The organism is Flavobacteriales bacterium (assembly GCA_020635395.1).
Lineage (GTDB): Bacteria > Bacteroidota > Bacteroidia > NS11-12g > UBA9320 > UBA987.
On sequence record JACJZV010000002.1, the window covers coordinates 288,358 to 346,028 of the forward strand.

Consider the following 57,671-nt stretch of genomic DNA (forward strand, 5'->3'; position numbering starts at 1 on the left):
GATACCCCTATTACTTACGGTGTTTGATGGATCACAAACTCCAGTATTGGAAGCACATTGATTGGAAATGTTGGTCATTCTAATCAAATTAACACTAACATTTTGTATCAATGAATTACTCTGAGTTCGAAGAACTAAATTTTGCCTTTGTATAGGATTGCCATCGCATAAACGATAAACCGATACCACCACTTTATAGTTGGCCGCACTCAACCATTGTACATCCACTCTACTGCCAAGTGCACCATCAGTAGCAAAAACAAAAAAGGAAGATAAAAAAGCCAAACAGATAGTTAAAGTAAAATGTTTCATAAAGTCGTTTATTGCATAGAAACAAATTACAAGAAAGGTTGCTAAAAAATCTTGTTTATGACCAATTTATGGCTCAGAACTTACACAAACCGTGGGTCGGTTTCCATTACATGGCCACATTTTTTGCAAGTTCTAAGCTCTTCTGAGCCGTAATATTCTTTAAACCGAGGTAAAAAATCCTTTTCGATATCCTCCAATGTAAAATAGGTTTCGTGCAATTTGTTATTGCATTTGTCGCAAAACCACAAAAGGCCATCAGTAGTATTCGGGCGTTTCAACTCCACCACCAATCCAATAGAATTTTCGCTTCGCATGGGTGAATGCGGAGTATTGGCCGGCAATAAGAACATTTCTCCGGCTTTAATTGGAATGTCAACAGCCTTTCCGTCATCTTGAATTCGCACATTTATGTCGCCTTCCAATTGATAAAAAAGCTCCTCGGTTTCGTTGTAGTGATAATCTTTACGGGCATTTGGCCCTGCCACTATCATCACAATATAATCACCAGCCTCTTTATACAAATTTCTATTGCCCACAGGTGGTTTCAATTCGTCTCTATGCTCATCAATCCAAGCCTGTAAATTAAACGGTTTTCGTACCATAGCTTCTTTTAAAAATAAAAATCCGAAATTACCAAAAAAAACAAAAACACCACAGATTGATACATTAAATAAAACCGTTAAAAATTATAACTTTGCCCCCTGCAATAACAAAGGTGTTATGAATATCATATCAATTTTATTAGGGATTATTGGCATGAACGAATGGTGGATTATTCTTTTAGCCATCGTCATCATGTTTGGGGGTCGAAAAATTCCTGAACTTATGAAAGGTTTGGGAAAAGGAATTCGCGAATTTAACAATGCCAAAAACGATGTAAAACAGCACATCGAAGATGGTATGCGAGACAACGGAAAAGAAGAATAAAAAATTTTTTAGTTGGTGAGCCGACCCTCGTTAAGTCAATTACAATCAGACCTATATGCCTCCAAGACAACATGTGCTAATGTTGTTGACGGCTATTTGAATGCTATTGAAAACAATTGGCATTTGAATGCTTTTTTGGAAGTTTATGCTGATGAGGCACGAAATCAAGCTGAACTAATTGACAAAAAAATTCAATCAAAAACTGCCGGAAAACTTGCTGGCTTGGTCATTGGCATTAAGGATAATATTTCTTACAAGAATCATCACGTTTCTGCCTCATCCAAAATCTTAGAAGGATTTGTGGCAGTTTACAATGCAACGGTTGTAGATAGGCTATTGGCCGAAGATGCCATTATAATCGGTCGATTAAATTGTGATGAATTTGCGATGGGTGCCAGCAACGAAAATAGTGCCTATGGCAATGTGCTAAATGCCGCCGACAATAGCTGTGTTCCGGGAGGTTCTTCGGGCGGTTCGGCTGTAGCTGTGCAGGCCGGGCTTTGCATGGCATCACTCGGAAGCGATACCGGTGGCTCTGTTCGTCAGCCAGCATCTTTTACCGGAACTTTTGGTTTGAAGCCCACCTATGGAAGGGTTTCACGTTGGGGTTTGCTTGCCTATGCCTCATCACTCGATCAAATAGGTCCTATTACCAACAACATTGAAGATATGGCTGCCATTTTGGAAGTCATTTCAGGTTGCGATGAATTTGACGCAACAGTTTCGGAGCAACCCGTTCCGAATTATTTAGGCCAGCTTCATCTGGAGGGTAAAAAAAGAATTGCCTATTTAGAGGATAGCATTTCATCAGATGGATTGAGCAATGAAGTTAGAAAACATATACTCGACGCAATAGAGAAATTGAGGGCAGAAGGTCATACGGTAGAAGCCGTTTCGTTTCCTTACTTAGACTATATGGTGTCTTGTTATTATGTGCTTACTACGGCAGAAGCCTCCTCAAATTTGAGCAGATATTCAGGATTGATGTATGGCCATAGAAGCACCGAAGCCACAGATTTAGAATCCACTTTTAAACTAAGCAGAAGCGAGGGTTTTGGAAAAGAAGTACAGCGAAGAATTATGACCGGAACATTTGTTTTGAGTTCAGATTATTACGATGCATACTATACCAAAGCCCAAAAAGTGCGTCGCATAATTCAAAATGAAACACAAAAAATATTGGACACTTTTGATTTCATTTTGCTTCCCACCACACCTGACTCGGCTTTTAAAATTGGGGAAAAATCGAATGACCCAATTGCCATGTATTTGGCAGATATATATACGGTTCAGGCACCTTTAGCCGGGCTACCTGCCATTTCCGTTCCCACAGGAAAGGCAAAAAATGGAATGCCCTTTGGTCTGCAATTGATGTGCAACAACTTTGAAGAAGCTTCGTTGTTGGCCATGTCACAATATTTGTTCGACCTAATGACAAGACAAAAATGAGATACTTCATTAGTTTAGTTTTGATTTTAGCCTTAAATGGCTTGTTTGCCCAATCTGGAGTAGTGGCAAAACGTTTACATTCTATAAGCTCAACCATCGAAATGACCCACAACGGTTATGTTCAAAGCTCAATAGACCAACTAAAATCATCAAAACAAACATCAGAAGAAATTTTAGGAAAATCAAAACTATATCTTCCGGCCATTGAAGATAGTTTAGAAAAACATGGTTTGCCTGTACAACTTCAATATTTAATTCCGGCATTGAGCCAATACGACAACTGGAAAGTTTCTGACGACGGAGGCTCCGGATATTGGCAAATGCGGTATCTTACAGCCAAAAGGTATGGATTGAACATAAGCAGCTATATTGACGAGCGAAGAGATTATTTAAAAGCCACTTCGGCGGCTATTCCGTATCTAAAATATTTATACCAACAATTTGGCGATTGGCATGCCGTTATTGCTGCATTTGTTTCTGATGAAACGGAAATTACAAAGGCTATTCGAGTTTCTGGCGGTCAAACAAACTATTGGGAATACCATCGATATCTTCCGTTGAAATATCAATCAACGCTTCCTGATTTTATTGCCATGGTGTACTTGCACAGCTATTACGCCGATTTGAATTTCACTCCTCATCCAACAGCAAAAATAGAACTTGATGAAGTAACAGTTGACAAATGGCTTACCGTTTATCAACTGAGCAAAGCCTTAGAAATAAACTATGACAGCTTAAAAGATTTTAATGCAGTTTATAAAAAGCAAGTAATACCAGATACCGACAAGACCTATACCATAAAGATACCATCCAATAAGGTAGCTCGATTCTTTGAACTGGGCGATTCGATTTATGGGTTTTATAGTCACGATACCGCTCCGGTTCACGAACCAGTAAAGGTGGCAAAAGTGGAAGAACCAAAAGTTCAGGAACCAAAAGCTCAGGAACCACAGGTGGCGGAACCCGAAAAACCTAAAACAGAAGAAAAAAGGCTGTTGTATTATACCATAAGAAGTGGTGATTATTTGGGCAAAATAGCCGACATGTATGATTGCAACGTGAGTGATTTGCGAAAATGGAATAACATAAGTGGAGACAAAATAAATGCCGGGCAAAAATTAAAAATTTATAAACCTTCCTCCGAATATGCCACATACAACAAAATAAACACCATGACTTCCAGCCAACAAAATGCCCTAATCAACAAAGATTGATTTTGAACCCATCTTCTGAAAAATACAGCAAAACGGCTATTGTAAAGCCCAAGCAAATAGCGGTTATGCTCATTTTACTTAATTTGGTTTTATCCTTTTTTGTGCTGCTTTTTCCGCACGGTGAAAGAAGATTTATTTTCAAAAATGATTTTCCTTGGATACAGCAATTAGCTTTTGACGACACCTCGGCACACGACTTTAAATTGCAATTTGTATCGGCTCATGATTTATTTTATGTGGATAGTGCCGAACAAAAAAGTCAGGAAAACTTTGACGAAATGGTTTCGAATGTGCAAATTTCGGACACAAACGACACGAAGGCTGACGTTGAAATTGTAGAAATTTCGGAAGACAAAAGCATTCAATATCCCGACAAAACAAAACATGCACTCAGCGATTTTTTCGAAGCTCTACTTCAGCTTGAAAATGGCTCAAACCAAATATTCCGAATTCTTCACTATGGGGATTCGCAACTTGAAGGCGACCGCATCTCGGATTATGTTAGAAGCAAAATGCAAAATCGTTTTGGTGGTAATGGGCCGGGAATCGTTCTACCAATCGATGTCAGCAAATCGAGGGTTTCTATCAGACAAAGTGAAAGCGGTGATTGGAACAAATACGCCATATACACCACCAATCGATTAGAAGATGGAAACTATGGAATAGGTGGTTCTACCTATCGTTTTTCAGGTAAGTTTTTAAAAGTTGTAGGCACGGATACAGTCATTAAAAGAGCCTACGATTCCATGATAGTAAAAACCAAAAACATACCCTTAAAAGAACCTATTATTGACTCTGTTTCGGGAGATACCATTCGTTTTAAAACAGAGAAATACAAAGTTCCGTTTGATTCTTCCAAATTTCATTACGACACCACTTACCGAAAACGTTACGAAAAAACGGGAGAAGGAAACAGTTGGCTAAAATTTAACTGTGCCACACAAAGTTACCCACGGGTTCGAACATTCAATCAAGTCAAACTTTTATACAATTCGAAAGATACTTGCCGATTAATTGCCACTATTGACGGGGTTGAAAAAAGCATGGTGCTGCCTGCCTCTTCAACCACGCAGTTAATTACCATACACAATGGAAATGTTTCGGAAGGTGTCACACTAAATTTCAAAGGCTTGTCTCCCAACATATTCGGTGTTTTGTTGGATGGAGAAACGGGTATAGCAGTAGATAATTTCCCAATGCGAGGAAGCAGCGGAACGGGTTATTCAATGATTAATTCTGGTGTTTATGCCCGTCAATTAGAACTTACAAATACCAAACTGATTATCATGGAATACGGTATAAACGTGGTGCCAAATCCTCAAAAAAATTATGATTATTATCAAAAACTGTTTGATGCTCAACTCAAGGCGATAAGAAAAGCAAAACCAGATGTAGATATTTTGATAATAGGCCCAAGCGACATGAGCAGAAAAGTAGGTGCTGAGCATAAATCCTATCCAAACATTACACTTATTAGAGATGCCATGAAAAAAGCAGCCTTTGACAACGGTTGTGCCTTTTGGGATTTGTATGCTGCCATGGGTGGTCAAAACTCCATGGTTGAGTGGGTAAATGCCAAGCCACCCCTTGCCTCTAAAGACTACACTCACTTTTCATCAAAAGGTGCGGCTTATGTTGGCGAAATGCTTTATGATGCGTTGATGAGCGAGTATCACTATTGGAAATTAGGCAAGTCACAAAACCCTTAAAAACTTTTGACGATAATACCTTGAAATATGCAAATTTTCATTTGCAATTTTCGGATATAATTCTACCTTTGGTACGGCAAAATTCACTTTGTCATAGAAAAGTAAAGTATTAAAGCGTTTTTTTTTTGCATTATGGAAAATGGAGTTTCTAAAATGCAGGTGTGTAGAATGGTAATGAGTAAGGGTAAACACTTGTTAAAACTGTTGGTATTGGCCACATTATTCCTGACAAACTTGTCAGTAAATGCCCAATCAAATTCGAATAAAGGGAAAGACTTTTGGGTAGGCTTCATGGCACACCGAGATGGCACGAGTGCAGGTATGTATTTGTACATTACCTCCGACTCCAACACCTCCGGAACGGTTTCGATTCCCGGCAAATCTTGGTCAACCACGTTTACCGTGACGGCCAACGCCATGACCTTGGTGGCTATTCCATCCAGTCAGGCTTATGTTGGTTGTTCAGACTGCATCACGGGTCAAGGCATACATGTGACTTCTCAAAAACCAATTGTGGTTTATTCTCACATTTACTACCAGTATTGCTCCGATGCCACGTTGGTTTTGCCAACACCTGCCACGGGTAAAGAATATTTTTGCATGGCCTATGAGCAATTGCAAAATACGGCCCGTTCGCAGTTTATGATTATTGCCAACAAAGACAATACGAAGGTAAAAATAACACCAACTGCTGTACTTACTGGCAGTTCGGGCGACATTGCAAAGGGAACCCCTTATTACATTACCCTAAATGCCGGAGAAGTATATCAGGGCAGAGCCAAAACCTATGGTGCAACTCAAGACGTGACCGGCACACATATAGAGGTAATAGATACCGGTTCAACCTCCAATTGCAGAACAGTTGCTGTTTTTTCGGGCAGCAGCGATACCTATATCTTGTGCACGGGTGCAAGTACCGGAGGTTTAAATTCAAGAGACAACCTCTACCAACAAATGTATCCAACCCAATCTTGGGGAAATCAATTTATAACTATTCCTTTCAAAAATCGAACAGTTGACCACATCAGAGTAGTTGCCGCCGAAGATGCAACAACAGTTACCATGCTGAACGAAACCGGAACTCCAACCTCTTATTACTTAGCCAAAGCTGGGGATTTTCAAGATATTAGAGATGTCAGTACAACAAAATATTTCTTGGCAACAAAACCAATTATGGTTGCCCAATATCAGACAAGCCAAAAATGTGGTGGTAAAGGCGACCCGAGTATGACCATTCTTAGCCCATTAGAACAAACCCTGAAAAACATCACGGTTTATTCCAGCGAATACGAAGATATTATTGACCACTACATCAATGTTATTATGCCTACGGCATATACCAGCACATTTAAAATTGATGGTTCGTCTGCCACTTTTACCCCTGTACCAAAAAAGAACTCTTATTCTTATGCACAAATAAAAGTTACCAAAGGCAACCACCAATTGAAGGCCGATGTTGGATTTTTGGCTATTGCCTACGGATTTGGCGATTATGAATCTTACGGATATTCGGCGGGTGCCAACGTAAAAGACTTAACAGCTCAAATAAAACTAAAAAACTCTGCACAAAATGAGGTAAACTCGGTTTGTCTTGGCCAAGCTGCCAAATTTGAAGGGAAAGCAGAATATACTGTTACCAAATGGGAGTGGTTTTTTGGAGATGGAACAAAAGATACCATTCAAAACACGGAACACACCTACAAAGACACTGGTGACTACATTGTATGGTTAAGAACATACAAAGATTTATTTGACGGATGTTCGGTTTACGACTCTACCCCAATGGAAGTTAGAGTAAATGGAGTTCCAACGGCAAAACTTGCAACATCTCATAGATGCGAGCAGCACGTGGTAAACTTTACCGACTCCAGCACCGTGCCAGGTGGCGAAACCATTTTGAACAGACAATGGATTTTTCACACGGGTACACCTGTTTATCAAACAAACACTTCAAAATATTACGATACCGCAGGAGTTTATAATGTTAAACTAATCACTAAAACAACCTTTCAATGTGCCGACACGCTGAGTTATGACATGGTTATTAGCCCATTGCCCAAGCCCGGTTTTATGGCTGATGATGTATGTTTTAAAGAATCAACAATTTTTACAGACACCTCAAAAGTAAAAACAGGAAGCATTGCCCAATACAAATGGTATTTTGGAGACGGAGACTCAAGTAGCACGAAGTCGCCCAACCATTTTTATCAAGACAGCGGCACTTTTTTCGTTGATTTAATTGCCACCACCGACAGTGGTTGTTTTGCTTCCGTAAGAGACACCGTTGTAAAACATCCTTTTTTTAATATTGACTTTAAATACAATGACACATGCACAGGCATGACAGTCAATTTTACAAATACTTCTACTTCTGTAAAATATGCTCTGCAAAATTTTGAGTGGAAATTTTCTGATGGAAGTTATTTTACCACCAAAAATGTTCAGCACATATTCGGAAATACAGGTTCTTATGATGTTTGGCTCATTGGTCACCAAGATACATTTTGTGTAGATTCCGTAAAGCACACCGTTGCAGCCGACCCAAATGTGGTAGCCGACTTTGACATTACCGGAAAATGTTTGCACGATACCATCTTTTACACAAATAAATCAACCGTATCTTCTGGAAATATAGCCAATTATACTTGGACACTCGCCGATGGATTTACCTCAACTCAAAAAGACCCTAAGCAAAAATATACAACCAAAGGCACCAAAAATATACGACTAATTGCCACCAGCGACAAAGGGTGCAAAGACACAATGAACAAAACGTTTACTTTGTACAACCCACAGTTTACTACGTTTAATTTCCCTACGGTCTGCCAAAATCAGCAGGCAAAAATTACGGCCAATAGCAACTTAGATGGTGATCAGTTTAAAACTTGGAGCTGGACAGGAGGTGGCAGCACATCAACAACAGATACGCTTAAATTTACATCTGCAACCACCGGAAAATATGAAATTACGGTAAACGCCACCACCAACAACGGATGCAAAATGTCATTAAAAGACTCGGTAACCATTTGGGCAATTCCAGTGGCCGATTTTACGATTAATCCTGTTTGTTTTGGTAAAAATTTAGTTCCTGTAGATAAAAGCACTATCGGAAACGGAGAGGTAATATCAGGTTATCTATGGTATCTGAATGGCACGCTTGCTTCGAGCGTAAAAAGTCCGACACTAACAGGGGCAACCGTTGGAAACAATACGGTTCGGCTCAATGTGTCAAGTACCAAAGGGTGCACTAATTCAAAAGTACAAAATGTAGAAGTATATCCATTGCCAAAGGCTTCTTTTACCTATCAGGATACATGCCTGAATGATTTGACATCATTCAATTCCACCTCCACTGTTTCGAGCGGATCGTTAACCTCAATTAATTGGGAATATAATGATGCCGTTCAAGACGCAGGTTCTTCTGTAAGCCGAACGTTTTCAGCCCCGGCAGAATATTCAATGAAACTGGTAGTTGTTACCAACAACGGATGCAGAGATTCTATAATAAAAACGTTCAGTATTGCTCCATTGCCCGTAATCGATATATCTGCTTCGCCAACGAGCGGTTGCCAACCTTTTAGACCAAGTTTTACAAACAATTCATCCATAAGTAGCGGCAGCATTGCCTCATACTCATGGGATTTTGGCGATGGAAACTCCGCCACAGGGGTCAATCCGGGACATACTTACACAGTCCCCGGCTCGTATAGTGTAACAGTGGACGCAGTATCAAATGCCGGATGCAAAAGTTCGTTGGCCACACCAATAAATATTGATGTTTTGGCAAAACCCACAGCTGCCTTTAGCTTTACTCCAGATGAGCCGAGTTTGCTTAATCCTGACATTTCATTTATTAATGAATCATCGGCCGATGCTACAAGTTTTGATTGGGCTTTGTCGAACGGAGCTACTTTTACTTCAAAAGATGTTGACTATACCTTCCCTCAACCCGGAGATTACATAGCCATACTTATTGCCACTGCCGGAAATGGTTGTAAAGATACCATCAGCAAAGCCATTCATGTAAAACGCGATTTCTTTGTACATGCACCCACTGCCTTTTCGCCAAACGGTGATTTGGTTAACGATCGATTCTCTATTTACGGAATGTTTGATGGCGTGCAGGGCTATAGCATGGAAATATTTAACCGTTGGGGCGAAACGATTTATAAGTCTGAAAATCCGATAGAATCTTGGGATGGAACATACAAGGGCAATCCAGTAGCCCTTGGGTCATACCCCTATATGGTGCGTTTTAGAAATGCAGAAACCGGAAGGTGGCAAACCATCAGCGGTGTAATTCACATTATTCGATAAAACCCTTTTTACATTCTCATCATCCCGAATTTACCCAGTTGAATTCGGGATTTTTTATATTTCTTTCATTAGAAATAATACCTTTGCCCCTTCAAAAAAACAGAGAAACAAATGAGTGTTTTAGTTAATAAAAATTCAAAAGTCATTGTTCAAGGATTTACCGGAAGTGAAGGCTCTTTTCATGCCGGACAGATGATAGAATACGGAACCAACGTTGTGGGCGGCGTAACCCCCGGCAAAGGTGGACAAACTCATTTGGACAAACCTGTTTTTAATACGGTTAAAGAAGCGGTGGACAACACCGAAGCAGATGTTTCCATCATTTTTGTTCCACCGGCCTTTGCTGCCGATGCCATTATGGAAGCTGCTGATGCAGGTATAAAAGTTATTATTTGTATTACGGAAGGAATACCAACCAAAGACATGATAACCGTAAAACATTATTTAACCGACCGAAACGTGCGTATGATTGGTCCAAACTGTCCAGGAGTTATGACGGCAGGAGAGGCAAAAGTGGGCATAATGCCCGGCTTTATTTTTAAACCCGGAAGAATTGGAATTGTATCAAAATCTGGCACATTGACTTATGAGGCAGTTGACCAAATAACCAAAGCCGGACTTGGACAATCTACAGCCATAGGTATAGGTGGAGACCCTATTATTGGCACATCAACCAAAGAAGCCGTTGAAATGTTGATGAACGACCCTGAAACTGACGGCATTATTATGATTGGCGAAATCGGCGGCAGTATGGAAGCCGAAGCAGCCCGTTGGATAAAAGAATTTGGCACCAAACCTGTGGTTGGTTTTATTGCCGGAGAAACTGCACCAAAAGGTAGAAGAATGGGTCATGCTGGAGCTATTGTGGGTGGCAAAGACGACACGGCTGCGGCCAAAAAAGCCATTATGCGTTCATGCGGCATTCACGTGGTTGACTCGCCCGCCGAAATTGGAGCTAAAATGGCGGAGTTAGTAGGTTAATCAACCCCAAATTTGAAATACAACTAAACTCCCCAAATAGGCTAGTCCTGTCATATAGGCAAATTGTATGATAGGCCATTTAAGGCTTTTGGTTTCTTTATATACTACTGCCAATGTGCTTATACACTGCATGGCAAAAGCGTAAAAAATCATTAATGAAAACACCGTAGCCAAACCATAAGCTGGTTTTCCGGCTTCATTTTTCTCTGCCAATAATTTCTGCTTTAGTGTTGTTTCATCATCGCTGCCCACACTATAAATAGTACTCATGGTGCCAACAAATACCTCTCTTGCGGCAATAGATGTGATTAATGCTATTCCAATCTTCCAGTTGAAACCTAAAGGTTCGATGGCTGGTTCAATGCTTTTCCCGAAATGCCCTGCATACGAGGTTTCGAGCTGCTCGGTTTGAGTTGGTTTGAATATTTTGCCGGTATTGTTGGGGCCATAACTCGCTAAAAACCAAAGAAGAACAGAAACTATGATTATAACTTTGCCCGCCTCCAGCACGAAACTTTTACTTTTTTGCCACACCGTCATCCAGATATTCTTCCATCGCGGAGGATGATAAATGGGCATCTCCATTATAAAGTAATTCAACCCTTGAGCCTTTACCACATATTTAAAAGCCAATGCTGCAACAAGAGCTGCCACAGTGCCGATAACATACATGGCCAGCAAGACCAACGCTTGTAAACTTACAAAACCCCATACCTTTTGAGCCGGAACTGCAATGGAAATAAGCAGGGTATAAACCGGAAGTCGAGCAGAACAACTCATTAACGGAGTAATCAATATGGTAATAATCCTGTCCTTCCAATTTTCAATATTCCTAGTGGCCATAATGGCCGGAATAGCACAAGCTGCACCGCTGAGCATCGGCATTACGGATTTTCCATTCAATCCAAATCCTCGAAGTATTTTATCCATAATAAAACTTACACGAGCCATATAGCCCGTATCTTCCAGAATAGACATAAAAAATATAAGAATGGCAATTTGAGGAATAAACACTAAAACTCCTGCCAAACCGGAAACCAACCCATCGGCCAATAAACTTTTTATTTGCGGAGCAAGCGATGTCTTGCCGATAAGATTTTTTAGCCCTTCAAAACCATACTCTATCCAGTTCATTGGCCATTCGGCCAACGTAAAAATGCTTTGAAAAACAATGAGCAAAACCAACAGAAAAATGGCATAACCCCAAATAGGATGTGTCAAAATAGGGTCGAGTTTGTCGGTAAGCAGCTCTCTTTGGCTTTTTTGTTTAACCGTTTTATTTAATAAGGTTGATATCCTTTCAAATCTCTGGGAAATATCGTTTTCCCTTTTTTCTGAAAAATGAAAATGAGAGGTAAACTGAGGTTTGACAAGCTCTGCCTTTAGTACGTCTATACCATTGCCCAATCGGGCATTTGTTGTTAAAACTTTTACACCCAATTCATTTTGAAGCCGCTCTACATCTATGTCAATTCCTTTAAAAACGGCCACATCCCACATATTCAAAAGCAGGATTATCGGGATTTTTAACTCCGACAACTGACTAAAGAATAATAGGTTACGTTTTAGATTGTTGGCATCTGCCACATAAACAATCAAATCAGGTCTCTCGTCAGACTGTTCATTAAAAATTTCAAGTGCTTCCTCCTCATCTCTCGACTTTGGGTCAATGCTGTATGTGCCAGGGGTGTCGATTAATCGAAATTTCTGATTTTGAAGGGTGAATTTTCCTGTTTTTCGCTCGATGGTGGTACCCGGAACGTTCGTTATTTTTTGATTTAATCCGGTAAGTCGGTTAAAAATAGAACTTTTCCCGCAATTCGGATTGCCGCATAGAGCAACGATTATTTCGGATTTAGTGTTGCTCATCAATCAATTCAACTTCAACAAATTGAGCCTCCGATTTTCGCATGCTCAGGCAATATCCGCCTACGTCAAAGGCCAACGGATCGCCAAAAGGTGCGGGCATCAGCAGTTTTATTTCCACCCCCGGATGGCATCCCATCTCCATGAGTTTATTACCAAATGCTGAGGTCAATACCTCCTTAATAATAGCCCGTTGTCCTCTTTTAAGTTCTGCCAATAGCATGGCGGCAAAGTTGAACTTTATTTAGAATAATTAAAAATAATGAAGTGTTTGTTTAGATGATTTTTGGCAGGAGAATATTATAACGAATTATCCAACAAGGAAAGAGTGGTTTTGAAAGGGGATGAAAATGAATGATGCGACCCCTTCGGGGTCGTACTTATTCCCCAATTGATTTTACATCTATGAAACCACTTCGTGGTTCTATTTGAAGAACAAATTGGATTCACAAAATAATGCTTGGTAAACCCTGAAAGGATTGAATAGATATACAAACCTCAGATTTACATAATAATTCGACCCCTTCGGGGTCGCACCCATACAACGATTCATTCTATATCTATGAAACCACTTCGTGGTTTTGTTTGACTTGCGAACAAATTGGATTTGTCAATTAATGTTTGGTAAATCCTAAAAGGATTGAATAGATATAAAAATACCTTCTCGGATAAAGAATTCGACCCCTTCGGGGTCGTACCTATTCACCAATTCATTCTATATCTATGAAACCACTTCGTGGTTTTGTTTGACTTGCGAACAAATTGGATTTGTCAATTAATGTTTGGTAAATCCTAAAAGGATTGAATAGATATAAAAATACCTTCTCGGATAAAGAATTCGACCCCTTCGGGGTCGTACCTATTCACCAATTCATTCTATATCTATGAAACCACTTCGTGGTTTTGTTTGGCTTGCAAACAAATTGGATTTACCAAATAATATCCTCTTTAGGTGTAGCAAATCATTTTATCACTCAGGCAAATATTCCTCTTTGTATTCCACCCGAAATTTTTCTAAAAAGTCGATATATTCTTCCCGAAATGTCCGCTTTTTGTGATGTTCCTTTTGGTTATTTATATACGTTATAACATTTTCCAAAGCCGAATGATTATACGAAAAAGCACCGTACCCTTCCTGCCATTGAAAATTTCCCTTCACAAATTTCTTTTCCTTTATAAATTTATTACTTGATTTCTTAACTTCCCGAACCAAATCGGATAGACTGCATATTGGCTTCATACCAATTAAAATGTGGATATGGTCTGGCATACCATTAATGGAAATAACCTTTTGGCCCTTATTTTGGATTATTCCGGTTATGTATTTATACAATTCATCTTCCCATGAAGATTGAATAAGGCTTTCTCTGCCTTTTACCGCAAAAACTATTTGTACATATATCTGTGAAAATGTCCCAACCGTCATGTTAAGTAAATTTTTATTCCCCTACTAACGTTACCACCCCGCTGATTTTGTATTTTTTCTTTGCCTCCTCAGAAATAGTGGAGTATTCAGCTTCGGTTATTTGGATAATGTAGAAGTATGTGCCTCCCGGATAGATGGCCGCACTGGAACTCGATTTGCCATCCCAACATTCGTTCATATCTGTTGTGTGAAACACCCGCTCTCCCCACCGGTTATAAATCCAAATTTCAAATTTGTCGCAACCGTTTAACAAACCATCTATGCAATAAAAATCATTCAATTTGTCGCCGTTTGGGGTAAAAATATTTGGTATAAAAACATCCCTGGCTGCCGCGTTTGCCACATTAATTTCTTTGGTGATAGAATCTTCACAAACTGTCCCTTTATTTACGTAAAGTGTGACAAAATTGGCCGAACCCGGTTCGAATTGGTAATTAAATTTCTGTTTTGTTTCGGTATTTCCATCACCCAAATTCCAAAAATAATCAATGGCCTCAACGTTGGTTTCAAACTGCACTTCGTAGCTACAAGGGTCAATTTCAAATTCAAACGCTGCTTTGGGATTGCCCAAAACCTTGATTTGACGTTTAAAAATATCTGAGATATTGCATGTATTCGAATCAATAACGGTAAGGGTAATTTCATAATCGCCCGGTTCTGTATAAACATGAAAAGGGTTGAGCGAGGTGCTATCTTTAGTACCGTCGCCAAAATCCCAAATAAACTTTTGAACCACACGGCTTCGATTATCAAAATTTACCGTTAATGGCGAACAACCCAACACAGGATTGGGTACGAAATAGGCATCAACATCAGTGCGAATTTGCAAATCGATTTTAAAACTGGCATTGCTGCACCTGGGGCTTACATTTTTTGTAAAAGCGGCATTGGGTGTTACCGGAAAATCCTGAAATCCCGGAGCTCCTGACACTTGTGGGCAGCTGGAGCAAACCGACTGATAAACCACCCCCCTTTTATCAAAACGGCTGGTACCTCCGTCCACATGATCATGACTGCTATCACCACCAAAATAGGTGGCATACAGTAAGCTTTGAGCATCTTTATCCAACACCAGTAAATAAAAATCGTTGTCGTCTGTGGTTTTTTGCACGGCATTGGAAGAAATGGGAAGATTTGCCGTGGAACCAGGGTGCATATCCGGGTGCGTATTGCTTCCCCAGCCACTCATATAGATATGCTCACAATTATCAACCAAAAAAGCACTTGGAGAAATGTCAACCTGATTATCTCTTGCACCAAACGAAGTTTGCCATTTTAGGTTGGATAAATCAGCCTCCAATTTGGCAATAAACTGACTTTTATTTGGTTGACCATAAACACCTGCACTCGGGTTAATGTTTCCGGTTGTTTGACCAGCCACAAACACATTTCCAAAATCTTTATTCAAATCAATAAAATAGATTTGGTCGTATTGTGAAGTTCCCCAATAACTAAGCGAAGTTATTTTTTTGTTTTTTCTATCGATGACTGCTACATAGCCGTCCACATTGCCGGGAGCGTTTTTCTCGAAAGCATTGGAGGTTGTTTCTATATCATCGCTGGATGTGCCTCCACCTACATAGATAGAGCTATCCAAATCCACTTTAATACTATACAGAGCATCGGCCTTTGAACCACCTAAAAAACTCGACCATTTTAAAACCGACAAATCACTATTAAACTGCATAAAGCACCCCTCTTGTGAAGCAATGGTGCTATCAACGGCATCTATCAACGGAAAATCAGAGGAACGTGTGCAACTGGCCACATACACATTTTTATTCTCATCCGGAATTATATCTCCCCTAAAGTCATCGGCATAATTATATCGTAAATCGGCGTGCCGATTAAGCCCGTCAATTCCTGAGCCACCAATGTATGTAGAGCCTAAAAGTTTTTTCCCATCTGCCGAAAGTTTTGAGATAATTATATCTGCATTACCATTATATGAAGTATCATACCCTGATAGAGACATTGGAAAATTCTTGGAATAGGTGGTTCCCATTACGTACAGTTCATCATCCTGATTTACCACCAAACTATGTGGGTAGTCATCATCAGCCCCACCCAAATAGGTCGCCCAAAGCAGGGTTGTTCCCGCCGAATCATATTTGCTTATGCTAATATCACACGAAAGATAGACATCGGGTCGGCCAAGCCCGCCGCCATAGGTGGTTTGAAACGCCCCGGTTGTTACCGGATAATTTCCTTGGTCACCATCTGTTATTCCTCCGGCATAGAGGTGGCTGCGAGAATCATACGTTGCGGTAAAACCAAAATTGTCGCCACGCGAGCCTGAATAAGTAGAAAAAATTAACGCAGGGTCAATGACAAATTCTAACAAGTTTTGTTGATTTTCGATGCAATAGGAAAGCTCATTTTGACTTACTGAAAAGTGGCAAGCTGGCAATTTTTCATCCTCATTATTTGCTTTTAAAATGGGTGGAGTTTCTATCAAGTTTCCGCAAGAAGTATGAACAAAAAGACTGTCTCCGACCAGATTTATTTGTTCATGTCCGTCAAATTTCAATCGAATGTTTTCCGCTTTCCCACCGTTTGAAATTTTCCAGTCATATTTTAATGTTCCATTTGCATCTGTATAAAAAACCAAATCTACGTTTGGATAAATATTTTTATAAACTACTCTTTTATAAAGTTTTACCTCTGTTGCCCAATTACTTCTATTACTTCCAACAAAATAATTGTGGTAATAATTTTCAGGTTGAAAACCCTGAACTTTGGCCGTATTATCGGCATTTATAAAATCAATTTTTATGCTGTGCTGTCGCTGCACAAATTCAGTATTTCTATTGTCGAAATCATGCTCATGAATGGCCTCCATGATAGCTCGTTTATCATCCTGATTTTGAAAAAGATAGGTTAATCTCGCACGTTCCAAGAACAAATAACCGTTTGGCAATCGGCATCTAAAAAGAACATTTTCATGAAACTGGCCTTTGTTTTCTTCAAACAGAAAATCTGGACTTTGAGTCGGTTGGGGTTCTGAAATAGCAAAACAATTCCACGATTGGATTACCAAAAAAATCGAAAAAACTGTTTTTAAGACTCGCATTATCAGCAAAGTTAAGACACAAAAAGCATTGTTTGCGTTGCTTACGGGTTTTGGTTTGCACAAACCAAAGTATATTCGCACAAATTTTGAAAAATGGCTTTAAACGAGCAGCAAATACAACGTCGTGAATCGTTAAAAAAACTTCGGGAACTGGGCATAGAACCCTATCCGGCAGAAGAATTTGTGGTGTCTCATAATTCAGACGAAATAAAAAAAGTGGCTGATGATAAACCGGATGCAAAAGTGGAGGTTTCATTTGCGGGTCGCATCATGGTTCGTCGCATTATGGGTAAAGCCAGTTTTGCTGCAATACAAGACCAATATGGTCGAATTCAAGCCTACATAAATCGTGACGAAATTTGTGTGGACGAAGATAAAACACTCTATAATGAAGTGTTTAAGCGACTGCTTGATATAGGCGATATTATTGGCGTTAAGGGCTACATTTTTAAAACTCAAACGGGAGAAACTTCTATTCATGTGAGCGAACTGAAGGTATTGAGCAAATCATTAAATCCGTTGCCCATGCCCAAAGAAGCCGACGGAAAAGTATTTGACGCTTTTACTGACCCCGAGGCTCGATACCGAATGCGGTATGTGGATTTGATAGTAAACCCAAAAGTAAAAAACACCTTTTTAGCCCGAACCAAAACAATCAAAACCATGCGAAATTATCTAGAAGAAAAAGGCTATTTGGAAGTGGAAACCCCCATTTTGCAGAGCATTCCAGGTGGAGCAGCGGCTCGTCCGTTCATAACGCATCATAATGCGTTAGATATTCCGCTTTATTTGAGAATTGCCAACGAATTGTATTTAAAACGATTGATTGTTGGTGGATTTGAAGGTGTATTTGAATTTGCAAAAGATTTCAGAAACGAAGGGATGGACAAAACCCATAATCCTGAGTTTACGCAAATGGAGCTTTATGTGGCCTATAAAGATTATAACTGGATGATGGACATGACCGAAGATTTGCTGCGAACCATTTGCAAAGAGGTAACCGGAGGCGAAAAGATTAAATTTGGAGAAAACGAAATTGACTTTGGAAAAGCCTTCGACCGTTTGACCATTTTTGGTGCCATCAAAAAATATACTGGTGTTGATTTGTCGGAAATGACCGAAGATGAGATTAGAAAAACGGCCAAAGAATTGGGTGTGGAAGTGGACGAAAGCATGGGTGCGGGCAAGATGATTGACGAAATTTTTGGCGAAAAATGCGAACACCATTTGGTGCAGCCAACCTTTATCATGGATTACCCGGTTAGTATGAGTCCTCTTACAAAAAAACACAGAGGCAACCCCAATCTTACCGAACGGTTTGAATTAATCATAAATCGAAAAGAAATTGCCAATTGCTATAGCGAGTTGAACGACCCCATAGACCAACGGGAACGGTTTGAAGAACAAACAAAATTGCTGGAGCGTGGTGACGACGAAGCCATGTTTATCGACCACGACTTTTTGAGAGCATTAGAATATGGTATGCCACCAACTGCCGGAATAGGCATCGGTATAGACCGTTTGGTTATGCTATTAACCAACAACGAGAGCATACAAGAAGTACTTTTCTTCCCTCAAATGCGGCCAGAAAAGGTTTCAAAAGAAGACTCGGCAGAAAAATTTGAAGAAATTGGAGTTCCTATTGAATGGGTTGACCATCTCAAAAAAATGGGATATGCCACGGTAGAACTTCTCAAAAAAGAAGAAAACGCCGGAAAATTAGCCCAATCTTTGAACGGATACCGAAAAAAGAACAAATTAGAAATAGCTGCTTTAAACCCAGAAGCCGTGGCCATCTGGTTAGGATAGAGTTCTAATTAGTTCCCCAAAGCTTTTCTGTGGTTACACCATGGCAACTATTGCATGCTCCCGTGCCGGGTTGTGTGCTCATGTGTTGCACATTTCCACCTAAATCAATGGAAGGAAACAAACCAGTCATATCAATATTTTCAGTGGTATAAAAATTACCGTTTTGATCAATCTGAATGGTGTGCTTCAACGTTCCACCGCCATTAGCTTCTGTATAAAGTTTTATGGAGCCTGAGCTGGCGGGCGATGATTTATCACTTTTATAGGCAGAACCTGCTACTACAAAACAGCCGTCACCGTCTCCTGATTCCACATGGCATGTCATACAGTTTTTGCCATTATTGTGGCTTTCTTTCTCTCCACTTTTGCTGATTTTTGTTTCTCCGCAACCCTTTTTTACACCATTTTTACAGTTTTGAAGAAACATGGCTGATGCCACCAAAAAAGTCATTCCTAAAAACATTGATAATTTTTTCATACTACTCAAAATAGAACCTCAAATATGGTGGATTATTGTCAATTCTAAAAATAAAAAAAAGAGGTTAACGTATGCTAACCTCCTTTTAGTCAATAATCCTATGTAAATATTAAGCCTTCATGAGCAAAAAATGATACCGTTTCATTTCTACCTTCGAGTCCTTTTCCATTTTGCCATGCCCATATTTTGGGTGGGCATCCTTTCCTGCGGAGTGTTTTGCCCGAATGGCCTGCATATCTGCCTTCCAAGTATCTTGCAAAGGTTTCAAATCCGACTCTATTTTTTCTATTTCTAATTTGTGTGCCGCAATTATTGGTTTTAATTCTTTATCCAAATCCGCTTTTCGTTGCTCATGCAAGGCCTTTCCTTCTGCCATTTGCTCTTTTCTTTTTTCTGGAGAAAAGCTGTCGCGTTTGTGTTCTCCAAATTCTTTAAAATCAGATTTATAAATACTTCTCAACGAATCAATTTTGGCTTTTTCGGCATCCGTAAGAACCTCATCAAGTTCCGCACGTTTCGATTTCAATGCTGGCTCAATGTTTGTTTTTCGATACGTTTTCATTTCTTGGTGCATGGCCTTCATGTCCTCTTTTTTTGCTGCTTTATAAGCTTCCAGTTTTTCTATTTGCTCCGGGGTTAGAATTGCTTTTATGGCTTGTCTGTGTTCTTTCGCGGCTGTTTTCATGGCCTCTCTGTCGCCTTTATTTTCTTTCATTTTGGTTTTAAAATCGGCATTCAGCACTTCAATCTGTGATTTTTGAACATCCGTCAAACTCACCACCGAATCCAATTCGGCCATTTTATGCTGCATCATTTCTTGTCGGTGAATTCGTCGTTCAAGTTGTTTGCCACCATGTGTTCCTCGCTGTGCAGAGGCTTGTGCTGCTCCCAGAGCGGCCATCAAACCAATAATTAGTAGTTTTTTCATTTCTCTATCCTTTTAAATTGTTTCCATTTTGACCATTGTTTCTCAAAGTTTATTCCATTGGTGGTCGGCCTTTTGGTGCATTTCGTCGTTGCTCTCTCCTTTCTTTAAATTTTCTTAAAGTTTGTATCTGAGTTGCATCTAACCCTTTTTCCAATTCCCCGAAAAGTTTATCAAACTCATCATCCCTTTGGGTTCGCACACTGGCATCTATGGCTTTCATGCGTTGCACATGCTCCATAAACACGCTGTCGAAAGTTTGCTGTTGCATTTCGGTAAGATTTAGTTTTTCGGCCAATCGGTTTTTAAACATGGGTGGACGCTGATGTTCTACCATTTGGTTTATTCTGTTTTTGGTAAGTCTTCCGGCAACGAAAAAACCAATAACTGCCCCCAACAAAAGGCTCGAAATAATGATGAGTAAAATTCGTTTTGTCATTTTTCTTCTAATTAATATCCCACAATCTATACGTTTCTATTGAGGCCACTATGTCTTGCTCAGAGTGCTGGCCTAACCCCATCAACGAGTCGGCGGACAAATTACCATCCAACAAAAAACTCGTTATTAAAAAAGTGGCTATACATGCCGCCGCAGCCAGCAAAATTCGTTTATACCAGAGTTTAATAACACCACTTTCAAGTTGTTTTTCGGCCAATACTTCGTTCATAACACGGTCAGTAAAACCCTCCGAAAATTCGGCGTTTTGCTCTCCATAAGCCCTCATTAATTTTGTAAGTTTATCATCCATTGTAATTCAACTTAATCAATACTTCTTTCATTTTTTCCATTGCTCTGCTAAGTTTAGACATTACCGTTCCCTCTGCCATTCCCAATATATCGGCTGTTTCTTTTACCGAATACCCTTCTATCATTCGCATTACTACTACTGCTTTTGCCTCCGGTTTTAGCACATCCAAACACCGTTCTACAGTTTGTTTTATGCCTAAGGCCGTTTGGATGTTTTTCGCAGTGTCGTACACATTTTTTGGTGCATCATCCAACTCAACATATCGAGATTGGTTGCGTTTAATTTGTTCTAATTTATTCAGGCATAAATTCATAGCTATACGTGTCAGGTAAGTAGCCAGCGAACTTTCGTGTTTAAACTTGTGTAATGATTTATACAACCTCACAAATGTTTCATGACCAACTTCTTCGGCCAATAAATCATCTTTCAGCATCTTAAAACACACCGCCACTCTCGATTTGTGTGCATCCACGATTTTGGCAAACAACTGCGTTTCGCCGCCAACAATGCGGGAAATCAGTTTTTTCTCTTCGTTTGCACCTTCAACCATTGGCTATCACTTGTGTTTTTTTTTGACCAATTCAATCACCGTTTCATTCCATTGCAGGTGAATTTTCCAATTTTATTATTTTGGAAGGATGCATTTTTTGAAGCCACGAATTAAGAATGTGTTGCACATCTACATTGTGTTTTTGCGGAATCAAATGTGATTCTATCATTTCTAAAATACCATTGGCCTGGGTTGATTCATCCACAAAACCGTAGCCTTTATAAATGCCATTTTCAATATAAATAAAAGCCTTCTCGAACCTGGTTTTGCCCGGAAGCCAAACCAAATAGGTGCCACACTGCAGCGTAAACCCCTCAATGGCTTTCTCCACCCGTTGGTTGTATTTTTCTGCCGTTTCGGCCTTTATGCATACCCCCAGGCATTTGCCCAAATGATAGTCGAAACAAGCACTGGCCGTGTTTTGCAAACCCGTCATTTTGCCACAAAGCTGATGTTCGTTTACCAAATTTTGCAAAAAATCTCTGGCACGCACTGTGTTGGAAAAAGAGGCAATGGCGTTGGTAAGGTATTTTTGGCTTTTAACCACCTCCAACCGAAACACGCCATTCTGGTCTTCGTATTTGCAGAGAGCATAGCCCGTTCCGGTATATTTCTGTGCACGGTTAAATTCTGGAAAATGATTTTTTATCTCAACAGACTCTACCAACAAGGCCAAAAATTCCGACCCGGTAATTTGGTACGAAATGTCAAAAATTTGGTTTTTAAACTTGAGCTTACTGATGGAATTATCAGCAAAATGACCTGCAATGCGGCTTTTTATTTCCTTGGCTTTGCCCACATAAATAACCTTTCCTTCCTCATTATGCATAAAATAGACACCCGGTTGGTCGGGTAGATTATCAAAGGTTTCTTTGGGTAAATTAGGCGGCAAACTACCCTCTTTGTTTCGTGTTTTTACAGTTTCTGAAACAATTTCGGAGTCGTCGTGGTTTAGCAACCTTTCAAGCAAAATTGTGGTGGCTTTGGCATCACCGGTGGCACGGTGTCGGTCGAAAATCGGTATGTCGAGCGATTCGCATAATTTGCCCAAGCTGTACGATTTTTTTCCCGGAAAAATTTTTCGGCTCAATCGAACGGTACACACCTTTTTTCGCCGAAAATCAGCCCCAAGTTCTTTAAACTCATTGCGAATAACGTTGTAGTCGAAACCCACACTGTGGGCCACAAAAACCCGATTTTCGGTAATGGTAAATACCTGTTTGGCAATTTCGAAAAACCGTGGAGCGGCAGCAACCATATCATCATTAATGCCCGTGAGATTGGTAATAAAACTTGGAATGGAACACTCCGGGTTTACGAGACTGGAAAACTCCTCCACCACCTCTTTTTTCTCATCGTCGTAAACATAAATAGCAATTTCGGTAATCTTATTCGATTGCCCTGCTGTTTCCACATCTACCACCGCATATTGCATTGAGCAAAGATATTTGTTTGTGAGAAATGAGCGGGTTAAAGAGGCAAAAAGTGTACAAAAAGACAAAACTCGGAATAGCATCGATTATCCCTCTAAAACAACGCATACGAAACTGTCAAATAAGAATAAAAGGAATAGAAACTTCCACCTTTGCCGAATTGCGATTGAGATAGTGGATATTGAGCAAGCTGTGATGGCTCAAGAAATTGATCGTAAATTGATAAACCTGCTATCTGCAAAGGCCCATCCAAAGAAGTGTCGTTTGCCTTTTGAACCTTTCTTATCTGGTTTGAAAAACTCCAATTTATCCGAAATTTTGGCGAGATGTAATATTGAATATCAAAACTATTTTCAAGCGAATTCAACGCCAATCCAAACGATTTTGGATACCAAATGAATATTTCATTGTCCTCATGGTTGTATGTTAGATGCGTAAACCTGGTGTTTAGAGTTATGGCAGTTCGAGTATTAGGATAAAAGCCAATGCCATTATTTACATGAAGTTGGATGCCTTTTTCTTTGAATGGCGACCACTCAGAATAATCGTTATTATAGGAATATTTATATCTCGAATTGAACCGTATTGAACCCCAATAAATTTGAGAATTTATGGAATGCTGCCATTTTTGCGAAATCGGCTTTTCGTGGTCAAATTCAAACCCCCAAAAAAACCTATTATATTGACCTTCGCTGTTGTAGGTGTACAAATTTCCACCGCCTGTATTTCTATATTCGTTGGTATAATATCCAACGGCTGGATAAATTGCCATTGCCAATCGGTTTCCGCTAAATCGGGTTGGGGTGGCACCAAAAGACCAATAATCAGTGAGTGTTGCGAAATACTTTGCATCGCTATTGGTTGCTAAATCATGATGTTGGAAAAAAGAATCCAACTGCTCGATTTGCCAAATTTTCAGCAATCGGGTATCAAAAAAACGCCTGTTTCGCAGGGTGGTTATAAAGGTAGCCAACTCCAAAATTTTTTGATCCGAAATGTCTGTTCGGCAGCGGCCAACCCGTTGCAGATAATCCAACAAGAAAGTAGCTTGCCGGGCATCGTCCACCTGCTCCAATCGGCCTTTGCCATATTTAAAAGCTGTACCCACCGAACCGGAATAGTCGTTGTGAACTTCTCGTGTCGTTAACAATTCATCAGAATAAGCCTCATTTCGATATTGCTCGTAAAGCCATTTGCTCATGACCTGATATTCAAAAAACCGATTATTTTTATAATAAAACCGATTGCTATAAAACTGACTAAAACTGGGACTCCAATCATAACGGAGCGTTGTAGAACTTGTTCTGTCATTTATTTCCGTCGTTCTTCTATTTCCATTGGTTGAAATATTAAAGGTGTTGACCGTTTGTCTTTTTCGTGAATTGAAATTGGTGTAGAAATAGCCGGAATATCTAAAAGAGGAACTTAAATACTTAGAATTGGGTTTGGGGGTTTTCCAATCGTTCGATTTGTCGCCGTAACTCGTATTATCAAAATAATTGTCGAACGATTTGTATTTCACATCCGCCAACTTGTATTTTGATAAATCAAAGGTAGAAACTTGGGCTTGGCAAATAGTTGCCAACACACAAATGCCAATAAAACCTAAAATGCGATGAGCCATATTTGATTATTTCTTTTTTTCAAAAATATAAAATTAATTGTTTGAGAAAAGTCACAGGTTGCTGTGTTTCGCTATTTTCGGAAATGAAAAGTCTGGCATTTTTGACGGTTTCAACCGTTCTTTGTTGTGTCTCCTTCTACTATATTTGTGCAAATTGGATTTGATGACCATTTCAAACAACACCCGCATTTTTGAGATAACTGCGGCCTTTTTGACGGCTTTGGGCAAATTTCTGTTTGTCGATTTTTTGGGCTGGAGATTTACATTCACCACTGTAGCCATTCTTTTTTGGGTGAGTTATGTTTTTATTCGATACCGTCAAAATCATGAAATTTTGGCCTATTGGGGGTTTTCCAAAAACAATTTTCGAGAGGTGGTTATTAAACTTCTTCCGTTTGCAGCTATTTCTTTGATTGCCTGTTTTGCCATTGGTTACATCCGGCAAACAATCAATATCTCATGGCATATTATCCCAATTTTAATACTCTACCCCCTTTGGGGTGTTATACAACAATTTCTTTTAGTTGGTCTTATTGCAGGCAATTTGAAAGATTTTGAGGGTCAACCCTTGAAGGATATTTACATCATCTTTGTTTCTTCAATATGTTTTGCAGCCATCCATTATCCGTATTACTGGTTGATAGTCGGGACATTTGTTTTGGCATTGATTTATTCCAGCATTTATCTCAAAAAAAGAAACCTCTATGCCTTAGGGTTATTTCACGGCCTGCTGGGTGCACTTTTCTTTTACACAGTAGTGAATAGAGACCCTTTTTTGGAAATGTTTGGCAACCTGCTGAATTTGAAATGAGATAGCAGTGATGTAACATTTTTCTATATTTGACCTATTCTACAAACCATCGAACGGAATGAGAAATCCAACGTTGGTCAATATGGTTTTTAACAAATTGAAACAATACTCATGACATGGATTAATAAAATTGCTTTCTATCGGAATATTCGCAACGAAGTTCCAAATCAAGAATTGGCCAGAGAATTGGCCAACACCAACAACACAACCGGAATAGAGGAAATATCCAATTATTTGTTCGACAAGAATACTTCAGTAGCCAGCGATTGTCTGAAAGTTCTTTATGAAATTGGGTATATTAAACCGGAGTTGATAGAAGCCTATGCGGATACTTTTTTGCAATTGTTAGAGTCGAAAAATAACAGAATGGTTTGGGGGAGTATGATAGCCCTTGCCACCATAGCCCCGCAAAAAGCAGATGACCTCTACAAAAAAATAGATTTATTGCTGCAAACCATAAAACAAGGTACATTAATTACGGAGGTTTGGGGAATAAAAACGCTTGTTTACGTTTCGTTGCAAAACGATGCATATAAAAGCAGACTGCTGCCCGTGCTTTTTGATTATTTAGAAAAATGCAGACCCATTGATTTTGCCACAAGGGTGGAGACAATTTTACCCGCAATATCCACCCCAAACGAAAAAGAAATTATGGACAAAATAATTGCCTTAAAAACACCAGAACTTTCGGAATCGCAATCAAAAAAATTAAATGCCGCTTTAAAAAAACATAATAAGCAAACGAAATGACACTAAAATTTATACTCTTAGATGGTGCACAAGGACTGATAATCATTCCTGTTTTCTTTTTGATTCACTTAATAAGCACCCTGCTTATAGAAGGCTCTGTGTTGTATTTTTTCAAATACAAAATGTTTTTACAATGCCTTTACGATGCTTTTATTGCAAACTTGAGCTCATTGATAATTGGTCTCTTACTGTATTTTCAATTCCAAAAACTGTCGGAATATCTTGTACAAAACAGAAGTGACAATCGACTGCTCATTTTGCTTCTGATTTATTATTTTCAGACCGTTATTGTAGAAGGAGTCCTTCTCAAATATCTAAACAAAACATTTCCTACAAGAAAACTTATTGTGGCCAATATTCTAATGAATCTTCTCACTTACGCCACTTTATACTTGATATTGAAGACAATACGATAATGTCTCAAACAAGAAAATATCTAACACTTGGTCTGGGTCACGGAATTAATGATTGCATTGCGGGATTCATTGTTGGCAGTTTATTTTATCACAATTATTCTTCTTTAGAATTGGGCATTTATACGCTTATATATAACCTTATTGCTTTTGGTGGGCAACTGGCTTTTGCCAAAATACTTGAAACCATTTTTATGCCGAAAAAGTATTTGATTGGTGCATTTCTGTTGTTGGTTGCTTCACTTGGGTTTTTAAATTTCTCGCCCAAATTAGCCATTCTTTTTTCAGGAATAGCCTCGGCTGTTATCCATGTTACGGGCGGTGTAGAATCTATTCGGAAAGATGGCAAGGCATTTGGCATTGGCATTTTTGCATCGCCTGGTGTGGTGGGTTTGATTGTTGGGGGTTATCTTGCATACAAAAGAATCGATTTTATCTTACCTGCAATTGGCATGTGCCTTTCATACTTAATTCTATTAATGATCTCTTACAAACCCTCTCCCAACTATCTCAAACCCGAAATAGAAGAGCCTTTGGTAGAGAGACATGATGTTCTGATGATTATTCTCTTAACGGCAATTAGTTTAAGATCTTTTATTTGGGACGTATTCCAAATGGTAAAACAAGAAAATTACAACTGGTTAATAGTGGTTGCAATTGCCGCCATGTTCGGCAAACTGATTGGCAGTTTTTTGGCTGATAAAATTGGCCACGTCAAATACTCCATTATTGCCCTGTGCCTATCACTACCCTTTCTGACAATTCTAAAGAAAAATATTGTTACACTGGGCATTGGAGTCTCTTTGCTTCAATCCACAATACCTGCCACTACTGCAATGTTGGTTAAACTCATGCGACAGAAACCTGCGATTGCGGTTTCCATTTCTTTTGGATTATCCGTATTTATTGCCATTGTCCTGTTTTATACTCCAGCCATACAGTATATCAACAATAATGCATTGATATTTTTCACTTTGTTGGCATCTACATTGCTGCTTTTATTATTCAACAAACTAAGTAAAAAGGGGCGTTATGTCTCCAAATAAAGAATTCCTTGCATTCATTTGCGGCTCATGTAGGCAATATTTGGCTGGGTTCTTAGATTTTGCCAATCAAAGTGGTAAAAAAATAAAAGTTAAGATAAATGCACACCCAGAGGCACAAAGTGCAGTAGATTTTTTAAATTTATTAAAGAAATAAAGACAGAAATATGAATATAAAATATTTAAATATAATTAAGGACTATCCGACGTTTACCTATAAGTTAGCAGGAATACAGGTGACTTGCCAAGGCCTTAGTGAGGCAGAAATACGGCGGCTTGAAATAAAATACAACAACGGCAATGCTTTTCCGCTGGTGGTTAAAGAGTTTCTTTACTTAGCAGGAAAGGAGAATTATTTTTTTGACGCAAATGGCGGTGCTGAGCATTTTCATGACGGAGTGCTTAGCGAAATGAGCCGTATGGGACTCACATTTAATCGTCCGATATTAATTACAAGCAATTATGGAGTGGGAAATGGTTTTGAATTTGTTTATCTGGATGAGGCCGATGACCCGATAGTGAAGGTTACTACTGGGCACACAAAAAACTTCCAGTGGGCTAATTCCAATATTGTCGATCTACCATGGGATGATGAATATACGAATGTAAGATTGTCCGAATGTATTAAGGATTATGTATTAGGCAGGCAAGAAAAAAATTCTAAATAGACCATGAGCAGCAAACCCATAACCCCACGCTATTACCCGAAACTTTCGGAACTAATGGATGTAAATCGCATACCGGAAGTGTTTGGCTTACAGCCAAAATGAAAAAGAAACACTAACGTCATGAATACTGAAAATATCCCTTTTTTGTACTTTCGAAGTAGTTTGGAGCATAACATAATTCTGCTCTTTCACAAAACGATAATGCTAAAGATTGATTTATGAACTTTGAAGAAACCTACAGGCGTTTCCCAGACAGGAAACTTGAACATATTGCAAAATATGAATTTGATTCTTTGCAACCAGAGGCAAAGATTGCAATAACCTCAGAACTAAAAAGAAGAAACCTTGATTCAGAAGTTAAGGAATTCCATAAAATTCTTGAGGAGGATGTAACAAAAGATGAGTTTAGGAAAATTGCAAATTTATACAGATCATGCGATTGTCCATATTGCGGTAAGACAAACAAAGGAATTAACGTCGTAAATATAAGCTATCTGTACTTTATTGTTGTTTTGATTTTTTGGGGAAAGTTATCTTATGTAGGGTGTTCAAGTTGCTTAGAGGAACAATTAAATGATTATAAGAAAAAACTAAAACTTCTCGCTCTTATTGTGCCTTTCCAAACCATATTAAGTTTTATTACAATTCATGATGTTAATAAAGCCATTAAAAATATTCAGGGTAACAATACCCCCACAAGGGAATATTTGCAATATGTGAGAGATAATGTATATAGTATTAAAGAAATCCTAAGAAAAATGGATAAAATATGAATATTAAATACTTAAATATTATACGTCAGCACCCTACATTTAACAATGGGTTATTCACAGATACTTGCCAAGGCTTTAGCGAGGCAGAAATACGGCGGCTTGAAATAAAATACAACAACGGCAATGCTTTTCCGCTGGTGGTTAAAGAGTTTCTATACTTAGCAGGAAAGGAGAATTATTTTTTTGACGCAAATGGCGGTGCTGAGCATTTTCACGACTCAGTGCTTAGCGAAATGAGCCGTATGAGACTCACATTTAATCGTCCGATATTAATTACAAGCAATTATGGAGTGGGAAATGGTTTTGAATTTGTTTATTTGGATGAGGGCGATGACCCGATAGTAAAGGTTACCAGTGGAGGTCCGAGCAATTTCCAGTGGGCTAATTCCAATATTGTCGATCTACCATGGGATGATGAATATACGAATGTAAGATTGTCCGAATGCATTAAGTGTTATGTATCCACCATGCAAGAAAAAAATTCCAAATAAAATCATGAGCAGCAAACCCATAAACCCACGCTATTACCCGAAACTTTCGGAACTAAAAAATTTTAGAGGCTTGCCGCCGCATCTCATTAGGTAAACCCACAAATCCTCTCGCCCACAGCCAGTGCAGCACTGGTCATAATATCAAGATTTCCGGCGTATGTCGGCAAATAGTGGCCTGCACCTACCACTTTTAGCAAAACGGTAGTTTTTAGTCCACTCACATGTCCAATGCCTTCAATAAAAACGGGGTTCCCCGGCAAAATGTCGTCAAACTGAACCTCTTGGTGCAACTCATAGCCCGGTACATATTTTTGCACTTCGGCCACCATTTCATGAATGCTTTTTCGCACTTCTTCTTTATCGGCTTGCTCGCTTAGCGTAAAAACAGTATCTCGCATTACCAATGGCGGCTCGGCAGGATTTAAAATTATGATGGCTTTCCCTTTAGCAGCCCCACCCACTTTTTCAATGGCATGTGCCGTTGTTTCGGTAAATTCGTCAATGTTTGCCCGAGTGCCTGGCCCGGCAGACTTGCTGGCTATGGAGGCAACAATTTCGCCATAATGCACTTTGGCCACTTTATTTACTGCCGCTACCATGGGTATGGTAGCCTGTCCGCCGCATGTCACCATATTTATTCCGGTATCAAACGGGTATTCAAATTTTTGTTGACCGGAAATTTTGGAGTTAAAAGTTACCGCCGGAATAACAAATGGGCCAATGGCTGCAGGGGTTAAATCAACCACTTTTTTGTTGGGGAATTTTTTGATTTTATCAAAGTTATACAAATGAGCCTTGGCAGAGGTGGCGTCAAAAATTACTTCAATTTCGCTCCATTCGGGCATGGCAATCAGTCCGTCCACACCTTCATGTGTGGTGGCCACCCCCATGCGTTTCGCTCGAGCCAGTCCGTCTGAGTCGGGGTCTATGCCCACCATCACGCCCATTTCGAGCACGTTGGAGTTTCGCATAATTTTTATCATCAAATCAGTGCCAATATTTCCCGAACCAATAATTGCTGCTTTTGCCTTCATATTATGGTTCAAAACAACGGATTTTTTCTTTAAAAAAAGATTCAGGGCGTAATTTGAACAAAAAGAGTCCAAAACATTTTGAACTCGACTGTTTATCTTTGCCCAATGGCGTTTAAACTTACATCCGAATTTGAACCGAAAGGCGATCAGCCGGAAGCGATAAAGCAACTGATATCAGGACTCAGCGATGGATTTAAGGCTCAAACTTTGTTGGGTGTTACAGGTAGTGGAAAAACATTTACCATGGCCAATGTTATTCAGCAAGTGCAACGCCCAACGCTTATTATTAGCCATAACAAAACGCTTGTTGCCCAGCTTTATGGCGAGTTTAAACAGTTTTTTCCGGAAAATGCCGTAGAATATTTTGTGTCGTATTACGACTATTATCAGCCAGAGGCATTTATACCCACCACCAACACCTATATTGAAAAAGACCTTCAGATAAACGAAGAAATTGAAAAACTACGATTAAGTGCCACCTCTTCGTTGTTGAGTGGGCGGAGAGATGTTATTGTGTTAGCTTCGGTTAGTTGTATCTATGGTGCCGGAAATCCGGGCGATTTTGAAACTAGTATAATCCGACTTGAACGTGGCCAAAAAATGAGTCGTAATACATTGCTTTATGCCTTGGTTGAAAGTTTATATAGCCGCACCACGGCCGATTTTAAACGAGGCACGTTTCGGGTAAAAGGAGATAATGTGGATGTATTTCTGGCCTATGACGACAGAGCATTGCGAGTAACATTTTTCGGGAATGAGGTAGAAGAACTCTCACTTATCGACCCCATTTCGGGCAGAACAGAAGAAGAATTGGACACCGCAGCCATTTTTCCCGCCAATCTGTGGGTAACGCCGAGAGAGCGGCTCAATCATGCCATCAAACAAATACAAGATGACATGGTGAAACAAGTAGAATATTTTAAAGCAAATGAAAAACCGCTGGAGGCCAAACGTATTGAGGAACGAACTACATACGATTTAGAAATGATACGGGAATTGGGTTATTGCAGCGGAATTGAGAATTACAGTCGCTACATGGACGACCGTTTGCCCGGCACAAGACCCTTTTGTTTGATAGATTATTTCCCCAAAGACTTTTTGATGATAATTGACGAAAGCCATGTAACACTACCTCAAGTTAGAGCCATGTATGGCGGCGATAGGTCGAGAAAAATGAATTTGGTGGACTACGGCTTCCGACTTCCTGCTGCCATGGACAACCGACCGTTGAAGTTTGATGAATTCGAAAATTTGATAAATCAAGTAATATATGTCAGTGCCACACCCGGCGATTATGAAATGATTCAATCAGAAGGGGTTGTGGTGGAGCAATTGATTCGTCCAACAGGATTGCTTGACCCTGTCATTGAAGTTCGCCCATGTTTTAATCAAGTAGATGATTTGCTTGACGAAATTGACAACGAGGTTAAAAAAGGTTCGCGAGTGTTGGTAACAACTCTAACCAAACGCATGGCCGAAGAGTTAGACAAATATTTAAAACGACTGAATATTAACAGTGCCTACATACACTCAGAAGTAAAAACGCTGGACAGGGTAGAAATATTGAGAGACCTACGAATGGGTGTGTATGATGTGCTGGTGGGCGTAAACCTATTGAGAGAAGGCTTGGATTTGCCCGAGGTAACGTTGGTAGCTATTTTAGATGCCGACAAGGAAGGTTTTTTGCGTTCGCATCGGTCGCTTACCCAAACCATTGGTCGGGCAGCACGAAACCAAGACGGACGGGTAATAATGTATGCCGACAACATGACTGACTCTATGAAAAAAACCATAGACGAAAATAACCGAAGACGAGAAATTCAGGTGGCACACAATGCCGCCCATGGCATTGTGCCAACCACGGTTAAAAAATCGAAAGAATCTATTTTAGAACAAACCTCTGTGGCCGACCGCAAGGCAAACAAAGAAACAAAACCTTATTTGCAGAATGAGCAGGTAAGTCTGGCTGCCGACCCCGTGTATAAATACATGACCAAAGATCAAATAAAAGCAGCCATTGGCCAAAACAAAAAACTTATGCAAAAAGCTGCAAAAGAACTTGACTTTATTGAGGCAGCCCGATTTAGAGACGAAATTGCCCGATTAGAAAAAATGCTCTAAAAAAAAACCCTCTATCGATTGATAGAGGGATTTTATTATTAGTAATTTTAATATAGAAATACCTTTTATTTCTTGTATGAAAGTCGAACCTCAACCCTTCTGTTCAAAGCTCTTCCTTCTGGAGTATCGTTGGTGGCAACCGGAACCGTTTCGCCATATCCGGTGGCAGTAATACGAGCTGCATCAACACCTTTTCCAATCAAATATGCTTTTACAGCATCAGCACGCTTTTGACTCAACACCTGATTGGCAGCATCATCGCCTACATTATCCGTATGTCCTTCTACACTTGCTTGCAAGGTTGGGTTATCAAGCAATATCTCAACAATGGTATCCAAATCAGGATAGCTCTCGGTTTTGATTGTAGAACTTGCTGTTTCGAAGTGAATATTTTTAGCAGCCAATTCAACACGAGCAATAATTTCTTTTGGAACTTCTTCCTCTTGTTTGGGTACATACACATCCTTAACAAAGTTATAAACAAACCCGGCAGAAGAATACAAATAAGCATCGTGTGTTGCATTCAATTTAACACGGCTCAAAGAGAAAGGATACCCATCGTAGTTATCGTCGTAAGAGTAGTTGTATAACATTTGCAACGACAAGTCAATATTTTTTATCAACTCAATTCTTACACCACCTCCGGCAGCCCAATGTGCGGCATACCATACACGATTGTTTATATAGTTGGGCGAATACCCTTCGTGGTCGTGATAGATTTTTGAAATAGACTTCATACCACCATAACCAGCTTGAAGATATGGTTTTATTCTTGACAATTCGCTCATAAATTTATCGTTTGCAAATTTGTATCTCAAACCAAACATCACATCCGAAATATGAGCAGTAAATCCTTGACGTGGAAAAGCTCCAACACGAGCTCCTAAATCACCAACCGAACCAAAAAGAAGCCCATCAAAACTTTTGTTAATTTTATATCCCAACGAACCGCCGATGGCTTGATAATTGGGCTTAACGGCTAAAAAGTATTGAACTTGTCTGTCTCCACCATATTCTCTAATCCCACCGTTTATCTCGATACCAAACTTATTGCTTGCATTCTGAGCGTTTGAAGTAAAAGAAATTGCAGTTAAAACCGCCATTACGCCAAAAGAAAAAAGTAATTTTCTATTCATTATTTTATAAGTTTTCTATTGTGTCTTACTAATGCTTGCGACATTAAGAATTGTCATCTTAATCTCACACTTCAATATTAAAGGTTCTTTTAGAAATAAAAAAAAAATTAAATTTATTTTTAAAATTTTGACAATTAGTGGCTTAAAGATTATGCCCAAATACTTGTTCCTTCGGTACAATTGCGACAGATGTCTATATTTCGCCGAGACTTGAGTATAAGCAACCGAAATGAGCTGTACTCCGCACTTTGCCATATTGATTTGAATTGAGCCAAATTTATATCGCCAAATTGGTGCTTAGCATCTTTATCAAAACAGCAAGGTACCACTTTTCCATCCCACGTTATGACGCAATTGTGCCAAAGCCGCCAACAATGGTTTAGCAGTTTACTTTTTATTTTCATTTTGCCGTTTTCCATTTTGTATCGAGCATATTTAAACCCTGATTCTGTTGGAATTAAGTTTGTGTCATTTTCAAAATCATATACTTGAGCAGTTTTTATGGCCAGTTTATCAACTCCGTATTGTTTTGCCAGTTTTTTAATTTCATCTATTTGATGGGTATTGTGACTAAACACGATAAACTGCCAAATAATGTATGGCCCCCTCCCCGCTTCTTTCTTGGCTTGTACAATATTTTTTGTACCTTCCAACACCTTCTCAATATTGCCTCCAATCCGATACTTTCCGTAGGTATCCTGCGAGGTGCCATCGATAGAAATGGTCAAACGCTTTAACCCGGAAGTTATCGTTTTTTTGCAATTTTCCGGAGTGAGGTAGTGGGCATTGGTGCTGGTGGCGGTGTAGATATTGCTTTGTGAAGCGTAATTAACCATTTCCAAAAAATCAGGGTTCAAATAAGGCTCGCCCTGAAAATAATAGGTAATATAGGTAAGTGTTTTTTTTAGTTGGTCGATAATAGTTTTGTTCAAATCGGGCTGCAACATTCCCGTTTCTCGGGTAAATTGTCTTAACCCACTTGGGCATTGTGGGCAACGCAAATTGCAGGAAGTGGTAGGTTCAATGCTAATGGCAATGGGCAAGCCTCGGTGTTTATTTTTTTTGGTAAGTCGGGAGACATAATAGCTACCTAATATGCGAAAAGCATTTATCAACTTTTTGGTTGACAAAACCTTTAGGTAATTAATAATGTCGAGCAACTGAGCCTTCACGCCGCGAAATTAGGCTTTTATGGCGGTGGCCAAAGATGAATAGGCTCTATAATTTTAGTAATTTTTGAGCCAACTCCATGTCAACCTCATCCACCATCAGTCGGATTCCGCCATCAGTCGGTGTAAAAAAATTATAGGTAATAGTGGCCGTTTCGCCAAGCACAAAAGCCTCAATACCATTCGTTTCTAACATATTTTTGGCATTATGTGCCTCAATACTGGTAAAGTATTTTTTGAGTAAGGTGGGGTTTTGCATATTGCAAAAATAGATAAATGCTGGTCGGGTTTTTTAAATGGCTAATATCTTGAAAATGCTTTTAAAAAGATTTTTTGCAACAATGGTACATTTGAAGTTATATGCAACAAATCTGTTGGGTTGTGAATCAAAAGTACAAAACATAACAAATGAAGTTTGATAAATTTATTTTAGCATTCGCTTTTCTCATTTTGAACTACAGAGTTATTGCTCAAGTAAACGCCAATTTTAGTTATAACATAGAGACAGGTGGCGACCCTTGCGACCTAAGGCTATTGCTAAAAGATTCTTCTTTTGTTGCAGTTCAAGACACTATAATAAGTTTTCAATGGATATTGGGAGATAACTCCAATCCTCGGTTTGGTAAGGAAATAACTTACAACTACAGCTCGTCAGGATTTTTCGACGTTTCATTAATTGTTGAAACAAAACTCGGATGTGCGGATACGGTTACCAAAGAGGTATTTATTCCCGGACCGGCACCATCATTTGAAATCACAAACGGCATAAACATTAGCCAAGACAGTTTTTTGTTTTGCGAAAACACACGTGTAAATATAAAAAACACTAGTTCAAAACCAATGTATGACCCCACTTGGATAATGCTTTGGGGAGATGGAAGCGTCTCATACTCTGATGATATTGGCTGGGACTTTCAACACATTTATGAGACGGGCACATATTCAATTTCCATGTTTATGGAGGATGGCACCAATATGAGATGCAATAGAGTTTACCCTGACACAAGCTCAAGCAATGGCAAAAAACCTCGGAAAATTATTGTGACTGTTCAACCGTTGCCAGAAATTGAACTAATTGCCGGACAATCTGAATATGGTACAAAGGAATGGGCCAGTTTTTTTGTAAAGGAAAATTCAGGAGCCGATAGCCTCCTATGGGATTTTGGCGATGGTACAAAACGGATAACAACTTCTTACGAAATTCTGCAAAAGCATCGGTTCAAATACTCTGGCAGGTATCAAGTTATTGTATCTACTTTGCTTAATGAAACTCAAGTAAACAATGGAATGTGTCAAATAAAGGATACAGCCGTAATTCATATTACCGACTTTCCACTTAGAAATGCCCCAGCACAAAGAGAAACACAGCTTTTATATCCCAATCCGGTGGAAAACACCCTGCATATTTCAACCAATACCAAAAACTCCCTTTTTACCATTTATAATTCGTTTGGTCAGATTGTTTCAGAATTAACGGTATCAAACCATTGCATTGATGTATCCCATTTGTCATCAGGAATTTATGTGCTAACTTTCATAAATTCTGAAGGAATACAGAATTTTCGTTTTCTAAAAACCTAATACGCTTTTGCAAAAAGCACCCTTCTGTTTGAAGGTTTCCCGGAATAAACACATACACCAGCTTCCTCTTTTGCATCAAACGGTATGCAGCGAATGGTGGCTTTTGTTTCTTGTTTAATTTTTTCCTCCGTTTCGCCAGTGCCGTCCCAATGGGCGGAAATAAAACCGGTTTTGTTTTCCAACACGTTTTTAAATTCTTCCCACGTGTTTACGTTGGTTATGTGATTGTCTCTAAAAGTTTCGGCTCTCAAAAACAAGTTTTGTTGTATCGATTCAAGCAAATGCTCTACCTTGTTGGGCAAATCTTGCATTTGTAACACCTCTTTTTCTTTGGTGTCTCGTCGGGCAATTTCTACCGTTCCGTTTTCTAAATCTCTTGGGCCAATGGCAATTCGCACCGGAACCCCTTTTAACTCCCATTCGGCAAATTTAAATCCAGGTTTTTGGGTGTCGCGGTCATCATATTTTACCGAAAAGCCTTTTGCCTCTAATGATTTTTTTATTTCGTTGGCTTTGATAGAAATTTGCTCAAGTTGCTCCAAACCCTTGTAAATAGGCACAACTACCACTTGAATCGGAGCTAAGTTTGGTGGCAACACTAATCCTTCATCATCGCTGTGGGTCATTATTAAAGCCCCCATCAACCGAGTAGAAACCCCCCAACTTGTTGCCCACACATATTCCAGTTTTCCTCCGGTGGTAGCGTATTTTACGTCAAACGCTTTGGCAAAATTTTGCCCCAAAAAGTGAGAAGTGCCCATTTGAAGGGCTTTTCCATCCTGCATCAAGCCTTCGATACAATAGGTGTCGTCCGCTCCGGCAAATCGTTCGTTTTCGGTTTTCACGCCTTTTATAACCGGAATGGCCATAAAGTTTTCGGCAAAATCGGCATATACTTCCAGCATTTGCTTGGTTTCGGCCACAGCTTCAGCTTTTGTGGCGTGAGCCGTGTGTCCTTCTTGCCAAAGAAATTCGGCAGTTCGCAAAAACAAACGTGTCTTCATTTCCCACCGCACCACATTAGCCCATTGGTTTACTAATATTGGCAAATCTCTGTATGATTGAATCCAACCTTTGTAGGTATTCCAAATAATGGCTTCGCTGGTGGGTCGCACCACAAGTTCCTCTTCCAGTTTGGCTTCGGGGTCAACAATCAATTTTGATTTGTCGTCTGGGTTTGTTTTTAATCTATAATGTGTCACCACGGCACATTCTTTTGCGAAACCTTCGGCATTTTTTTCTTCGGCTTCAAACAATGATTTTGGTACAAACAACGGAAAATAGGCATTTGAGTGTCCTGTTTCTTTGAACATTTTGTCGAGCCGTTGCTGCATTTTTTCCCATATTGCGTAGCCATAAGGTTTTATAACCATACAACCCCTTACTGCCGAATGTTGGGCCAAATCAGCGTTTTCAACCAAATTATTGTACCATTTTGAATAATTTTGTTCGCGTGTAACTTTTTCAAATGCCATAAATATTTAGAAACTTGGAATGTATTTTGCGTATATAATTAAAAAGAAGGCAAAGGTATGACTTCTCCGATTTAATAACTTTAAAAATAATAGACAGATGAAAACGTTCTTTACTTTAACAGCAGCAGCCACCATCCTCACGTCATGTGCGGCTTTGCAGGGCTCTCAAACCGGTCAAACCCCGGTTTATGATGATTTGTATTATTCCTCAAACGATGAAGAGGTAAACGCTAAAAAGACAACATCTGATAACAAGCAGGAAGTTATTAAATACGAAAATCAGTCTAAAAAAGTAGATGCAAATTATACTAAAACAGACAATACAAATTCAACGGTTGAAGAAGTATATGGTGACACAGAAGTTTCGGACGAAACAAATGATGTGTACAACCAAAATCAAACAAACGGTTTAGCATCCGACGGTTTTTCTTATGAAGACCATTTTAACCGAATGAATGGTGATGATTATTATTCCGACGGCTACAACGATGGATATAACGATGGATATTATGACAACTCATACAACCGCTATTCTTATAATAGAGGAAACTACCGATATGGTGGTTGGTATGATTACAACTATCCCTATTCTTCCTACAATTACAACTATTACCCATCCTATTATTCGTACGGATATACAACTTACCGACCTTGGCATCCGTGGAGAAGCAGAAGAACTACTGTTTATGTAGGTTATTCGTATGGTTCATGGTATAATGGATACAATTACGGTTGGACATGCTACCCAACACCCGTTTATTCTTATGGATATTCCTATGGGTATCCTTATCAAAGTTATTCTTACGGCTATTATTCGCCATACTACAACTATCCTTATTATGGCAGCTACTACAATAACTACGGTTATAGAAAAAATTACACAAGAGTAAGATACGTTAATAACAACTCCGGAGGATCGGGCGGTTCTGGTTCGTCTGGTGGTTCAAATGGTGGCGTTGTTAGAAATGACAACTCAGGTACAAACAACCGTCCAAGACAAACTGTTAGAACCAACACCCCGACACAAGGCAGAAATGATCAAGTAAAACCACGTAGCTCCGGTAGAATGGAAACTCCCGAGGTTAAACCACCTGTTGGGCGTGGCGAAGTAGTATCTTCCGACATACCGGAAACCGGCACTCGTGGTAATGTGGCTCAACCCGGAACTCCGACAGGTGGTTCGTCAAGAACCCCCAATGCAGGAGGCAACATATCAAAAGAGAATAACCCATCAAGAAGCAACAGTGGAACGATTAACCCTACTTCTACTGGCAATAGAGGTAGCATTGACGAGTCAAATGGTTCTTCAGAAAATAGAAATCAAAGCAATACACCTAGTAGAACTGTAACTCCAAGTAATACACCCGATAGGTCTGCAACTCCATCAAGAAGTGCTACACCAAGCAGCTCCACATCAGAGCCAAGCCGTTCTTCAACTCCTTCCAGAACAGTTACTCCGAGCAGCACACCTGATAGATCGGCCACGCCATCAAGAAGTGCAACACCAAGCCGAAGCTCTTCTCCAGAGCCAAGCCGTTCTTCAACTCCTTCTAGAACTGTAACTCCGAGCAGCACACCTGATAGATCGGCCACGCCATCAAGAAGTGCAGCACCAAGTCGAAGCTCTTCTCCAGAGCCAAGTCGTTCTTCAACTCCCTCCAGAACAGTTACTCCGAGCAGCACACCTGATAGATCGGCCACGCCATCAAGAAGTGCAGCACCAAGCCGAAGCTCTTCACCTGAGCCAAGTCGTTCTTCAACTCCCTCCAGAACAGTTACTCCGAGCAGCACGCCTGATAGATCGGCCACGCCATCAAGAAGTGCAGCACCAAGCCGAAGCTCTTCTCCAGAGCCAAGTCGTTCTTCAACTCCTTCTAGAACTGTAACTCCGAGCAGCACACCAAGTGCTTCTCCAAGTAGGTCTGCCAGTCCATCAAGAAGTGCATCACCTAGCAGTTCTCCAAGTAGAAGTAGCATGCCATCAAGAAGATAGCATTAGATAAAATAAGTTTAACATCTTAAAAAAACACGTATGAAAAAGTTGATATTTTCAATTTTACTGGCTGCTTCATGCCAGGTAATTTGGGCTCAAGGAGATATTGATGCCTTAAGATATTCGCAAAACGAATTGGGTAGCACTGCCCGCTCAATGGGTACCGGAGGTGCTTTCGGGGCTCTCGGAGCCGACTTATCCTCGACTCAAATAAATCCTGCAGGACTTGCAGTATATAGAAACAACAATTTTACACTGGGAGCCGGAATGTTGAATGCCAAAAGCAAAACCACCTATTTAGACAAGACTAAAAAAGATTTTGACTTCAGTATGCAGGTTCCAGGAATCGGTTTTGTTTTTTACAACGGGAAATATGAAAATCGGCAACCTGCCAAAACTGGTTGGATAAATACCAATGTGGCTATATCAATGAACAGAACAAACAATTTTTCTGGAATCATTAATTATTCGGGCTTAAACACCAACAATTCCATGCTCGACTATTTTGCAGAGCGGGCCAATGGTCTCACTATTGACGATCTTTCTGCTTCTTCAAATGAGCTTCAATATGGGTATAATGATTTAGAGACCATGTTTTGGGATGCTTATTTGATTGATAGTGTGGGCAACAGAACTTACGCGGCAGCCATCGATAATCTTGATAGAGATTTAACCCAGAAAAACATCCTCTCCACTAAGGGTTCGATGAATGACATTAATTTTAGTTTAGCATCAAACTACGAAAACAAACTCTACATTGGAGGTGGAGTAACTTTAACTACGGTTCGGTATAAAGAAGAAAACCGATTTACCGAAATTGATGAAAGTACCAATTATAACAATTGGTCTTCTTGGTCGCTCGAACAAGATTTGCTGACAAAAGGCATTGGTTTTAGTGCCAACTTAGGATTGATTTTTAGGGCAAACGACAATGTGCGATTTGGTGCAAGTTTAAAAACTCCAACACTTTATAATTTGAAAGACGAATACTCTGACAAGCTGAATGTTGAATTTGACAACGGCAGCTACGGCACATATAAATCATCCGACGGATACTACAACTACAAACTTATTAGTCCGATGATTTCTACATTGAGTGCCGCGTACTTATTTGGCAAAAACGGATTTGTTTCGGCGGATGCAGAAATTGTTGATTATTCCACCATGCGTTTGCGACCAACAATCAATGCCTTCGAAATTGCAAATGAGACCATTTCGGAAAAATACGACAAGGCCGTTAATTTGAGAATTGGAGGTGAATACGTTTATAAAATGCTAAGATTTAGAGGAGGCTTTGCAAATTATGCCAGTCCGTTGGCCAGCGGTTCTGACCGAAATTTGGCTCGAACCTATGTTACCACCGGAATTGGAATAAAAGACAAAAACTGGGGTTTGGATGTGGCATTGGTGCAAAAATTTCAAAAGCAAACCATTCAGCCATACACTTTAAATTCAGGTATTGTGCCTGTTGCAACCTCAAACTTAGGCAATAACACCATTGTTGTTACACTGAGTACTGTTTTCTAAAAATCATATAAGAAATAAAAATTTGTTTTTCAGCATCAATCAATTTGATTTATAAATATTTCATTCTTTCTTTGTGACAAAAGAGTAAACAATGTCACGAATCTCGAACCTGTCACTTATACAGCTTCAATACCTAATTGCACTTGACGAGCATCGGCACTTTATCAAAGCAGCCGATGCTTGTTTTGTTACCCAACCCACCTTGAGTATGCAAATTAAAAAATTAGAAAATGAGCTGGAGGTGCTACTTTTTGACCGAAGTAAACAGCCTATCATACCCACAGATGTTGGGCAACTTGTGATTGAACAAGCTAAAAGGGTAATAAACGAAACCAAAAAAATCGATAATATTTTATTGGAATATAAAGGTTCGGTTTCGGGAGAGTTGGCCGTGGGCATAATTCCCACTATTTCCAATTATCTTATGCCCTACCTCATAAGTAAAATAAGTAAACAGTATCCAGACCTGCGGCTACACGTAAGAGAATTGATGACCGATGAAATTTTAAATCTTTTGCAAAAAGACCATTTAGACGTGGGTGTTGTTGCCACTCCATTAGAAATAGAGGGTATGATAGAAAAACCCATTTTTTACGAAAAATTTTGTGTTTACTTAAATCCTAAGCACCCTGCCTACAATCAACCTTTTGTTGCTGTTGAAGATTTATTAAAAGATAAATTATGGCTGCTTAGCGAAGGAAACTGTTTTAGAAACCAAACCATAAACCTTTGTTCACTCAAAAATCTTTCGCCACAAATGAGTGCCTTCAATTATGAAAGTGGCTCAATAGAAACCTTAATCCGAATTGTGAACTTAGAAGGAGGTGCAACCGTTATTCCAGAATGGTCATCAATTGAACTTACTGCCAATGAAAAGCGAAACGTAAGAAACGTAAAAGATGGAGACCATGTGCGTGAGGTAAGCCTTATCTATACCCGAAATTTTGCAAAGTCTAAATTGTCGGAGGCTTTTTACAAAACCCTGCAACTATGCGTTCCAGCTCCACTAAAAGAAAACAGCTCTACGCATGTTGTAAAACTTACATAACCAAACGGCGAAAATTATTCTGCATTTGGTTTTAAAAAAAAATGTAACTTGCGTCCCCTTTTTAGTAGTAGTATTTTGAAGAAACTAATTTTCCTTTCAATTTTAGGTAGCCTCGTATGGGGTGGATGTGCAAACTTTGACGCTCGCACCCAATTTATAGCCACATTTGTCAATCGATTTGTTTTGGATTCAACCAACACCAGCATATCAACAGATCTTGAGGCCTTTTCTGACACTTTGATTACTGATTTTGAAGGATTGATTGAAGACCATAGTTCGTCTTATAACAAACTTGAGAGTTCAACAATGGAGAGTCTGGCACTTGAAATAGACGGATTAAAATCAGCTTCCACTGCCAACTTTGATTTTTTGAAGAATTTTGAAATATACATCAAAGGAAAAGATATGGACGAATTTCTTTTGGGTGGAGCAGACTCGGTTCCCTTGGGTGCAAGATATTTTGAATTTCGACCTGAAGATGCAGCCAAAGACTATACTGATTTGTTAAAAGGAAATGAATTTACGTGCCGCATGACTTACCAAACAAATAGTCGGATTTTGACAGATTCTGCCGTTGTTGTTAAGGTAGTTCCAAAATACCGTATGGATACCAAAAAATTTGGAATTTAAATTCGATAAAGCAGAAATAATCCTCCTAACGGATAAAACGTATTTGAAATTTCGGTTGTTTTAATTTTTCCGGAACTTTCTTGCTCAAACAAACTGGGGTTAAAAGAACTTGACTGCCTTGTATAATTAAACACATCGCTATTTGTGGTTTGATTTTTCCATTTGGCCATCAAATCTATGCCACATTTAAACCTTTCGTTCAAATCATACTCCACACCCAAAACAAAGTCTAACCCGTATTGATAAGCTTTGCTTTTGGTTTTGTTTTTTGTATAGATAAAGGTGGTATTGTTATTTCCAAAATCAAAAGCCACGTCCATATTTAGCTCACTGCGATTGTAATTTTGACCCCAAAATGGCTCAATGCCACCATAAACGCGAAAATTTTCAAAAACGTTTTGATGCCTCAAATAGGCAAACTTTACCGTATAATTTCTCCGCTCATACGGGCTGTTTGAAATGGTTGTATCAACCGACCTACCGCTAAAATTTGAATTTGGCTGGTGCGAACTTCGGCTAATTTCTCCCGACAACGTGTTGTACCCGAATTGTAGCCGCATATTGCTCTTTTCTGCCATTCTTGAAAAAACCAAGGTCGGCTCGTTTCCATTTTGTCTAAATAGCATGTCGGCTGCATTAAACCCAAGATAATATTTTGAGGATTCCTGAGCTTTTGCCAACAAAGCAAGACATACCAATACAACAAATGGAATCAGCTTTTTCATTTACCGTTTACATTAAACCCGATACCTTTTCTCTTATTTTCCTTTATTTCTTCAGCAAGTTTAAGCATGTTCAAATCATCAACCGTAATGGTTCCAACCATTTTTTTGGTTCGTTTTGACGATGCAATCCCGCTCATTCTGAGGTGTTGATTTCGCACAGCTTCTTCTATTACTTTTCTGACAGCTCGGCCATTTCCAAAGTATTTGTCGCGGCTTGCATACATAACCTCCATCATTTCTTTCAACAAATTATCGGCGGCTTCGTCTGGTTTCAAGTTATGCTCAGCCAGCTGATTTACGGCTATCAAATGTAAATCGGCAGGCTCAAAATCTTCGAACAAGAATGTTCTGTCAAATCTCGACTTTAAACCAGGGTTCGACTCCAAAAATCGCCTCATATTTTCCGTATATCCGGCTGCTATCACAATAAAATTACCTCTAAAGTCTTCCATACGCTTTAAGATAATTTCGATGGCTTCTTTGCCGTAGTCGCTATTTCCACCCTCAGTCAAAGAATATGCCTCGTCAATAAACAGCACACCACCCATAGCACGGTCTATAACTTCGCCTGTTTTAATGGCAGTTTGCCCAACGTATCCTCCAACCAAAGATTGTCTATCGCACTCTACCAAATTACCTCTTTCAATAATACCCAAGGCCTTATATATCTGAGTCAGAATGCGGGCAACAGTGGTTTTTCCTGTACCAGGATTTCCGGTAAAAACGGCATGAAGCGAAAATGCTTTTCTATAATCCTTGCCTGTTTCTTTATAAAACCGAACCAGTTTTATCAGGTCATTTATATCATTTTTCACCTTTTGCAGACCCATCATTCGGTGAAGTTTATCTACCGATTCGCGAAGTAAATCTTCGTCTATCGGAATATCAGGAATAGCTTCTTGTTTTGACAAGCTGAGGTTTTCAATCTCTTTATCGGTAATGATTGACAAGTCTTCCATGCTCAACTTTTCCGGGTTTTTGGCCTCCATTATCCGAATACCCAAATTGATTTTACATTCTTCAACCAATGAATTGACCAAACGGGCATTTCCAAAAAATTTGTCTCTGTCACGATAGGCATCAACCAATTTTTTATAGAACAAATCTTTGGCAGATTTACTAAACTTTATGCCTCGCTTTTCTGCGGCCAACTCAGCAATGGTCATCAGCTCTTGAGGGATATAATCTGCAAAATCAAAGGTTTGATTGAATCTTGATTTTAGACCTGGGTTGGAGTTTAAAAAAGTATCCATTTCGTCAGGATACCCCGCCACAATAACCGCCATATCCGGCTCAGCAGTCATTTCTTTTATTAAAATTTCGATGGCTTCTTTTCCAAAATCTTTCGCATCGTCATCTTTTCTGGCCAAAGAATATGCCTCGTCTATAAATAAGATTCCACCTTTGGCTTTTTTTATAGCAGCCTTTGTTTTTGGGGCGGTCTGACCAATGAATTCGGCCACCAAATCGGCCCTATCTACTTCGTGCACATGCCCTTTGCTGAGCAGGCCAAGTCTTTTATAAATTTTCCCTAGTTTACGTGCCACGGTGGTTTTACCCGTTCCCGGATTACCCCTAAAAACTGTATGCAGATTAATTGGTTCGTTATCCTCTATGCCTTTATTTTTTCTTAAAGCAATAAATTGAAGGTAGTGGCTGTATTCTTTTATTCGTTCCTTTACCTCGGTCAGCCCAATTAAATCATCCAGTTCAGACAAAATATCGTCTTGATTGAGGGCATTTGAAGAAATGGCTCGCGTGGTAGCAGGTGCATCAAAATTGGTTTCTGTATGCTCACGCTCCACCCTCAACACCTCAAAATCTCCTTTGTCAGCTTCTACATAATCATCGCCGATATTAAAGTTTTTGCTGGCCAAAAGTTTATCTTGAAAAAGCACATCCACATAGTAGCCACCTTTGCTCCATGTGCCAATTATATCTGCCCCCCAACCCACTGTGAGCAAAAAATTTGGCTCGCCCGGATAAACAAAAAACAGTTTTGTTACAGAACCTTTGAGCAAATTGGCACTTGTTCTAAAATTAAATGTCAGCTCGCAGGTCCAATATTTTACATTATTTATCAGGTTTTCGGCACTAAACTCTACCCAAACATATCTTGTAAACTGATGATTGAATGTATGGTAATATCGTCTGTTTTCGGGCTGCACATTGGCATCTGGTCCTTCGTAAAATTTTATACCATTTATTTTGAAGTAGGGCTGACCAAGACCAGAAACAACTCCATAGTTTTGCACGTAAAACGCCTTTTCGGCTACCAACTCGCCATCTATCCAAGCTTCCCATTTGTAGGTACCTTCGGTCCAAAACCCACCTGCATTTCGCGTACCCCATCCTTCTCTGATAAAAAGTTTTTGAGCATTAAACGAAACGGTGCGGTCGCAATTGAGGTTGCAAATTTCCTTTTTATTTTCATCCACACATTTCAGACTAAGTTTCAGCGGCCAGTCGTTTTGCTTGTATTTTAAATTGATAAACGAAAACTCACAGTAAACATAACCCACCTCAGCCTTATCAAACACCGAGCGATATTTCTTTTTATTATCAGCCAACCATTCGGTAGAACCGTAGGTTTTAATTTCAACAAACTGATAGTTTTTTAAATCAGACCCTGCCATATTGTAGGGTCAAAATTGGTAAAAAACCCTAATAAACCATGCACATATTTTGAGGCTTGCAATAATTTTACGAAAAAGTAAAAAAAGAAACTAAAAAATAAAAAAAGAAACTAATTTTGCCGACCCAATCGGTGAGGTGGGTGAGTGGCTAAAACCAGTAGTTTGCTAAACTGCCGTACCTCTCAAGGGTACCGCGGGTTCGAATCCCGCCCTCACCGCTGGATTTTTTGTATTGAGTGGTAATTATTTGGGCGAGGTTGAGCAAGCTGAAATAAACTCAAAACAATTCGGGGTGTAGCGTAGCCCGGTTATCGCGTCTGCTTTGGGAGCAGAAGGTCGCAGGTTCGAATCCTGCCACCCCGACAACGTTGGTCTCATAGCTCAACTGGATAGAGCAACTGCCTTCTAAGCAGTAGGTTTCAGGTTCGAGCCCTGATGGGATCACTCAGAAATTAAAAGGGTTTGCAGTTTTGCAAACCCTTTTTTACTGTCTGGACTATTGATGGATGTGGCATCGGCAAAGCAAGATTGCAACTCTTTTGGTCGTATTTTTCCATTGGTTATTTGTTTTAGCTTGAAAATGATTTGGAGATAGAATGATGGCATGAAATTGAATTAAGGACATCTACAGAACTTGATGATTTACATTAAAAAGAATACAGTGATATTAATATTGACAGTTATTACCTTCATAGGTGGGGCCTGTCAAAAGAGAAAAGCATTACGCAATTTCCCCTATTCCGTTGGTCAAGTTTTAAAGTGTGACTCGCTAAAACTTGTTGTCACCATAGTTGAACATGAAAAAAGAATTCATGATAAAGGAGATAGTTTGTCGATTTTATATGCCAACTTTAGGGATTCCTTAGGAAATGAACGTATTTCTTTTTTTACGGCATATACTCAAAGAGATACGATGGAAGTATTGAGTATTAATATACCTTTAGAGCCATTTCGTTTTCATTCTGAAAACTACTTGATTACGTCGGCAAATGTGAAATGCAATGTATCGAAAGACATTTTAACTGCGAATAATAGAGAAAGGGATTCAACCGAAATAGACTCCGTTTCTTGGAGTTTAAGCAAGGGGATTTTAGGTGTTTATATAGACAAAAGGTTTTATCATTTCAGGATGGAAAATCAATGCGAACCGTATTAAATATACTCGTGCGAGCTTCCTCCAAAGGCGAACGCAAGTAGCTCGTACCTTATCCTACATTAAAAAACAAACTAATTTAATCCTTATTCCATCCTAACTCCTTTGCCCCCATCCATGAACTAATTAAATAATCATACGTTTCATTGGCAAAACAACTATCCGTGCCTATATAGGTATAATTATAATCAAATGGCAGGTAAACAAGTCTAAGGTAAATCATGTATAATGAATCTTTTCTCAATAACATGATATTTAGCGTTTTAAATGGCCATGAGGTGACTGAATTTTGTCTTTCTAATTGATACCCTAACCCTGATACAAAAAAATGCAAACTACTTTCCATAACCCTATGCATAGTATCAGAAACAAGTAAACCTCGATTTTTATTTTTTTGATTTAAGGAATCGGGGTAATAAATCCCAGTAAATGTTGACTCAATTAAAAAGCTATCTTTTGCACTACAGCCAATAGTAATTGTTCTAGCACCATATTCATCGACAAAATAATCGTAACTTGTATCCTTTAAAAAAGAATTTATATTCTCACTTAATGGAAAACCCATTCCATTCAAAAATAATGTATTACTATCTTTAACCGCAACCGTTACAACAGAATCAACATTTGAACAGTGATTCAATTCTTCTTGCCCATCTTGTGCAGGAACTTTGCATGAGGTAATTAAATCTAAAATCCCCAAAATGAAAGCCACTCCTAAATTTTTTAAATCAAAACGCGACATAAGAACAAATTTATTTGATTTTCCTTCCCCTCATTCTTTCCTAAAAACCAAACAAATTAAACCAAAAATTTCAGGGTGTTTCAAAGAATTTCCTATCTATTTAAAATGCCTTAAATGCAAGATTGCAATTAGTGTCTTTTACAGATTTTGTAAGGTATCTATTATGTTGAACTCTCAAATTTTATTGCAACTTGATTTGCCATCAAAAAATAATTCGAGAAACTTTTCAGTTGTATGAATATCGGTAGTTTTATTTGCCCTATGATTTTTCGAGTTGTTTTATCCTTTTTTTTAATTGGCTTTTTTACTGAAAAAACCTTTGCCCAATACGAGTTAAAAACCAACGTTACAAAGACCTATTCAGTGCTTTTAGAAAAACCCGTTAATAAAAAACCTTTAGGTTTTGAGGCAGGAATCCGTTTTAAACCCGAATCGCTGGGCATTATAGATATTGAGAAAAGCCAATTGTGGTTTTCGGCCAAATTTTATGAAAACAGAAAACGCAAGGTGTTGGATCAGCTTCGCATTAAACAACAAGGCCGATACCTTGCCCCAATAATGGAACTGAGTATATATCGGGAAAGAGAAAAATATGATTACAATATGTCCGCCATCGGATTGGGCATGGTGGGAGGTTACAAAACTATTTTAGCCAGACATCTGGTATTGGAGGGCAATATAGGATTAGTGGCTAATGCAAATCGAAATTTTTATAGAGATGTCGCTCGTTCGAAAAATCCGCATTATTTTGAAATTCAAATTGGTCTGGTTGTAGGTTTTAGAAAGGGTTCGAAACAGCTTTCCGACATTTTCCCGAAGAAAAAGGATTGATTGTAGGGTAAAAAATTGTTGTTTTGACTGATAAATATCGTACGGCAATGTCGGAACAAATTCAACAAAAAATAAAACAGCTTACAGATGAACTAAAGCAGCACAACTACAGCTACTATGTGCTGGCCATGCCCGAAATATCAGACCGCGAGTTTGACCAAAAGTTAAAAGAATTGGAAAAACTAGAGCAGGCTTATCCTCAATATAAAGACCAAAACTCTCCCACTTCGATAGTTGGCGGTGGCATTACCAAAGAATTTGAAACCATAAAACACGACACGCCCATGCTCTCGTTGGGCAACACCTATAGCCAGCAGGAATTGATTGATTTCGACAATCGTATTAAAAAACTTATTGGTGATGATTTTGAATACACCTGTGAGCTAAAATTTGACGGATTTGCCATTGGTTTAAAATACATTGACGGAAAACTTGCACGTGCTTTAACCCGTGGTGATGGTGTGCAGGGAGATGACGTGACAACCAATGTAAAAACCATACGAAGCATCCCGCATCACTTGTCGGGCAATTTTCCGGCAGAGGTAGAGGTGCGAGGCGAAATATTTATGCACCGAAAAGCCTTTGAAAAAATGAATACCGAACGCGAAGCAGCCGGAGAAAAACCCTTTGCCAACCCAAGAAACAGTGCCGCAGGAACCATAAAGATGCAGGAGCAAAACGAAGTGGCAAAACGCCCGCTCGATGCCTTCTTGTACCATGTTTTGGGCGATGAAAAAGAATTTACCACCCACCACGGGTCGCTGCTAAAGGCCAAAAGTTGGGGACTGCCCGTGAGCGATGAAATGCGAATTGCCAAAAACATGGAAGAGGTGTGGAAATACATTGAACAATGGGATAAAAAACGTAAAGAACTCAGCTTTGACATAGACGGAATTGTGGTGAAAGTAAATGATTTTGCTCTGCAACGCGAGCTTGGTTTTACAGCCAAATCGCCTCGATGGGCCATTGCCTACAAATTTGAAACCGAGCGTGCAAGCACTCGTTTGTTGAGCATTAGCTATCAGGTAGGAAGAACCGGAGCTATAACCCCTGTGGCTAATTTAGAACCTGTTTTGTTGCTTGGCACCACTGTAAAACGGGCAAGTTTGCACAACGCCGATATCATTTCGGAGTTGGATGTGCGTGTTGGTGATATGGTTTATGTAGAAAAAGGTGGCGAAATTATTCCCAAAATTGTGGGAATTGACGAAAACCAACGCCCCTCAAATGCCGAAAAAACCATTTTTATTCATCAGTGTCCTGAGTGCCAAACCGAATTGATACGAAAAGAAGGTGAAGCCGCCCACTATTGTCCCAACGACAACGGTTGCCCTCCGCAAATAAAAGGCCGAATAGAGCATTTTATCAGTCGTAAAGCATTAAACATTGATAGCCTTGGAGAAGGCAAAATTGGCATTTTGTATGACAGCAATTTGGTGAAAAATGCCGCCGATTTGTATCAACTTTGTTTCGACCAACTCGAAGGTTTGAGCAAAACCATTATTAACGAAGAAACCGGAGATGAACGATTAATAAGTTTTAGAGAAAAAACGGCACAGAAAATTTTGGACGGTATCGAGCAATCGAAAAACATTCCTTTTAGCCAAGTTTTGTATGGCCTCGGAATTCGGTTTGTTGGAGCTACGGTAGCCAAAAAATTGGCAAATCATTTTAAAACCATACACAACCTAAGGGCGGCCACTTTTGAGCAACTTATTGCGGTGGATGAAATTGGCGACAAAATAGCTGAAAGTGTGTTGGATTATTTTTCGAACGAAACAAACAATGGCATAGTTGACCAACTCATTGCAGCTGGTTTACAAATGGAAGAAGCCGAGGCTGCCGCCCCAACAAGCAATGCACTTGGCGGTGCAAAAATTGTGGTAAGCGGTGTTTTCTCCCATTTTAGCCGAGACGAAATTAAAAATGAAGTAGAAAAGCATGGTGGAATCAATGTAAGTTCTATATCGGCCAAAACCGACTATGTGCTTGCTGGGGAAAACATGGGGCCGGCCAAGTTGGAAAAAGCTCAAAAGCTGGGGGTTAAAATAATTTCGGAAGAGGAATTTTTGGAAATGATAAAATAGTGGATTTACCAACCGGTGCTAAACAAATTGCTTGCACCCCTAATACCACATTTTTGAATGTTGTTATATCCTGTGGCGGCGGCCATTCTTATTTCTTCGGCAGTTTTGTTTTGCAACCAAGCATCGATAACATTGTGCAGCACATACGCTTCCGGTGCCAGCAAATGATTGGTACACACCAACGGATATCCACCAGAAATATTAAGTTTTTCTGAAAAATAATTTTTTGATACACACGCAATTGCCACGGCATCTTTTATGATGGAGTCGGCACTTTGAATAGTCTCTATAGACTCGTCCATTAGGCCGTTGTGTCCATTAAAAACCACTAAATCAACCTTTGACTGCATTGCCAAAACAGAATCTCCGTGGGTTATAGAATCTTTTTTTGTTCCGGCCAGAACTGCAAAATAATTTTCCAAACATTCTTTCATTCGGTCTCCACGATAGGCATCGGCAATTAGTATTGCGTTATAAGAACTGTGTTTATAAATAACTCTCTCCAACACATTGCTATCAGGATTTACTATACTTTTTTGAAGTTGCCATTGGCTGCTGCGGCTGAAATGTGTTTTAATGCCGTATCCTGCACCCCAATAGAGGTTGGTTCTTAGGTTCATTCCGTTTCCCAAACTACTATTCACCGGAACAATGCCTTGATGCTCGTTATCGCAAAGTGGCACGAACACATGAATTATTTTTAACGATTTGGTTTTAGACTTTTCCAACAACCGAGTTTCAATTTCTTCTCGATTGAAATGTATCGGCAACACAAAGCTTTTTATACCCGATATTGAATCCTTCAAAACACGAACGACACTCTCCTTTTCAATACCCTGCGAACAAGATTGGAGGCTTATAAAAACGAATAATGCCACACAAAGTACATTTTTGACCATGTATTTTCAACGCATTTGTGCAGCATCTATTTTATGAATACACCTTAAATATCTCTTTATTTGCACTCTCATTATTGAAATAATATGAACAAACTCTTTTTGTTGATTGTGCTTTTAAGCCTTTCGGTGGTTTCGGTGGCTCAAGATAAAGGTGTATTTTCTGGCAATTTTCAGAGCAACTTCTCTGTGTTTGTTATAGATAGTGCCATTGGTGCTTACGAGCCTCCTCAATACAGCAGTCAAATAAGTTCGGCAGAAGCATGGCTTTTTACCAATTATCAAATAAAAGGCTTTAGCCTTTCGGCCAGATATGATTTATTTAATAATAGCAACCTATTAAACCCAACAGGCACCTTCTCTGGTCATGGTATGGGTTTTTGGCAAATCAAAAAAAGCATCGATAAATTAACTCTAACGGCAGGTTCTTTTTACGACCAATTTGGTTCTGGACTTATCTTCAGAAGTTACGAAAGCCGTCTGATTGGCATTGACTATGCCATTGAGGGCATACACGCCAGATACGACATAAACGACAATTTTTTTATTAAGGCGTTTACTGGAAACCAAAAAGGAGAAGCATCTAAAGGCAATCGTTTTCAATCAAGAAAGGAAGTGGTAAGAGGCTTTAATACAGAAAAAATTTATAACCTTAAAAATGAAAAGGGACTTTTAACTCTTGGTGCCAGCACATTTAATAGAACACTTACACAGAGTGATATGAATGAGTTAGTGGCCGAAATAAATGGTTATGATATAGCCCAGCGATTTTATCCAAAATACAATTCGTATTCTTACAACGGATATGCCAATTTGAACCTTAAAAACTTCAACTTTTCGCTCGAACATGTTCGCAAAACAGGTGAGGCCGTTAGAAAAACTGACGGATTTCTTGACTCGTTGAACGGACAAATTACCTATGCCACTTTTGGATATTCAAAAGGAAAGTTGGGTAAAAACAAAAAGGGAGGAATTGGATTTAATGCTCAATACCGACATATCAAAAATTATAAAATGAGGGTTTCTCCAAATGATTTGTTGCTTGACGGGATTTTGAGCTACCAACCATCTTTGACAAGACAGGCCTCATACAGACTATTGGCCAGATACAATGCTCCGGCACAAGACTATGGCGAACAAGGTTTGCAGGCAGATTTAACTTGGACAATTAAAAAAGGACAGATACTTAATTTGAACTATTCAAATGTTAAAAAACTTGATGGTGAACAATTGTTTAGGGAATATTTTCTACAATACGAACACAAATTTAACACCAAATGGAAAGGAAAATATGGGTTGCAGTCTATTTTTTATAATCAACAGATTTATGAAAATAAAGATACTTCATATCATGATGTAAAAACCTTGACCCCATTTATGGAAATGACCTATAAAATGACTTCACGAAAATCATTGAGGCTCGAGTCGCAATATTTATCTACCAAACAAGATTTGGGAAGCTTTGTAAATGGAGTGTTGGAATTAAACATGTCTCCACATTATTCTTTCTCTATCTCGGATATGGTAAATGTGATTCCGGTTCGACATGTCGGCTCCACAGTTTCGGACAAAATTGTGCATTATTACACCCTATTTGCCAAATACAATATCAACACCACTTCTTTTACGTTGGCTTATGTAAAACAGGTTCAGGGGGTTAATTGCACAGGAGGTATCTGTCGTATTGAGCCTGCCTTTAGCGGAATTCGATTTACTTTAACCTCCAACTTTTAGCCGAATAAAACTTCGGCAGCTTCCATAATATTGTTTACCCCAATCAGTTTTATGCTTTTTGGTTTGAGCGATTTTATGCTTGAAGTACACAAAATCATTTCCTGAAAACCGAGTTTTTCGGCTTCAGCAATGCGTTGTTCCATTCTTCTTGCAGGCCGCACCTCACCCGAGAGCCCAATTTCGCCAACAAATGTTGTAAAACGTGGAACAGGTAAATTTTCAAATGAAGAAAGAATGGCTGCGGCAATGCTTAAATCAACCCCGGGGTCATCTAATTTTAGACCTCCCGCAATGTTTACAAAAACATCCTGAATGCCCAACTTAAATCCACAACGTTTTTCTAAAACAGCCAACAGCATGTTTAACCTTTTTAGGTCATAACCATTACTATTTCTCTGCGGAGTGCCATATACAGCGGTGCTAACCAATGCCTGAGTCTCTATCATTAGTGGCCGCACACCTTCTATGGCAGAAGCCACCGAAATGCCCGAAAGCAATCCGTCTCTATTTGAAATCAATACCTCTGATGGGTTGGATACTTCTTTTAACCCATCACCAAGCATTTCATATATTCCCATTTCGCTGGCCGAACCAAAACGATTTTTTATCGCCCTTAAAATTCGGTAAACATGGTGTCGGTCGCCTTCAAACTGCAAAACGGTGTCCACCATGTGTTCCAAAACTTTGGGTCCGGCTATCTGCCCATCTTTGGTTATATGACCAATAAGCATAACAGGCGTGTTGCTCTCTTTGGCAAAACGCAGTAGCTGTCCTGTGCATTCTCTTATTTGCGAAATGCTGCCCGGAGTGCTTTCAATGGTTCTGCTAAAAAGTGTTTGAATAGAATCGACAATGAGCAACTCAGGCTTTAGTTTTTTTATTTGTTTGAAAATATCCTGTATTTCGGTGGCCGACAAAATGTAGCACTCCGTATTTTTTATCCCAATTCGGTCTGCTCGCATTTTTAGTTGATTTTCACTTTCCTCGCCGCTCACATACAACACCTTTCTATTCAAGTGCAACGCGGCTTGCAGCATAAGCGTTGATTTGCCTATGCCCGGTTCTCCACCGAGCAGCACCAAACTTCCTAAAACCACACCGCCGCCAAGCACACGATTCAATTCTTCATCCAATGTGGAGAATCGTTGCTCATTTCCACCTTTTAAGGTAGTTATCAATTTGGGTTCGGCCTTTTGATTTTTTTGGGTGTCGGTTTCTACCCAAGCCGGAACATTGTCGGATACCGATTTTTCAACCACTTCCTCCACATACGTATTCCATTGCTTGCAACTCGGGCAGTTTCCAACCCATTTTGCGGACTGTGCCCCACAATTTTGACAGAAAAAAATTGTTTTTGCTTTTGCCATTTTCAACCGTTCGTAAAGTCAAAACTCATATTGCTCAAACATAACGCAATCATCTGTAATAAAAAGACAAATATTGCATTGATTTGGAGAACGAAAAAAAAGTTAAACTTTAATTGATAATGGATATAGCAAAGTTTTTCTATTTTTGCCCGAATTCATTTTAATATCTTAAAAAGTTCGTATATAATGAAAAGACAAATTGTATTGATTCTGGCACTGGCAATGTTCTTGGGTTTGAATCTTAATGCGAAAGCTCAAGACAAAAATGCTGAAGCAACTCAAACAGAAACAAAAGTAGATTCTGCAAATACTGAAAATGCAGGAGAAGCAGCACCTGCTGAGGAAGTTGAGGGCGAAGCTAAAGCCGAAAAGAAAAACACCAAAAAAGACAAATTAGGTATTCCCGTAATCCGCGACAAGTTTATTGAGGGTGACCCCACGTTCATGGCGTTACCGCTTATCTGTTTGATACTTGGTTTGGCCATAGCTATTGAGCGTTTGGTTTCATTATTTATGATGTCAACCAACAATGACAAATTTATTTCTAAAGTGGAGAGTGCTTTGCAATCTGGCGGCATAGAAGGTGCCAAAGACGTGGCTCGAAATACAAGAGGTCCTGTTGCCAGCATTTTCTATCAAGGTTTGGATAGAGCTGATGAAGGTCTTGATCAGGTAGAAAAATCTGTGGTATCCTATGGCTCGGTACAAATGGGTCAATTGGAAAAAGGCTTGGTTTGGATATCATTGTTTATTGCCCTTGCCCCAATGCTTGGTTTCTTGGGAACGGTAGTGGGTATGATTCAAGCGTTTGACACCATTGAGCAAAAAGGAGATACCAACCCAAAAGACGTGGCAGGAGGTATTAAAGTGGCACTTTTAACAACGGTTGCCGGTTTGATTGTTGCCATCATTCTTCAATTGTTTTACAACATGTTGGTTTCTAAAATCGACAGTATTGTGAACAATATGGAAGATTCATCAATCAAATTGGTTGATATGCTTATTAAAAACAAAGCAGTTAAGGCTTAATTAAAATTATAACAATGAAAAACGACATGGTAGGAACGATTGTCAGATATGTCTTCTACGGATTAGTAGTAGTCTTTTTGACATATTTTCTATATAAGCTCTTCAACATCAAAGCCGGAGAGTTAAATATGGAAGCTAAAAAAGAAGTGTATGCCCCAATAACGGATAATGGCATTATACAAAGCTACTTATATACCATTGTTGGTGTAATAGCAGCTTTTGTTCTTGCTCTTTTGGGATTTATTTACAAACCAAAATCTATTATTCCTGTTGCTTTAGGCTTGTTGGTAGTAATAGGTTTGTTTTATATGTTCCGTTCGGGAGCGTCAACAGAATTAAGTCAGAAATTCATTGATATGAAGGTAAAAACATTAACTGCACAATCTGCCGAAGCAGGTATAAAAGTGAGTATTGTTCTGATGGCCATTGCCATATTGCTGGCCATTGGTTCTGGATTAAAGTCAGTTTTTGAATCGTTAACAAAGTAATTTAGATAGATATGCCACGCAAAAGTAGAGGAATACCCGAAGTAAACGCCGGCTCCATGGCCGACATCGCTTTTCTTTTGTTGGTATTCTTTTTGGTTACCAGCCACATGAATCAGGACAAAGGGCTGAAAGTTGTTCTTCCTCCTTATATTGATGCCAAAGAGAAGAAGGAAGAAATTCGAATTAACGAACGAAACATCTTAAAAGTTCTTGTCAACGGTAACGATGAATTATTGGTTGAAGGCGGTAGAATGAGAATCGATGAGTTGACGGAAATAACAAAAATGCATTTGCTCAACGAAGGTCGCGACCCAAATTTTTCTGATTCATCACAAATAGCTATTGTTTCATTGCAGCATGCCAAGTCCACCACCTATCAACGGTATGTAGAAGTATATAACGAATTGATTCGTGGCTATGATGAGGTACGTGATGAGTATTCAAAACGAAAATTTGGCCGTCCGTTTAACCAACTTGT

At 39.3% G+C, this 57,671-nt stretch carries 49 protein-coding genes and 3 tRNA genes (2 of these 52 only partly in view); 29 read left to right on the forward strand and 23 right to left on the reverse strand.

All coding sequences use genetic code 11. From position 1 onward, the window contains the following. Positions 1-312, reverse strand: partial view of a T9SS type A sorting domain-containing protein gene (locus tag H6607_07425; GenBank protein ID MCB9262189.1) — the 5' end (the start) only. 2,157 nt of this gene lie to the left of the window's left edge; the window shows 312 of its 2,469 coding nt (coding positions 1-312); its start codon is at positions 310-312; its stop codon lies beyond the left edge, outside the window. An 80-nt stretch (positions 313-392) separates the two neighbouring features. Further along, positions 393-914, reverse strand: a complete 522-nt coding sequence (locus H6607_07430) for a 3-hydroxyanthranilate 3,4-dioxygenase (GenBank protein MCB9262190.1) — start codon at positions 912-914, stop codon at positions 393-395. A 118-nt stretch (positions 915-1,032) separates the two neighbouring features. On the opposite strand from H6607_07430, the gene H6607_07435 reads away from it, so the two are divergent. From H6607_07435 to sucD, 6 genes are all read left to right on the forward strand, one after another. Further along, complete coding sequence (locus H6607_07435; GenBank protein MCB9262191.1) at positions 1,033-1,239, forward strand: twin-arginine translocase TatA/TatE family subunit; 207 nt, start codon at positions 1,033-1,035, stop codon at positions 1,237-1,239. Positions 1,240-1,251: 12 nt separating this feature from the next. Next, on the forward strand, positions 1,252-2,688 hold the full coding sequence (gene gatA, locus H6607_07440) for an Asp-tRNA(Asn)/Glu-tRNA(Gln) amidotransferase subunit GatA (GenBank protein ID MCB9262192.1): 1,437 nt from the start codon (positions 1,252-1,254) through the stop codon (positions 2,686-2,688). Continuing rightward, positions 2,685-3,902: a LysM peptidoglycan-binding domain-containing protein gene (locus H6607_07445; protein MCB9262193.1), complete on the forward strand. Its 1,218-nt coding sequence runs from the start codon at positions 2,685-2,687 to the stop codon at positions 3,900-3,902. The genes gatA and H6607_07445 overlap by 4 nt, the downstream gene beginning before the upstream one ends. Then, on the forward strand, positions 3,899-5,611 hold the full coding sequence (locus H6607_07450; GenBank protein ID MCB9262194.1) for a hypothetical protein: 1,713 nt from the start codon (positions 3,899-3,901) through the stop codon (positions 5,609-5,611). Before H6607_07445 ends, H6607_07450 begins: the two co-directional genes overlap by 4 nt. Positions 5,612-5,743: 132 nt before the next feature. After that, positions 5,744-9,928, forward strand: a complete 4,185-nt coding sequence (locus tag H6607_07455; protein ID MCB9262195.1) for a PKD domain-containing protein — start codon at positions 5,744-5,746, stop codon at positions 9,926-9,928. A 111-nt stretch (positions 9,929-10,039) separates the two neighbouring features. Next, positions 10,040-10,909, forward strand: a complete 870-nt coding sequence (gene sucD, locus H6607_07460; protein ID MCB9262196.1) for a succinate--CoA ligase subunit alpha — start codon at positions 10,040-10,042, stop codon at positions 10,907-10,909. On the opposite strand, the gene feoB is transcribed toward sucD, so the two are convergent. From feoB to H6607_07480, 4 genes are all read right to left on the reverse strand, one after another. Beyond that, on the reverse strand, positions 10,910-12,778 hold the full coding sequence (gene feoB, locus H6607_07465; protein MCB9262197.1) for a ferrous iron transport protein B: 1,869 nt from the start codon (positions 12,776-12,778) through the stop codon (positions 10,910-10,912). It abuts the gene before it with no gap. After that, positions 12,765-12,998: a ferrous iron transport protein A gene (locus tag H6607_07470; GenBank protein MCB9262198.1), complete on the reverse strand. Its 234-nt coding sequence runs from the start codon at positions 12,996-12,998 to the stop codon at positions 12,765-12,767. The genes feoB and H6607_07470 overlap by 14 nt, the downstream gene beginning before the upstream one ends. A gap of 747 nt (positions 12,999-13,745) precedes the next feature. Continuing rightward, entirely contained in the window at positions 13,746-14,201 is a 456-nt protein-coding gene (gene tnpA, locus H6607_07475) for an IS200/IS605 family transposase (GenBank protein MCB9262199.1), read from the reverse strand. A gap of 13 nt (positions 14,202-14,214) precedes the next feature. Beyond that, positions 14,215-17,274 carry a gliding motility-associated C-terminal domain-containing protein gene (locus H6607_07480; GenBank protein MCB9262200.1) on the reverse strand — a complete coding sequence of 1,020 codons (3,060 nt, stop codon included), beginning with the start codon at positions 17,272-17,274 and terminating at the stop codon, positions 14,215-14,217. Between the two features lie 93 nt (positions 17,275-17,367). Between H6607_07480 and lysS the strand changes: the two genes are divergently transcribed. Next, positions 17,368-19,083: a lysine--tRNA ligase gene (gene lysS / locus H6607_07485; GenBank protein MCB9262201.1), complete on the forward strand. Its 1,716-nt coding sequence runs from the start codon at positions 17,368-17,370 to the stop codon at positions 19,081-19,083. Between the two features lie 4 nt (positions 19,084-19,087). On the opposite strand, the gene H6607_07490 is transcribed toward lysS, so the two are convergent. From H6607_07490 to H6607_07520, 7 genes are all read right to left on the reverse strand, one after another. After that, on the reverse strand, positions 19,088-19,561 hold the full coding sequence (locus H6607_07490; GenBank protein ID MCB9262202.1) for a hypothetical protein: 474 nt from the start codon (positions 19,559-19,561) through the stop codon (positions 19,088-19,090). A gap of 109 nt (positions 19,562-19,670) precedes the next feature. Further along, complete coding sequence (locus H6607_07495; GenBank protein MCB9262203.1) at positions 19,671-20,489, reverse strand: hypothetical protein; 819 nt, start codon at positions 20,487-20,489, stop codon at positions 19,671-19,673. Between the two features lie 49 nt (positions 20,490-20,538). Then, the gene (locus H6607_07500) at positions 20,539-20,925 is read right to left on the reverse strand and encodes a hypothetical protein (protein ID MCB9262204.1); all 387 of its coding nucleotides are present in this window, start codon (positions 20,923-20,925) and stop codon (positions 20,539-20,541) included. Between the two features lie 7 nt (positions 20,926-20,932). Next, positions 20,933-21,235, reverse strand: coding sequence for a hypothetical protein (locus H6607_07505; GenBank protein MCB9262205.1), 303 nt, complete (start codon positions 21,233-21,235; stop codon positions 20,933-20,935). Next, a complete protein-coding gene (locus H6607_07510) occupies positions 21,228-21,785 on the reverse strand; it encodes an RNA polymerase sigma factor (protein ID MCB9262206.1) in 558 nt (185 codons plus the stop codon). Before H6607_07510 ends, H6607_07505 begins: the two co-directional genes overlap by 8 nt. Before the next feature lie 43 nt (positions 21,786-21,828). Then, positions 21,829-23,220, reverse strand: a complete 1,392-nt coding sequence (locus H6607_07515) for a GIY-YIG nuclease family protein (protein ID MCB9262207.1) — start codon at positions 23,218-23,220, stop codon at positions 21,829-21,831. A 92-nt stretch (positions 23,221-23,312) separates the two neighbouring features. Further along, entirely contained in the window at positions 23,313-24,842 is a 1,530-nt protein-coding gene (locus H6607_07520) for a hypothetical protein (GenBank protein MCB9262208.1), read from the reverse strand. Positions 24,843-25,005: 163 nt separating this feature from the next. Here H6607_07520 and H6607_07525 point away from each other — a divergent pair, with 163 nt between their 5' ends. The 6 genes from H6607_07525 (at position 25,006) to H6607_07550 (ending at position 29,791) form a co-directional block, all read left to right on the forward strand. After that, entirely contained in the window at positions 25,006-25,653 is a 648-nt protein-coding gene (locus H6607_07525; protein ID MCB9262209.1) for a CPBP family intramembrane metalloprotease, read from the forward strand. 111 nt (positions 25,654-25,764) lie between these two features. After that, complete coding sequence (locus tag H6607_07530; GenBank protein MCB9262210.1) at positions 25,765-26,403, forward strand: hypothetical protein; 639 nt, start codon at positions 25,765-25,767, stop codon at positions 26,401-26,403. Between the two features lie 415 nt (positions 26,404-26,818). Continuing rightward, positions 26,819-27,862: a hypothetical protein gene (locus tag H6607_07535; GenBank protein ID MCB9262211.1), complete on the forward strand. Its 1,044-nt coding sequence runs from the start codon at positions 26,819-26,821 to the stop codon at positions 27,860-27,862. 164 nt (positions 27,863-28,026) lie between these two features. Next, the gene (locus H6607_07540) at positions 28,027-28,527 is read left to right on the forward strand and encodes a hypothetical protein (protein ID MCB9262212.1); all 501 of its coding nucleotides are present in this window, start codon (positions 28,027-28,029) and stop codon (positions 28,525-28,527) included. 218 nt (positions 28,528-28,745) lie between these two features. Further along, on the forward strand, positions 28,746-29,300 hold the full coding sequence (locus tag H6607_07545) for a hypothetical protein (protein MCB9262213.1): 555 nt from the start codon (positions 28,746-28,748) through the stop codon (positions 29,298-29,300). Further along, a complete protein-coding gene (locus tag H6607_07550) occupies positions 29,297-29,791 on the forward strand; it encodes a hypothetical protein (GenBank protein MCB9262214.1) in 495 nt (164 codons plus the stop codon). Before H6607_07545 ends, H6607_07550 begins: the two co-directional genes overlap by 4 nt. A gap of 86 nt (positions 29,792-29,877) precedes the next feature. Here H6607_07550 and H6607_07555 read toward each other — a convergent pair whose 3' ends face one another. Then, positions 29,878-30,825, reverse strand: coding sequence for an acetaldehyde dehydrogenase (acetylating) (locus H6607_07555; protein ID MCB9262215.1), 948 nt, complete (start codon positions 30,823-30,825; stop codon positions 29,878-29,880). Between the two features lie 105 nt (positions 30,826-30,930). Between H6607_07555 and uvrB the strand changes: the two genes are divergently transcribed. Beyond that, positions 30,931-32,946, forward strand: a complete 2,016-nt coding sequence (gene uvrB, locus H6607_07560; GenBank protein ID MCB9262216.1) for an excinuclease ABC subunit UvrB — start codon at positions 30,931-30,933, stop codon at positions 32,944-32,946. A 65-nt stretch (positions 32,947-33,011) separates the two neighbouring features. Here the strand turns inward: uvrB and H6607_07565 are convergent, their stop codons facing one another. From H6607_07565 to H6607_07575, 3 genes are all read right to left on the reverse strand, one after another. Continuing rightward, the gene (locus H6607_07565; protein ID MCB9262217.1) at positions 33,012-34,082 is read right to left on the reverse strand and encodes an OmpA family protein; all 1,071 of its coding nucleotides are present in this window, start codon (positions 34,080-34,082) and stop codon (positions 33,012-33,014) included. 149 nt (positions 34,083-34,231) lie between these two features. Beyond that, on the reverse strand, positions 34,232-35,254 hold the full coding sequence (locus H6607_07570) for an SPASM domain-containing protein (GenBank protein MCB9262218.1): 1,023 nt from the start codon (positions 35,252-35,254) through the stop codon (positions 34,232-34,234). A 46-nt stretch (positions 35,255-35,300) separates the two neighbouring features. Next, positions 35,301-35,510, reverse strand: coding sequence for a DUF2007 domain-containing protein (locus H6607_07575; GenBank protein MCB9262219.1), 210 nt, complete (start codon positions 35,508-35,510; stop codon positions 35,301-35,303). A gap of 191 nt (positions 35,511-35,701) precedes the next feature. On the opposite strand from H6607_07575, the gene H6607_07580 reads away from it, so the two are divergent. Further along, positions 35,702-36,832 (forward strand): T9SS type A sorting domain-containing protein, encoded by a 1,131-nt coding sequence (locus tag H6607_07580; GenBank protein ID MCB9262220.1) that lies wholly within the window; start codon positions 35,702-35,704, stop codon positions 36,830-36,832. On the opposite strand, the gene H6607_07585 is transcribed toward H6607_07580, so the two are convergent. Then, entirely contained in the window at positions 36,829-38,307 is a 1,479-nt protein-coding gene (locus H6607_07585) for a proline--tRNA ligase (GenBank protein MCB9262221.1), read from the reverse strand. The two genes, H6607_07580 and H6607_07585, sit on opposite strands and share 4 nt — an antisense overlap. Positions 38,308-38,404: 97 nt before the next feature. Between H6607_07585 and H6607_07590 the strand changes: the two genes are divergently transcribed. The 4 genes from H6607_07590 (at position 38,405) to H6607_07605 (ending at position 43,505) form a co-directional block, all read left to right on the forward strand. Continuing rightward, entirely contained in the window at positions 38,405-40,300 is a 1,896-nt protein-coding gene (locus tag H6607_07590) for a hypothetical protein (GenBank protein MCB9262222.1), read from the forward strand. A gap of 39 nt (positions 40,301-40,339) precedes the next feature. Beyond that, entirely contained in the window at positions 40,340-41,827 is a 1,488-nt protein-coding gene (locus H6607_07595) for a hypothetical protein (GenBank protein MCB9262223.1), read from the forward strand. 91 nt (positions 41,828-41,918) lie between these two features. After that, on the forward strand, positions 41,919-42,875 hold the full coding sequence (locus tag H6607_07600) for a LysR family transcriptional regulator (GenBank protein ID MCB9262224.1): 957 nt from the start codon (positions 41,919-41,921) through the stop codon (positions 42,873-42,875). A 75-nt stretch (positions 42,876-42,950) separates the two neighbouring features. Next, positions 42,951-43,505, forward strand: coding sequence for a hypothetical protein (locus tag H6607_07605; protein MCB9262225.1), 555 nt, complete (start codon positions 42,951-42,953; stop codon positions 43,503-43,505). On the opposite strand, the gene H6607_07610 is transcribed toward H6607_07605, so the two are convergent. Both H6607_07610 and H6607_07615 read right to left on the reverse strand, forming a co-directional pair. After that, positions 43,502-44,230 carry a hypothetical protein gene (locus tag H6607_07610; GenBank protein ID MCB9262226.1) on the reverse strand — a complete coding sequence of 243 codons (729 nt, stop codon included), beginning with the start codon at positions 44,228-44,230 and terminating at the stop codon, positions 43,502-43,504. The genes H6607_07605 and H6607_07610 overlap by 4 nt on opposite strands. Next, on the reverse strand, positions 44,227-46,866 hold the full coding sequence (locus H6607_07615; protein ID MCB9262227.1) for an AAA family ATPase: 2,640 nt from the start codon (positions 46,864-46,866) through the stop codon (positions 44,227-44,229). The genes H6607_07610 and H6607_07615 overlap by 4 nt, the downstream gene beginning before the upstream one ends. Before the next feature lie 130 nt (positions 46,867-46,996). Between H6607_07615 and H6607_07620 the strand changes: the two genes are divergently transcribed. The 4 genes from H6607_07620 to H6607_07635 all read left to right on the forward strand — a co-directional run bounded on the left by H6607_07620 (position 46,997) and on the right by H6607_07635 (position 48,022). Beyond that, positions 46,997-47,084 (forward strand) — tRNA-Ser (locus H6607_07620). A gap of 70 nt (positions 47,085-47,154) precedes the next feature. Then, positions 47,155-47,229 (forward strand) — tRNA-Pro (locus H6607_07625). A gap of 7 nt (positions 47,230-47,236) precedes the next feature. Beyond that, positions 47,237-47,310 (forward strand) — tRNA-Arg (locus H6607_07630). A 217-nt stretch (positions 47,311-47,527) separates the two neighbouring features. After that, a complete protein-coding gene (locus H6607_07635) occupies positions 47,528-48,022 on the forward strand; it encodes a hypothetical protein (protein MCB9262228.1) in 495 nt (164 codons plus the stop codon). A gap of 76 nt (positions 48,023-48,098) precedes the next feature. On the opposite strand, the gene H6607_07640 is transcribed toward H6607_07635, so the two are convergent. Beyond that, entirely contained in the window at positions 48,099-48,761 is a 663-nt protein-coding gene (locus H6607_07640) for a hypothetical protein (protein MCB9262229.1), read from the reverse strand. Positions 48,762-49,022: 261 nt separating this feature from the next. Between H6607_07640 and H6607_07645 the strand changes: the two genes are divergently transcribed. Both H6607_07645 and ligA read left to right on the forward strand, forming a co-directional pair. After that, a complete protein-coding gene (locus H6607_07645) occupies positions 49,023-49,592 on the forward strand; it encodes a hypothetical protein (GenBank protein ID MCB9262230.1) in 570 nt (189 codons plus the stop codon). Between the two features lie 47 nt (positions 49,593-49,639). Next, positions 49,640-51,679: an NAD-dependent DNA ligase LigA gene (gene ligA, locus H6607_07650; protein ID MCB9262231.1), complete on the forward strand. Its 2,040-nt coding sequence runs from the start codon at positions 49,640-49,642 to the stop codon at positions 51,677-51,679. Positions 51,680-51,684: 5 nt separating this feature from the next. Here the strand turns inward: ligA and H6607_07655 are convergent, their stop codons facing one another. Next, positions 51,685-52,485 (reverse strand): hypothetical protein, encoded by an 801-nt coding sequence (locus tag H6607_07655; GenBank protein ID MCB9262232.1) that lies wholly within the window; start codon positions 52,483-52,485, stop codon positions 51,685-51,687. Between the two features lie 177 nt (positions 52,486-52,662). On the opposite strand from H6607_07655, the gene H6607_07660 reads away from it, so the two are divergent. After that, positions 52,663-54,309, forward strand: coding sequence for a hypothetical protein (locus tag H6607_07660; protein MCB9262233.1), 1,647 nt, complete (start codon positions 52,663-52,665; stop codon positions 54,307-54,309). Here H6607_07660 and radA read toward each other — a convergent pair. Further along, the gene (gene radA / locus H6607_07665; GenBank protein ID MCB9262234.1) at positions 54,306-55,676 is read right to left on the reverse strand and encodes a DNA repair protein RadA; all 1,371 of its coding nucleotides are present in this window, start codon (positions 55,674-55,676) and stop codon (positions 54,306-54,308) included. The two genes, H6607_07660 and radA, sit on opposite strands and share 4 nt — an antisense overlap. 186 nt (positions 55,677-55,862) lie before the next feature. On the opposite strand from radA, the gene H6607_07670 reads away from it, so the two are divergent. The 3 genes in view from H6607_07670 to H6607_07680 are tightly spaced (at most 14 nt apart) and all read left to right on the forward strand, a layout consistent with a single transcriptional unit that may run on beyond the window. After that, the gene (locus tag H6607_07670; GenBank protein ID MCB9262235.1) at positions 55,863-56,705 is read left to right on the forward strand and encodes a MotA/TolQ/ExbB proton channel family protein; all 843 of its coding nucleotides are present in this window, start codon (positions 55,863-55,865) and stop codon (positions 56,703-56,705) included. 14 nt (positions 56,706-56,719) lie between these two features. After that, on the forward strand, positions 56,720-57,193 hold the full coding sequence (locus tag H6607_07675; protein ID MCB9262236.1) for a hypothetical protein: 474 nt from the start codon (positions 56,720-56,722) through the stop codon (positions 57,191-57,193). An 11-nt stretch (positions 57,194-57,204) separates the two neighbouring features. Continuing rightward, positions 57,205-57,671, forward strand: partial view of a biopolymer transporter ExbD gene (locus H6607_07680; protein MCB9262237.1) — the 5' portion only. 85 nt of this gene lie beyond the right edge of the window; the window shows 467 of its 552 coding nt (coding positions 1-467); its start codon is at positions 57,205-57,207; its stop codon lies beyond the right edge, outside the window.

What these genes read in the sequence shown, in the direction of transcription:
- H6607_07670 (MCB9262235.1), top strand. Translation starts at nt 55,863, where the DNA reads ATGAAAAGACAAATTGTATTGATTCTGGCACTGGCAATGTTCTTGGGT.
- H6607_07500 (MCB9262204.1), bottom strand. Translation starts at nt 20,925, where the DNA reads ATGACAAAACGAATTTTACTCATCATTATTTCGAGCCTTTTGTTGGGG.
- H6607_07610 (MCB9262226.1), bottom strand. Translation starts at nt 44,230, where the DNA reads ATGAAAAAGCTGATTCCATTTGTTGTATTGGTATGTCTTGCTTTGTTG.
- H6607_07455 (MCB9262195.1), top strand. Translation starts at nt 5,744, where the DNA reads ATGGAAAATGGAGTTTCTAAAATGCAGGTGTGTAGAATGGTAATGAGT.
- radA (MCB9262234.1), bottom strand. Translation starts at nt 55,676, where the DNA reads ATGGCAAAAGCAAAAACAATTTTTTTCTGTCAAAATTGTGGGGCACAG.
- H6607_07490 (MCB9262202.1), bottom strand. Translation starts at nt 19,561, where the DNA reads ATGAAAAAATTATCAATGTTTTTAGGAATGACTTTTTTGGTGGCATCA.
- H6607_07470 (MCB9262198.1), bottom strand. Translation starts at nt 12,998, where the DNA reads ATGCTATTGGCAGAACTTAAAAGAGGACAACGGGCTATTATTAAGGAG.
- H6607_07660 (MCB9262233.1), top strand. Translation starts at nt 52,663, where the DNA reads ATGAACAAACTCTTTTTGTTGATTGTGCTTTTAAGCCTTTCGGTGGTT.
- H6607_07615 (MCB9262227.1), bottom strand. Translation starts at nt 46,866, where the DNA reads ATGGCAGGGTCTGATTTAAAAAACTATCAGTTTGTTGAAATTAAAACC.
- H6607_07430 (MCB9262190.1), bottom strand. Translation starts at nt 914, where the DNA reads ATGGTACGAAAACCGTTTAATTTACAGGCTTGGATTGATGAGCATAGA.
- feoB (MCB9262197.1), bottom strand. Translation starts at nt 12,778, where the DNA reads ATGAGCAACACTAAATCCGAAATAATCGTTGCTCTATGCGGCAATCCG.
- H6607_07565 (MCB9262217.1), bottom strand. Translation starts at nt 34,082, where the DNA reads ATGAATAGAAAATTACTTTTTTCTTTTGGCGTAATGGCGGTTTTAACT.
- H6607_07575 (MCB9262219.1), bottom strand. Translation starts at nt 35,510, where the DNA reads ATGCAAAACCCCACCTTACTCAAAAAATACTTTACCAGTATTGAGGCA.
- H6607_07435 (MCB9262191.1), top strand. Translation starts at nt 1,033, where the DNA reads ATGAATATCATATCAATTTTATTAGGGATTATTGGCATGAACGAATGG.
- H6607_07510 (MCB9262206.1), bottom strand. Translation starts at nt 21,785, where the DNA reads ATGGTTGAAGGTGCAAACGAAGAGAAAAAACTGATTTCCCGCATTGTT.
- H6607_07445 (MCB9262193.1), top strand. Translation starts at nt 2,685, where the DNA reads ATGAGATACTTCATTAGTTTAGTTTTGATTTTAGCCTTAAATGGCTTG.
- H6607_07520 (MCB9262208.1), bottom strand. Translation starts at nt 24,842, where the DNA reads ATGGCTCATCGCATTTTAGGTTTTATTGGCATTTGTGTGTTGGCAACT.
- H6607_07590 (MCB9262222.1), top strand. Translation starts at nt 38,405, where the DNA reads ATGAAAACGTTCTTTACTTTAACAGCAGCAGCCACCATCCTCACGTCA.
- H6607_07535 (MCB9262211.1), top strand. Translation starts at nt 26,819, where the DNA reads ATGTCTCAAACAAGAAAATATCTAACACTTGGTCTGGGTCACGGAATT.
- H6607_07550 (MCB9262214.1), top strand. Translation starts at nt 29,297, where the DNA reads ATGAATATTAAATACTTAAATATTATACGTCAGCACCCTACATTTAAC.
- H6607_07555 (MCB9262215.1), bottom strand. Translation starts at nt 30,825, where the DNA reads ATGAAGGCAAAAGCAGCAATTATTGGTTCGGGAAATATTGGCACTGAT.
- H6607_07585 (MCB9262221.1), bottom strand. Translation starts at nt 38,307, where the DNA reads ATGGCATTTGAAAAAGTTACACGCGAACAAAATTATTCAAAATGGTAC.
- H6607_07600 (MCB9262224.1), top strand. Translation starts at nt 41,919, where the DNA reads ATGTCACGAATCTCGAACCTGTCACTTATACAGCTTCAATACCTAATT.
- H6607_07545 (MCB9262213.1), top strand. Translation starts at nt 28,746, where the DNA reads ATGAACTTTGAAGAAACCTACAGGCGTTTCCCAGACAGGAAACTTGAA.
- H6607_07515 (MCB9262207.1), bottom strand. Translation starts at nt 23,220, where the DNA reads ATGCAATATGCGGTGGTAGATGTGGAAACAGCAGGGCAATCGAATAAG.
- H6607_07540 (MCB9262212.1), top strand. Translation starts at nt 28,027, where the DNA reads ATGAATATAAAATATTTAAATATAATTAAGGACTATCCGACGTTTACC.
- sucD (MCB9262196.1), top strand. Translation starts at nt 10,040, where the DNA reads ATGAGTGTTTTAGTTAATAAAAATTCAAAAGTCATTGTTCAAGGATTT.
- H6607_07530 (MCB9262210.1), top strand. Translation starts at nt 25,765, where the DNA reads ATGACATGGATTAATAAAATTGCTTTCTATCGGAATATTCGCAACGAA.
- lysS (MCB9262201.1), top strand. Translation starts at nt 17,368, where the DNA reads ATGGCTTTAAACGAGCAGCAAATACAACGTCGTGAATCGTTAAAAAAA.
- tnpA (MCB9262199.1), bottom strand. Translation starts at nt 14,201, where the DNA reads ATGACGGTTGGGACATTTTCACAGATATATGTACAAATAGTTTTTGCG.
- H6607_07480 (MCB9262200.1), bottom strand. Translation starts at nt 17,274, where the DNA reads ATGCGAGTCTTAAAAACAGTTTTTTCGATTTTTTTGGTAATCCAATCG.
- uvrB (MCB9262216.1), top strand. Translation starts at nt 30,931, where the DNA reads ATGGCGTTTAAACTTACATCCGAATTTGAACCGAAAGGCGATCAGCCG.
- H6607_07595 (MCB9262223.1), top strand. Translation starts at nt 40,340, where the DNA reads ATGAAAAAGTTGATATTTTCAATTTTACTGGCTGCTTCATGCCAGGTA.
- H6607_07640 (MCB9262229.1), bottom strand. Translation starts at nt 48,761, where the DNA reads ATGTCGCGTTTTGATTTAAAAAATTTAGGAGTGGCTTTCATTTTGGGG.
- H6607_07525 (MCB9262209.1), top strand. Translation starts at nt 25,006, where the DNA reads ATGACCATTTCAAACAACACCCGCATTTTTGAGATAACTGCGGCCTTT.
- H6607_07495 (MCB9262203.1), bottom strand. Translation starts at nt 20,489, where the DNA reads ATGAAAAAACTACTAATTATTGGTTTGATGGCCGCTCTGGGAGCAGCA.
- H6607_07645 (MCB9262230.1), top strand. Translation starts at nt 49,023, where the DNA reads ATGATTTTTCGAGTTGTTTTATCCTTTTTTTTAATTGGCTTTTTTACT.
- H6607_07505 (MCB9262205.1), bottom strand. Translation starts at nt 21,235, where the DNA reads ATGGATGATAAACTTACAAAATTAATGAGGGCTTATGGAGAGCAAAAC.
- ligA (MCB9262231.1), top strand. Translation starts at nt 49,640, where the DNA reads ATGTCGGAACAAATTCAACAAAAAATAAAACAGCTTACAGATGAACTA.
- H6607_07675 (MCB9262236.1), top strand. Translation starts at nt 56,720, where the DNA reads ATGAAAAACGACATGGTAGGAACGATTGTCAGATATGTCTTCTACGGA.